The following is a 57,468-nucleotide window of genomic DNA, read 5'->3' as shown; positions in this document are numbered from 1 at the left end:
AATTTTTTAGAAAATCCGGTTTTCCAAATTTTTTGGAGCCGGATTTTTTTGTGGAAAACTTTAGTGTTAAAACTTATTATTTTAGAATAAAACCATTCTAAATTTACAGTTGAAATGCAGAACGAAAATATCATAAAAGGTCAGGGAGCTCAGCGAAATGTTATCAACCGTTTCGACCGATATACTTTTGAACCTGATGATGATGATTTTGAACCCGTAAAAACGTCCTTCACTGAAGTTTTTCCGAAAACGATTGTCAATCAGGTTAAAAGCGAAGATTTGCCGATGGAATATTCGATGAATCCTTACCAGGGTTGTGAGCATGGATGTTCCTATTGTTTTGCCAGGCCAACTCATGAATATTGGGGATACAGTGCCGGAATTGATTTTGAAAGGAAAATCATGGTCAAGAAAAATGCTCCCGAATTACTCGAAAAATTTTTCCGAAAAAGAGGCTACAAGCCCGCACCGATTTTGCTCTCAGGAAATACCGATTGTTACCAGCCTGCAGAACGCCAATTTGAGATAACAAGAAAAATGCTGCAGGTTTGTCTTGATTACAGGCATCCTGTAAATGTACTTACAAAAAATGCTTTAGTACTAAGAGATATTGATATTCTGAAGCCAATGGCTGAACAAAATCTGGTTTCTGTTTCATTAAGTATTCCAACAATTAACGAAGATCTACGAAGAAAAATGGAACCCAGAACAAGCTCTGCAAAAAACAAATTGAAAGCAATAGAAATTCTCTCCGAAAACGGAATTCCTGTGAATATTATGGTTGCACCAATTATTCCGGGATTAAACAGTGATGAACCTTTGACTATTTTAAAAGAGATTCATAACGCAGGAGCACAGAGTTTTGGCTACACCTTGGTACGATTAAATGATACGGTAGAACCCGTTTTCATAAAATGGATTGAAACCGCATTTCCCGACAGAGCACAAAAAGTTTTAAATCTCATCCGTTCAATGCGCGGCGGAAAACTTGGTGACAAAAGGATGTTTGAAAGACAGAAAGGCGAAGGAAATATCGCTGAAATGATTCACAATACTTTTAAAATTGGCAGAAAGAAATTTTTTGACGGAAAAGAATTTCCTAAGCTTTCAACGGATGGCTTTACGGGTACTAAAGAGCAGCAGTTGAGGTTGTTTTAAACAAAAAACCACTCCAAAAAGAGCGGTTTCAAAATTATTTTTTTATTAATCCCAATTCAATTAATCGTTCGTGTAAAAATTCTCCTGCAGTGGTATCTTCATACAATTTAGGGTGATTTTCGTCTACACAGTTTTCTAAAGCATTGAGCGACATTTCGCTTATTGGATGCATAAAGAATGGAATTGAATATCGGGAAGTTCCCCATAATTCTCTTGGAGGATTTACGACTCTGTGAATCGTAGACTTCAATTTATTGTTCGTGTGTCTTGATAACATATCTCCAACGTTGATCATCAACTCATCTGGTTCAGCAATCGCATCAATCCATTCACCTTTGTGGTTTTGAACCTGAAGCCCTTTTCCTTGTGAACCCATCAAAAGAGTGATTAAGTTGATATCTCCGTGAGCAGCTGCTCTTACTGCATCATCTGGTTCTTCGGTAATTGGCGGATAATGAATGGGTCTTAAGATAGAGTTCCCTTCAGCAATTTTATCATCAAAATAAAACTCATCAAGACCAAGATATAAAGCTAAAGCTCTTAAAACATATTTCCCGGTTTTTTCAAGCATCTGGTAAGCTTCTTTACCTACTTCGTTGAACTTTGGAAGTTCTTCAACGGTAACATTGTCAGGATATTCGTTTTTGTATTTTGAATCATCCGAAACATATTGTCCGAAATGCCAAAATTCTTTCAAATCTCCTTTTTTGAAACCTTTTGCAGTTTCTTTTCCGAAACCTACATAGCCTCTTTGTCCTCCGATTCCGGGGATCTCATACTTTTGTTTGGTTTCTGTTGGAAGCTGAAAGAAGTTTTTTACTTCTCCATAAAGATCGTCTACGAGTTGGTCATCCAGGAAATGTCCTTTTAAGGCTACAAAACCAATTTCTTCGTAAGCTTTTCCGATTTCATTTACAAATTTCTGTTTGCGTTCCGGGTCACCCGAAAGGAAATCACGCAGGTCTACACTAGGTATTTTATCCATTTTATAGAAATTTTACGTGGGACTAATTTACAGATTTTTTGAATTAAATCGTTGTACTTTAATAATAGGAAGATAAAGAATAGTCTTGACCTTTTTTGATCAAGGCTAAATATTTAAAGATGACAATTAAGAATTTTTATATTTTTCTTTAGCTAGTTCCTTTTGACGATAATATTCTAATTTTTCTTCGGGAGTCATTAATTCTAATTTTAATGCTCTTATTTCTTCTGATAATTTTCTATATTCTTCATAAAGATGAGCATTCTCAGAATGGTACTGCTCTAACTCTTGTTCTGTTTTAAAACCTTTTAAAATAATAGGTCTTAATTCTTCAGATCGACTAATCTTTTTATTTAATAATTCTTGCTTTTCCATTTTATTTTTCACTAATCTTTAATTTAAACATATCATTTCCATTAATTGGGTTTTTAATTTTCTCTATGTCTTCAACAATAAACTTCGTATTACTCTTAAATAAAATTTCTTTTTCAGCAGGTAGAAATGATGCCTCTTCTATATTTTTGCCATTTTTTCCTGTAATTTTTATTAACACATTAAAACCTGCATCATCAAACATCATTTCCTCTGCTGTCATGTAATCATAAGTAGAAGATGTGAAACCTTTCTTTTCAATAGTTTTTCCTGTTACATATTCTTTGTTCAACATTTCAGGAGACATTTTTTCTAATCTGTAAAAAGTAGATGAGTTAGTTTTCGGCAGTTTTTTTAAAGCATTATTGAGCAGTTCTTTAAATACTTTGTACTCTTCTGTTATTGCAGTTTCTCCTCTTAAAGCTCTGTTTAAACCAGAATAATATCCTGATGTATAAAGTCTTATCGCAGCTTCCTCTTCCAAAGATAAATATTTTGCCATATATCTTGTGCTGGAAAGTTCAACTAATATTTTCTGAAATGCAGGATTTTCCCCTAAAACTTTTAGATATCTGGAATATCTTAATTTTGAAATTAAAGAAGAAAAATTTCTAAAAGCAATTAATTCAAACTCAGGTAATAACCCTGCTGTAATATTTTCCAAAACTATCCAACGATCTGCATCTATTTGTTTTTTAGTAAAATAATTAGCAACAATTGTAGGTATAAAATAATCTCCTTTGTTGTCTGCTACTTTTAAAGGAGTAAAAGCATAATTTATACCTAATGTTTCAGAGCCACTTTCTGCCAAATTGCCATCAATATATGAGTGAATGGTAAAACCTACCTCAAACTTCTTCTCTTTTTCCAAAAATCCGCTCCAATACACAAATCTGTTTTCAATAACACCATTTTTCAATGTGTCTTTCATTTCGAGAGAATAGGTTATTGCATTTTGGTAATCAGAATCTCTCCATGCATTAATTCCCACTTTTGTCAATACAATAATGAAATCTTCAAGATAGTTGGCTTTGAGTTTATTCAAAACTTTTCTTACTGTATCGGGATTATTATTAACCTGCGTGCTCCACCAAACACTATTTTTTACACCTTTTAACAGATTAATGACCGAAAGATTTTCATTAGTACCAGATGTATCAATAGCCTTTTCAGAAAGAGAAACAAAATCCTTCCAAAGCATTTCATCAGTAATAACCTCCAAAACAAAATCTGGAATGTTTTCATATAAAGCATCAATAATATCAGGGTTGCTTTTAGCTGTTACAAAAAAATGTTTATAATATCGGATAATATCATTTTTGATTTGCTCGGCTTGTGAATTACCTTTTATAAGTTTCAAAAACTCAATAAAGGTTTCTTCATTTCCTGTATAAAGTTTTATTGCTATGTATTCGTCATTCAATTTGAAGTCATAGGGAGTTTCAGTTGCATCCGTTTGTGCATCAGAAAATTTCTTATCCTCCCCATCTTTATAGATAAAGTTAAGATTATAGGTTACTTTATAATTGTCAAAATAAATCCCAAAATTATAAGAGTTACTCAGTAAATTTTTTCTGGTATTTAATTTGGCTAAATCAAAAGTCGCCTGAATTTCTGTATCATTCTTTTTATATACAAAAGGTTTGTTATTTTTAATACTACTGAATACAGGAGCATTAAACGAAGAAGAACCTGAATAAATGGTCTTATCTTCCAATAGATACTTTTCTGGCTCAAACAAGAAGTTATTTATCAGTCCTAATTTTTCTTTCAAATCTTTTGCGAGAAGTTCGTAATTAATCCCACCTGTATAAAAATCTTCGGATAATGCATCGTAATCTTCCGTAGTAGGTTTATAAAAAGCACTTTTCTTACCAAAAGCTGTGCTTAATGCAAACTCATTTGAAATTTCATCAAATGTTTTGTTGGTTCGTATTCCTTCGAAAGAGTCTTTTCCTTTCCCTAATATTCCTTTGTTCAAATCATCAAAGGAGATAATTTTGAACTCCGAGAGGTCATCACTCCATTCATCGTCAAATAATTTTTTCATAAGTTTCTTTGTATATATTTCTAAAAACAAAGCTAATCTTGAGAAGTGACAAAACTTGACGTGTTAAAATTTACTTTAAGGACTCAATAAAAACCTTTAATTTTGCTCTATGAAAAAATATTCCTCCAAAAGAAGTATTCAGGTACTTGCAAATCTTCTTCAGCAATATAATATTTTAGATGTTGTCATCTCTCCGGGATCCAGAAACGCTCCTTTGGCAATCCATTTTTCAGAGGTGGATGACTTCAACTGTTACAGCATTGTGGATGAAAGAAGTGCTGCTTTTGTTGGAATGGGAATGGCAATGAGCGAGAAAAAGCCGGTGGCGATTACCTGTACAAGTGGTTCTGCGGCAGCGAATTATTATCCGGCCATTACCGAAGCCTTTTATTCGAATATTCCTTTGCTGATTTTAACGGCAGACCGGCCGACTGATTACGTTGATTTGTTTGACGGACAAACCATCAGACAAAATCATCTTTTCCAGCAGCATTCTTACGGAGATTTTCAGTTGGTGGAAGATTCTAATGAGAATGCGGAAGAAATGAATTCAGAAATTATAAAGAAAGCCATCGAGCTTTGTATTGAAAAACAAGGCCCGGTTCATATTAATATTCCTTTGGAAGAACCTCTGTATGAATTGGTTTCTGAGCTTCCGACTTTCCCTGTCGTTGAAAAAACAATCAAAAAGAAAGAGTATGAAATTCCGTCGAACTTAGTTGCTGACTGGAATACTTCACAAAGAATTATGATTCTTGTCGGAACGAGAGATTACAGTCCAGAGCTTGAAAATCAGTTAACCCAACTGGTTAAAAATCATTCTGTGGTGGTTTTGAGTGAAGCCAATTCGAATGTATATCATGAAAAGTTTTTCAGGCATATCGACCGGTATATTTTCAATTTTACGGAAGAGGATTTTAAAACGTATGCTCCTGATCTGTTGATAACAGTCGGACAAAATGTGGTTTCCAAAAAAGTAAAAATGTTTTTGAGAAATGCACATCCGAAACAACACTGGCATTTGGATGAGGTTTGGCAACCCGACACTTATTTTGCATTGACGCAGAAAATTGAGATAAAGCCTGAACTGTTTTTCTCTAAATTGTTAAATTTCATCAATCTCGAACCACGACCGTATTACAATCTTTGGGATATTCTCAGAGATAAAAAAGATAAAAAGCACAAAGATTTTTTAAATTTAATTGAATTCTCAGACTTTTACTTTTTCAACAAAGCTTCACAGAGTATTCCTGAAAACTATAATATTCATTTCAGTAATTCGTCAGCGATTCGTTATGCCCAATTGTTTGATTTCGGAAAGAGAAAAATCTACTGTAACCGAGGAACCAGCGGCATCGACGGTTCAACTTCTACAGCGATGGGTTTTGCCATAAAAAATTCAAATCCAACGGTTCTGATTACCGGAGATTTAAGCTTTTTCTATGATATTAACGGGCTTTGGAATCAATATATTCCACCTTTTACAAGAATTATTATCTTTAATAACGGGGAAGGGAATATCTTCAAAATCATTCCGGGACCCGGAAATGCAAACTCAAATACCGTTGATGAATTTATTTCTACAAAACATCATAAGAATGCAGAATTTTTAGCAAAACATTTTGGATTTTCTTATGTGAAAGTTGATGATGACGGAACTTTAGACCGTGTTTTTGAAAACTTCTTCAAACCGGATGCACAGCCTAAAATCATGGAAGTCAATACGCAAGGTAAAACCAATGCCGATACACAGAAGGCTTATTTTAATTTCTTAAAAGAAAGCAAATAATTAAAAATTCTCGCAGATTTTACAGATTAAGCAGGCTAAAAAATCTGCTTTATCTGCGTGAAATATAATTAAATATCCAAATAATCATCACTTCCGGGAAGATTGATGATTTTATCAATGGGATAGATAAACATGTCATCGAAGTCGTTTAAAGCGTTAATCAGTTGAAAATGTGAATACCCCTTAATGTTTTGCATCGTGATCTCTGCTTCTTTGATCTTCTTTTTCTTTAAAAGGTTTTGCCTCTGTACACCGTTCAGAAGATATGTTGTCGGTGTAAACCAGTCTTTCCCTTTCTGAAAAAGAATATTCGAAAATGAAGTATCGGTAATGTGATTGTTTTTAACGATGATGATTTCTTCAGCTTTAGATTTCATCTTCATTTTTTCCAGTTCCTTACGATCTTCAAACTTAAAAGAGTAATCATAGCTGTTGTTTTCAACCAGCTGAAAATCCTGAATTTCAGGAATCGCATAAGGAATCATCTGTGTTCTGAACCTTTTATCAAGGTCGTAGATAAGTCTCATTTTGTACAAACCATCTTCGTCATGCTCAAGATTTTTGAAAATTTTCGCCAAATCAATTGAGCCTTCTTTCCCGAAATGGGCGAAAGTTTCGTTCACGCGCTTTTGATGGAATTCCAATAAGAATAATTCCTGATCTTCTACTTTAATGCTTTCAATGAATTGGGACATAAATTTTGTTTTTCATTTCTTCGTACTCATCTTCTAATTTACTCATGTGCGTAATTCCGCCACCGCTTTTGAAATACAGTTGATTATTTTCTTTTTCGATAAAACGAATCATCACGCAACTGTCAAGATTTTCTCCGTCAAACCAACCGCAAACTCCGGTGTAAAAACCTCTGTCGAAACCTTCTGCTTCCAGAATTATTTCTAATGTTTTCGGCTTTGGCGCTCCTAAAATCGAACCTGCCGGAAGAAGTTTCTGCATAATGCTTCCTACTTTTCCTTTAAACTCCGGTTTTACATGTCCTGAAATTTCCGAACTCATTGCAAAAAGATCTTTCTGTCGGGTTTTCAGAAAATCAATGAACTGAAACTTATCGACTTTTACATCATCTGCAACCATACTCAAATCATTTCTCAAAAGATCAACTACTGTATAATGTTCTGCCTTTTCTTTCGTGTCGTTCTTTAAAACTTCGGCCGCATTTTCCAATGAGGCGTCGATTGTACCTTTCATAGGATATGTGAGGATTTTATCATCAACGATTTTTACGAAAGTTTCAGGAGAAAAAAATACGAAAAAATCTTTATATAAAACCTTGTATTTTGCATGAGAGTGATGAAAAATTTCTTCAAGACTCAGATTGGTATCAATTCTTGTTTTCCGCGTGTAGTTGGTTAAATATGAATTTCCTAAGCGAATATTATTCTGAACATGATCAAAGCCCTTTTTAAAGCTTTCAAGGGTTTCAGGATAGCTTTCCCATTCTGTTTTTTTGTGTAAAGCTTCCTGCTTGTTGGTGTTTGAAAATATTTGAAAATCAATCAGTAAGCCTTTTTCTGAAAGTTCGTTTTCTCTGAAAACTTCAACCTTATCCACAAGAAAATCAATGATAAAGAAAAACGGAACTTTCTGCTGTGAAAGCTCATCCATTTTTAAAAAAATTTGATGATTCGCTGAAAACATTCCGCAAAAGTAGTTATTGATGTTTACTTTTGCATAAAATTTTTTCAATGCAGGAGAACTATCCACAAAAACCGGGACTCGATTTTATTTTAAAGCAGGCTTTTTTCTATTGGAATAAAACTTTGTTGTATCAAATTCTGTTTACCATTATTTACGGGACGATATTTTTTGCAGTTTCATTTTATATATTGCAGCGATTCGGGATTTATGAACAATATTCTGCGGCCTTAACCGAGTATTCCGAGGTTGGAATCGATGGCTTTGAAAAACTAAATGAAGATTTTGCGGCAATAAGAAGCACGGAAAATTTTGCTTATGCTTTGTATGGTCTTATGGCTGTTTCTGCTTTTTTATATCCTCTTAATTTGGGTTTTTTTCAAATTTTCAAAAAGATAGATATGAAAGAAGAGATCGGAATAAGTGATTTGTTTGTTGGGTATAACGGCCTCAATTTTTTCAGATACGTTTCTTACTTTGTATTCTGGTATTTGATTTGTGAGATTCTTAAGATAACAGTTATCTTACCACTTTTTTGGATAATGATTACCATTCTTGTAGGGCCATTGATGTTTTTCCATAACAAAAGCACTTTTGAAGCTATTTCTTTAAATTGGAAAGCTTTTAAAATGTATTTTATTGAGATTTTAGTCTGTACAATCGTTGCTGTACTTTTTAAGTATATTGGTTTTGCATTGTTTTTTGTCGGAGCTTTACTTACTTTTCCCTTTTGGAATGCAATGATTTATTCACTTTATAAAACTATTTTTAACGAAAAAAGTTAAGTTTTGATATTATTCTGGTGTTTTTGTTCTTAAATAAATTAAATTTGAGAAACATTAAAAATAAACACCATGTCAGAGTTTAAAGAATTTGATCAGCAAGGATCTGTTCCCAATAAGGATACCGGATCGATTATTTCTCATGCTTTCGAAATGTTTAAAGGCGTTTTCCTGTATGCATTTGTTACCATGATCATCTATTTAATTGCAGATTTTGTACTGCAGTCTATCACCGGGCTAAATTTTTATTCAAATTACAGTAATTTTAGAGATTTTGATGAAGACAGTTATAGAAATATTTTGATTGACAGACCGGGGATTTCTCTTTATTACTCATTTTCAGGTTTATTAAGTATTCTTTTATCACCTCTGTATGTAGGTTTAATTTATATTGCTAATAAGTTTAATACGAAAATTCCTGTAGAGTTTTCTGATCTTTTTATCGGTTATCGCCAGAATTTAGGTAATATATTATTGTATAGTCTCATTACCAATATTATTTTATGGGTTTCTCTTGCGATGTGCTTTATTCCTTTTCTGTTTGTTTACCCTTTGTTTTTTCTTGGTTACCCAATTCTTTTATTTGAAAATACAAATGCAATGGATGCGATTTCCAAGACGTATAATATTGTAAAAGACAATTACTCTGTGTTCCTGGGAACAGCAATTTTAGCTGGATTAATTACATTTTCCGGGATACTGCTTTGTTGTATTGGTATAATTTTTACTTATCCTTTTATCTATATAGCCATGTATTCTGCATACTGCGCTTATTTAGGTAAACCAAGACAAATAATATACAATAAATGACACCAAATAACAAAGAAAACCAGATCAGCAGTGTAGTGATTAAGCAAATTTTTCTGCTTGCCATCATTTTGATTTTGGCAGGGTTGATCTGCTTCAATCTTGCCATGTTTATTCCTTCTGTTTTGGGAGCAATTACCATTTATGTAGTTTGTAGAAAATACAATCTTTATTTACAGGAAGAACGAAAATGGAAACCCTGGGCTTCTGCTTTGGTTCTCATGTTGGCCAGTTTAATTGTAATTATTTTACCCGTTTATCTTATTGTTGATTTACTGATTGAAAAATTAGGTAATGCACAGGTTTACATGACTAAATTCAACGTATTTGTTGATAAAATTCATGATTTTGTTTATTCAAAAACAAAGGTAGATCTTCTGAGCAAAGAAAATATGACGAAAGTAAAAGATTCTGCCGGACGTTTTTCAACAAAAGCTTTAAGCGGAACTTTCAATACTCTGACGGTGATTATGTCGATGTATTTCATTCTCTATTTTATGTTTGAAAGGCCGCGTCTTTTTGAAAGAATTTTAGCCTCTGCAGCACCATTGAAGAGATCTAATGTATCTTTAATCGGAGAGAAAATGAGAAAGCTGATCATGGCCAATGCAATCGGACTTCCGGTCGTGGCTTTAGGGCAAGGAATAATAGCATTGATTGGATATTTTATTTTTGGCGCACCAAGTCCTGTTCTGTTATTTGCTTTAACCGCTGCCGCATCGATGATTCCTGTTGTGGGAGCGGCGATTGTATATGTTCCTATCTGTATTTTTATGATTGCGGAAGGACAAACCGGGCCTGGGATCGGGCTTGCAATTTACTGTTTGGTTGTGGTAGGCTTAACCGATAACGTTCTGCGTTTTACTTTGCTTAAAAAACTGGAAGACATTCACCCTCTGAATACAGTTTTCGGAATTATTATGGGAATGAATATTTTTGGTTTCATGGGCTTAATTTTCGGACCTATTCTGGTTTCTCTTACTTTGCTTCTGATTCAGGTGTACAGAAATGAGTTTTCTGACGATGAAATACCGGAACTTCAGCTCTCGGAAAAAGACAGAGACGAAGACCTTGAAAATAAAATTGATTTAATAGTATAAAAAATGGAGCAGGGAATAAATCCTGAAATTTTACAGGAAATATGCGTGGTGAAAATGCCTTTCGGAAAATATAAAGACACTATCTTGGCCGATTTACCCATCAGTTATCTCGAATGGTTTTACCGTAAGGGGATGCCTCCCGGAAAGCTGGGAATGCAGCTTTCTACAATTTATGAAATAAAATTGAATGGTTTGATGGACTTGCTGACTCCAATACGTGGCGGAAAAGTGAGTTTTGAAAAGCCTAAAAATAAAATATATAAATTTTAATTGTTAAAAAAATCTTCGGCGGCGCCAAAGGCGCCGCCGAAGATTTTATCCTTTCAAAGCCGCAATTTCATCTCTTAGTTTTGCAGCTTTTATAAAGTCTAAATTCTTTGCTGCCGCTTCCATTTCTTTTTGTTTCTGGGTAATGATTTTCTCTACATCTTCAGAAGAGTAATTGGCCTTTGTTTCAGCAACCTTTTGTACAATTTCTTTCTGGGTGTATTTTTCATCAGGGAAATCTTTGCTTCTTCCGACTAAATTTTCAGAAATCTTTTTATTTAAAGCGGTCGGAACTTTACCATGCTCTTCATTATAAGCCATTTGTTTTGCCCTGCGATATTCAGTTTCGTCTAAAGTTGCCTGCATTGATTTTGTAATCTTATCGGCATACATGATGGCTTTGCCGTTGATATTCCTTGCAGCACGGCCAACCGTCTGAATCATCGATCTTCGGCTTCTCAGCATTCCTTCTTTATCGGCATCTAAAATAGCAACCAGAGAAACTTCAGGTAAATCTAAGCCTTCTCTCAATAAATTAACTCCAATTAAAACATCGAAAAGCCCCAAACGCAGATCTTGCATAATCTGAATACGTTCTAACGTTTCGACATCAGAATGGATGTATCTTGTTCTGATCCCGAATTTTGTGAAATATTTGGTAAGCTCTTCCGCCATTTTTTTAGTTAGAGTCGTTACCAAAACTCTTTCATCCAGTTCCGCTCTTTTATTGATTTCTTCCATTAAATCATCAATCTGATTAATGGTTGGTCTGATCTCAATAATAGGGTCCAAAAGTCCAGTGGGACGGATAATTTGCTCAATATATTCTCCTCCGGTTTTTTCTAATTCGTAATCGGCTGGAGTAGCAGAAACATAAATAACCTGATTTTGAATAGCTTCAAACTCCTCAAATTTTAATGGTCGGTTATCCATCGCAGCGGGAAGCCGGAAGCCATATTCTACCAAAGCTTCCTTACGGCTTCTGTCACCACCGTACATGGCATGAACCTGTGGAACGGTAACGTGGCTTTCATCAATCACCATCAAAAAATCTTTTGGAAAATAATCTAAAAGACAGAAAGGTCGGGATCCTGGGACTCTTCCATCAAGATAGCGGGAGTAATTTTCAATTCCTGAGCAATATCCTAATTCTTTAATCATTTCAAGATCCAGTTCAGTTCTTTCCTGAAGTCTTTTTGCTTCTAAAGGTTTTTCAATTGATGAAAAAAAATCAACTTGTTTTACAAGATCATCCTGAATATTTCTGATCGCTCCGTTCAAAGTTTCTTTTGATGTCACAAATAGATTTGCAGGATAAATCTGAATCTGTTCAAAATTCGAAGTTACATTTCCTGTAACTGGGTCAAAGCTCTGGATTTTTTCAATTTCATCGCCGAAAAATTGAATTCTTACTCCATTATCCGCGTACGCCGGAAATACATCAACGACATCACCTTTTACTCTGAATGTACCTCGCTGGAAATCGCCCAGTGTTCTTGAGTACAAAGCGTTAACCAAAGAATGCAAAAGCGATGTTCTTGTGGTTTTTTCTCCTATTTCAAGTGAGATTAACGATTTGTGAAATTCAGTCGGGTTTCCGATACCGTAAATACATGATACTGAGGCAACAATCAGAACATCTCTTCTTCCCGAAAGCAAACTTGCCGTTGCAGAAAGACGAAGTTTTTCAACCTCTTCATTTATACTTAAATCTTTCTCAATATAAGTTCCGGAACTTGCGATGTAAGCTTCGGGTTGATAATAGTCGTAATAACTTACAAAATACTCTACTGCATTTTCAGGAAAAAATTCTTTAAATTCCATGAAAAGCTGTGCTGCCAAAGTCTTGTTGTGCGCCAGAACCAAAGTCGGTTTCTGAACATTATGTACAACATTGGCAACCGTAAAAGTCTTTCCGGAACCGGTTACTCCAAGCAATGTCTGGTACTTTTCACCGATTTCGATACCTTTTGTCAGCTTTTCAATAGCTTGTGGCTGATCTCCCGTAGGTTTATATTCTGATTGAAGATTGAATTTCATACTTCAAATTTAGGAAATAAAAAAGAGTCCGAAACGGACTCTCAAATATATTATTGTGTTTTTTTGTAGGTTTCAAAATTCATGACAAGCGGAATCTGATACCTGTATTTTACCGGCTGTCCATCTTTTTCGGCGGGTTTCCATGTGACATCCTGATTCGCAAGTTTTATAACCCTCATTGCTTCATTGTTGAATTTTGCATTTTCACCTGTTGCATTAATATTGCTTACCTTGCCGGCTTCGTCAACATTGAAATATATTACTGTTTTTATAGTTCCTTCATCCCCTTTCATGATCGAGCCATCAAAATTGGCAGAAACGAAATTTCTTAGTTTGTTTGCCCCGCCCGGAAATTCTGCGGGTTTTAGGTCTGCCTCTTTGCCAAAGGCAACATCCTGTTGAGACTTAGCTTCAGTATTTCTCTTAACGGGAATGGTGTCTTTACCTTTTACAAAAGCTTTTACTTTAAAAGACATTAGTGTTCTGGGTTCCTCTTTACTGTATTTGTCATAATATGCATTGGTCATTAAATTCACCTGAAAAGGTTGTGGATTCTTTTTGCTAATGGCATTTTTATACCTTTTGCTGATCGATTTATGAGAAAAATCTGATGCCTTATAGTTTTTCAAAGTGGCATTTCCGATTTTATTTTCATCTATCCACACGCCATATTTTGCAGCATTAGAAAATTCTTTGAGATCATTTTCGCTTACGGCATTTCTTTCGGCTTTTTTAGTTTTTGTGAAAATGAATGGAAGTTCATCTTTTTCCTGTTCAGAAAGTTGAGGATAAAATTCCATTAATGTTTTTCTGTCTTCCTGACTTATTGTTCTGTCAAACTCTGCATATTTTCTATTTTTCAATAGATCATTATATTTACTCAGAATTTTTTGAACTTCTTCATAAGGACTGTTTAAAAAGGCTTGAGAAAGGGTGTTGCTTTTTTTCGTGTCAAAATTTTCAATATTGTCTTTCGCATATGTTTTTTCGGCAAAAACAATTGCTAATGCTGCAAACGCAGGAATTGCAAGAAACTTTTTTGCTTTCGCAAATTTTGAATTTTTACTTGTCATCATAATGAATCTTTTTTTTGTGTTATTAAAATTAAATTGATGTATTAAGGGAAGATTCTGCTGTTTCAAAATTTCCTGCAAAATCAACTCTTGATAATTTTTCACATTATTGCTTTGTACTAGGACGCTTTCATCAGCAATAAATTCATGGTTGCTAACCATCGCTTTTTTATAGAAATAAATAAAAGGATTAAACCAGAAAAGAGCTTTTACAATTTCAACAAAAAGAATGTCGGCGGAATGTTTTTGTTTAATATGAATGGCTTCGTGTAGAAAAATGGTATCATCAATCTTAGAATCCTGAAAATAATTTTCAGAAAGATATATTGTATCCCAAAAGCTGAAAGGAGCGAGATCTTTTTCAAGAAGAACAATTTTTCTGCTTTGATAATCGATTTTTCTACCTTTCAATCTTTTGATTTTCAAAATTGAATAACCGATTTTTAAAAGCAATATTCCTGTTACGATAAAATTAATAATTAAAAGGACTTTCAGATAATCAAAACTTTCCTGTTGAGCAACACTTGAAGCTGCTGTTATCGGTTGTACGGTTTCTTCAACAAAAATTGCTGAAGGAATCTCTTCGTGTACCTGCTTTGTTTCGATAGTCGCAAAAGGAATACACAATGAGAATAACAAAGCGAATATCAAATAAAAACGATTGAACGTAAATGTTCTTTCTTTTGCCAGAAATAAATGATAGAGACCCAGCAAAACCCCTGAACAAATAATTATTTTTAATAGGATGATTTCCATGATTACTCTTTTATTTCTTTATCTATTATATCACGAAGCTCTTTCAGTTGTTTCTGTGTTAGTTTTGAATTGGATGTAAAAAAAGAAGCAAACTGCGTTACAGAGCTGTTAAAAAAACGGTCAATCATAGAAGTCATTTCTTCCTTGAAATATTCACCCTTTGCTACTTTAGGAAAGTATTCACGTGAATTTCCATACAGTTCAAAACCTACCAAATCTTTATTCTGCATTCTTTTTAAGAGCGTTGCAACAGTTGTTGCTGCAGGTTTTGGTTCGGGATACGCTTCCAGAATATCTTTCATGAATGCTTTTTCTTTTTCCCAAAGAATATCCATCAAAGTTTTTTCGGAATTGGTTAATTTTATCTCATTCATATTCTACAATATTTTATTTTGTTCTACAAATGTAGAATAAAAATTTAATTGCACAATTTTTTTATGGCATTATTTTTCCACTCAATCGATAAACCTCTTTAATATTATTATGAAAAAATTACTCTTACCCATTTTATTAGCTTCTGCAACGACGATTGTATCGTGTCAGGGAAAAGGAAAACCCAGTGAACCTTCTGCAAAAGAAGAAAAACCAAATACCGATTATAAACCGGCTTTTGAAGGACAGACAAGAATTAAACCTGTGAAAACCACTACCGCATATAATGTTGAAGTTTTAACTAAAGATTTAGGTAGACCATGGGGGATTATTAATTTGCCTGATGGAAAATTTTTAATTACTGAAAAAACAGGCTTCATGAATGTTGTTTCAGCTGATGGAAAACAGATTTCAAAAATTGAAGGTTTCCCAAAAGTAGATTCGAAAGGGCAGGGCGGAATGCTTGATGTTGCTTTAGATCCGGATTTTAAAACCAATAATATTATTTATTTCTGTTATTCTGAACCTTACACTGGAGGAAATCACACAGCCGTTGCAAAAGGTAAATTGTCTTCAGACCTAAAGAATATTTCTGAGGTGAAAGTAATTTTCCGAGCTACTCCAACTTACGATGGAGATAAACATTACGGAAGCCGACTGGTTTTTGATAAAGACGGAAACCTTTTTGTAAGTACTGGTGAAAGATCAGATAAAGAAACACGAGTATATGCTCAGAAAACTGATAATTATTTAGGTAAAATTTTGAAAATTACCAAAGACGGAAAACCAGCTCCCGGAAATCCATTCATCGGAAAAGGTGGTTATAAACCTGAAATTTATGCATTCGGCATCCGTAGTCCGCAAGGTCTGGCTTTAGATGAAAAAGGTCAGCTTTGGGATATTGAAATGGGTCCGAGAGGTGGAGATGAAATTAATTTAATTCAGCCGGGAAAAAATTACGGTTGGGGCGATGTAACCTACGGAATTGAGTATAACGGTGAAAAAATTAATAACGGAACCACGCAAAAAGCAGGAACCGAACAACCTGTATATTATTGGGATCCTGTGGTTTCTCCGAGTGGCGTTACATTCTACACAGGAAATATTGCCGAATGGAAAAATAATTTATTTATTGCCTGTCTTAGTGGTCAACATATCAACAGAATTGTTTTGAAAGACAATAAAGTTGTTGGCGAAGAACGACTTCTTTTAGACCAGAAAGAAAGATTCCGTGATGTTTTAAGCGGAATGGACGGGAATTTGTATGGTGTGACCGACAGCGGAAAACTGTATAAAATTTCCAAGAAATAAATGTAGAAGTGGCACTTTCTAAAGGATAGGATGTAAATCCTATCAATACTAAATTAGAATCAAATCAATATGCAATTCGGGCGCAAAATCGAAGATTTTGCGCCCGAATTTTTATTTTAAAAACAATTAAGCTTCTTCTAAGTGAACCGTAAAGTGTCTCAAAATTTCAGGTTCCCAAGTAATGTTGTATCCTTTTGAAATTTCGTCTCTTCTTTCGTATACATTTTTCACTGCTGCTGCAATGTAATCCATATGATTGTTCGTGTACGTTCTTCTCGGAATTGCCAAACGAACCAACTCTAATTTCGGATAACGGTTTTCTCTGGTTTCGGGATCTCTGTCTGCCAATAAGGTTCCAATTTCTACTGTTCTGATTCCTGCTTCCTTGTAAATCTCAAGACCTAAAGTCTGTGCAGGATATTCTTCACGGGGAACATTCGGTAAAAAATTTAAAGAATCAATGAAAACAGCGTGACCACCAATCGGCTTCTGTACAGGAATTCCGTACTCGATTAATTTATTTCCAAGGTATTCCACCTGAGAAATTCTGCTTTCCAGATAAGCAAATTCAGTTGCCTCATCAAGTCCAACTGCCAAAGCAGCCATGTCTCTTCCTGCCATTCCGCCATACGTAATGAAACCTTCGTAAATAATCGTGAAATTAGATGCTTTTCTGAAAACTTCTTCGTTGTTCAATGCAATAAATCCACCGATGTTTACCAAACCGTCTTTTTTAGAACTCATCGTCATTCCTTCTCCATAAGAAAACATTTCTTTACAGATTTCTTTGATGCTTCTGTTTTCCTGTCCGGCTTCTCTTTTCTTGATGAAATAAGCATTTTCAGCAAATCTTGCAGAATCAAAAAATACAGGAATTCCGTATTGGTCTGAAAGTTTTTTTACTGCTTTCATGTTTTCAAGAGAAACAGGCTGTCCTCCTGAAGAATTACAGGTAATCGTTACCAAACAGAAAGGAATTTGTTCTTTCGGATGAGATTTATAAACTTCTTCTAATTTTTCAAGGTTAATGTTTCCTTTGAACGGATGAAGATCATTGATATCAAAAGCTTCATCGATTGTGCAGTCGATTGCGTGAGCTTTTCTGATTTCAATATGTCCTTTTGTGGTGTCAAAATGCGAGTTTCCTGGAATAACATCTCCATCTTTTACCAAAACCGAAAACAAAACATTTTCAGCGGCTCTTCCCTGGTGAGTCGGTAATAAATATTTGAAACCTGTAATATTTTGAACGGTATTGTGTAGTTGTTCAAATGAGCGAGAACCAGCATAACTTTCGTCTCCGGTCATCAAAGCACCCCATTGTCTGTCAGACATTGCTCCGGTTCCTGAATCTGTCAGAAGATCAATAAAAACCTGTGAAGATTTTAGATTAAATAAATTGAATTTAGCTTCTTTCAGCCAGTTTTCTCTTTCTTCTCTCGTAGACTGACGGATTTCTTCCACCATTTTGATACGAAACGGTTCTGCATATGGTAATTCCATGTGATATATTTTTTAGATTTATTAAAGAAAAATTGAATTGAAAATGAATTTCAATCATCAGATGTATTTAAAGAAGTAAAAGAATTTTACTCAGGCGCTTTAAATATATTTTCATCTGAATGAAAACCCGCAACACCCCCGCTTACCGCAAATTTCATTGCTGTAGCAGCAGACATTCCCACTACAGGTTTTATATTTTTCTCTTCCGTCACAATTACCCAGCCCGAAATAGCATACGAATGAGGAAGATAAACCGCTACGTAATTGTGTTTATCGACATCAGCCATTTCTTTTTGCGTTAAAAAACCAATTCTCCATATTTCGGGATTTTCATTGGTTTTTACCCAAACCGGGTCGCTGAACTTTTTCTTATCACCTACAAACGAAGACATAACATCTTTGGTTGGCGAATAAATATGTTTAATTCCCGGTGTTTTTTCTAAAAGTCTATCCACGGCATCGACAAAAAACCGGCCAACCACAAATTTGTTTCCTAAGTAGCCCAATAGAGCAGTTAGTAATAATGTTGATACAAAAACCAGTCCCGGAATTTCTCTTGCAACCGACGGAATAATATTATCAATGGAAGTAATGACCGACCAAATTACGAATATTGTCAATCCGATAGGACCAATAATAATCAGTCCCTGAAAAAAGTTTTTCAGGAAGAGATTGGTCATACTCTCAAAAGTCGGTTTTTTCAACTGTTTATCCGTGTATTGATTCTTTATTTCCGTAAGATTGAATAATTTTGGCTTCATACTCCAGCCATTCCTCCCATCTTTTATTTACATATTCCGTATCACCAAGCTGTCTTGCGAAGCCGATAAAAGTGGTGTAATGATTGGCTTCAGAAATCATCAGTTCTCTGTAAAAATCTCTCAGTTCATCATCTTTAATATTTTCTGTAAGCACTTTAAATCTTTCGCAGCTTCTTGCTTCAATCATGGCTGCAAAAAGCATTTTGTCAATAATTAAAGTATCTCTGTTTCCGCCTTTTTGGATGAAATTTACCAGTTCGTTTACGTAATCATCTTTACGGGTGCGTCCAAAAGTATAACCTCTTTTAATAATTATCTGATGAACCTGATTAAAATGTTCCAGCTCTTCCTGTGCAATAGCCAAAAGCTCGGTCACAATTTCAGGATATTCGGGAAGCATTGTAATGAGACCGATGGCGTTGGTGGCTGCTTTCTGCTCGCACCATGCATGATCGGTTAAAATTTCCTGTAGATTTCCTTCTGCAATATTTGCCCATCTTGGATCGGTGGGAAGCTTCAGCTTAAACATGACTTAAAAAATTTCTGTAAAAATAATTAAAATAAATCTTCTTTAAATAAAAAATTAATTTTCATTGTTAAATTAAGAATAATCATGGCATAAAGTTGGATAATGTTAAATTAATATTAAAAATCACACCAATGAACACATTATTAATTACAAAAAAAATGGAAAAATTTGCATTTTTCGTTTTAACCTTATTTTCAGGATTTATTGCTTTCGCTCAGGAGGCTGCTCCAAAAGTAGAGGTAACTAGCACGACGACAAAAACTGAAGAATGGTATGCCAATCCGCTGTACATCATTATTGGAGCAGTGCTGTTTATCGTTCTAGTAGCTGTGCTTGTACGTGGAGGAAGAGCCAGCAGAGATTAATTTCTGAGTTACTGTTTACAATATACCGTCACGATGTGGCGGTTTTTTTTCGCAGGAAATTTAAAATTTTCCACCCCATTGCATCGAATTTCTGTAAGAAGGTTGCAATAATGAAGGCCAAAATTACATTCACCATATAAATCAGAATCATCAAAAGCCACCAAGGCATATTTTCCTTTAAAGGAACAACTAAGAAATAAACCAGTGACGAACTGATTCCCTGTCCGAAATAAAAGAAAATCGCATTTTTTCCGATATGAGTGACGAAATTTTCTTTAGTGATTTTTAATCTGTTATACAATACAAACAGTGTTGTTAGCGAAAATAAAGACCAAATGATATAAGGGATTTTCGGTGGAAACTTCTGCTTGTTGATTTTAAAGAAAATATCGTTTCCGAAATACCAAAACATCCAGATCAGTGCTGCAGCAACCAATCCGTAAAGAACGGGAATCATTTTTACCGGAATTGTTTTCCCTCGCATTTTATTGGCAACCAGGAAAACAGTCATGTAAAAAGCGACATAACCGACTTGTCCGGTTGGGTAAATTTTAGGAAAAATATTAAATAATAAAGTTAAGGCGACGCAAATTCCGATAAACCAATTGATGTGTTTCGGGAAAAATCTTAGAATTAAAACTCCGAAAACTGTTAAAATAAAATAGACTTTCAAATACCAGAAACTTCCCATCACTACAGGAAAAGTATCTGCATTGGTGTATTCATGAAGATACCAATTTCCAAGATTTTGCCATTGCGGGGCTGTAGAAATACTTGTTGCTGCATATTTTGAACCAAAAGTAGTGTAAAACTTTTGCAACCATTCCAGTGAGAAAAATGTAAGTCCGAATATTTTAAAGAAATAATCTAAAAAGAACAGCAGCGTTACAAAAATCATGTAGGTAATCTGAAGTTTCAGCAATCTGTAGAATGTCTTTTCAATATTGGAGCCTGAAGTAATTCCGCTTAAAGCATAAAACAGCGCAACATCAAAAACCAATGAAAACACTCTTAGTTCAGGAATAATATAAAATTGTCCAGACCAAAAAGCAGTATGGATAAAAATAATGGAAAGCGTTGCTAATCCTTTTGCGAAATCGATGTAGAGGTCTCTGTTCATGTTATTGAGGTAGTTCTAATGTGGCTTTTTCAAATTTATCGTAAGAAAAGAAATATAAACCTCCATCCCATTCTGTTTTACTTTTAGTCTCTATCCCTTTTAAATCATTTTTAAAATATCTACTGTATTTTGATCGATACCATGAATTATAGGAGTCATTGTCAATGGAAAATAAAGGTACGGTGAAAACTTGTGAGCGTTGATCTGTTGTTTCATTCAGATTTGCATAACCATTCATTACCAGAAATAATTTGTATCCGTTTTCTTTTGCAAATTTTTCGTAATTGGACATAGGAAGACAGCGTACGGAACTGCAGCCATTGGTGAAAATATAGACTAAAGATCTTGGATGTTTGGCTAATTCTGATTTAAGCTGTTGACCGTTTATTTTATAAATGTGATTGTTATCGGTTTTTTCGAAGTTTTCTAAAGCAACAATGGTTTTCTTCTGTTCTTCAGAAAGTTTTTTGTAATCATTGGTTACACCATAAACAGTACAGGAAATAAGTGATAAAAAGAGTAATATGCTTAATATTATTTTCATTGAAAGTTTTTTTCAAAAATACAAATAAAAGAGAATTGATTTAATTTCTATATTTGGGGAATTAATCACGAAATATGAATTTTAAATTTTGCTTCCTTTTGGTATTCTTCGCTTTTCTAAATTTTTCAGCGCAGGGAAACCGTTTTACTTACGAATATCAGTTTAGAATTGATTCAACAAAAACCGACAGTCTTAAGAAAGAGTTTGTAAATCTTGATATTTTACCTACAAAATCTTATTTCTACGGTCAGGCAAGTTTTGCGAGTGATTCTATCATGAATAACTCAATCATTCAGCAAAGAAAATCTACACCTAATCACATCAGCTATTCATCAAGTTCAGAAGATTGGAATATTTCTTATTTAATAGAGAAGTCATACCCGAGTTTTAAAACGACATGGTTTACCAATATCGAACAAACCAATATGATTGTTGAAGAAACTCCTGTTTTAAAATGGAATATTCTTCCCGAAACACAAAAAATAGAAAACTACAATTGTCAGAAGGCAACAGTAAACTTTGGAGGAAGAATTTGGGAAGCATGGTTTTCAAAAGATTTGCCTTTTCCGGATGGTCTGTATAAATTTCATGGCTTACCTGGTTTAATTGTAAAACTCGAAGACAAAACAAAATCACATCAGTTTTTATTAAAAGGAAATAAAAAACTAAAACCTGAAGACCATTCCTGGGGTTATATTTTGGCATTGCAGAAAGAAGCAAAACATGAATTTGAAGGTGTAAAAGTAAGTCCTGCTCAATATAAAAAGCAATATCTGTCTTACAAAAATGATCCGGCTAAAGACATAAAACTCGATTTGGCAGACCCACGTACCACAATGACGGTCACAACCGAATCGGGCGCTAAGTTGACAAGTAATCCTGAAATTATCAAGTATTTTGAAGAGTCGATGGCTAAGAAATACAAAACCAATAACAATCAGTTGGAATTAAATTTGCACAGAAAATAGAAAAATTCTCAAAACCATATGGTTAGTCATTAAAAAATCACTACATTTGCACCTCGAATTAACTAAAAATTTATAGACAATGTTTGCAATTGTAGAAATAGCAGGGCTTCAATACAAAGTTGAGCAAGACCAGAAGTTGTTTGTAAACCGTTTGAAAGGAGATAAAGGAGGAAAAGTATCTTTTGATAAAATTCTTCTTACTGTAAACGGAGCAATCACTGTAGGCGCCCCAGCTGTAAACGGAATCACTGTAGAGGCAGAGATCTTAGACCATGTAAAAGCTGATAAAGTAATCGTTTTCAAAAAGAAAAGAAGAAAAGGTTACGAAGTGAAAAACGGTCACAGACAATCTCTTACTCAGATCAAGATCACTGGTATTACAGGATTTGATGGTAAGAAAGCTGAAAAACCAGCTAAGAAAACAACTAAAAAAGCTGATGCTGAAGCAGCAGAAAGCGCAGAATAATTTAAACCAAAAAACCTTAAAATAAAATGGCACACAAGAAAGGAGTTGGTAGTTCCAAGAACGGTAGAGAATCTCACTCTAAAAGATTAGGAGTGAAAATTTTCGGAGGACAAGACGCTATTGCCGGAAACATCATCATCAGACAGAGAGGTACACAACACCACCCAGGTGAAAACGTTGGTATCGGTAAAGATCACACTTTGTTTGCATTGGTAGACGGTAAAGTGGTTTTCAGAAAGAAAGCAAATAACAGATCTTTTGTATCTGTAGAGCCAAACGCATAATTAATAAGCGTTTATAAAAAATAAAATCCTCAGCAGTTTGTTGAGGATTTTTTATGCTATTTATAAAACTGGAAGTACTTATTCAAGTAAATCTACAGAGTTTTTGTCATTCCGTAGGAATCTAAATTATTCTATTTATTAGACTGAAAATGAGATTTCTACGGAATGACAAGCCTATAATGAAATTTTAAGGTTATATGTGGATCAAAACAGCTAATAATTTATTATTAAAACCCAAACTGAAAACCTGCTTTAATGCCAAATTTTGAAGCATCCGGTCGGTCTAAATAATTTCCTCTCCAGTTGAAATCTACTCTGAAAATTCTGATATTTCCAAAACCAATGTTTTCAATTCCGAAACCATATTCATAATAGATCTGCTGATCTGGTGCCGAATATTTCAGATTATCTACATTGATATTTTTAGATGCGTCACTTAAAGAGCCATAAGCTCCTCTGATGAAGGCAACTTCTCTCAACTTCAGTTTCTTAATTAAGGGAATAAAGGAAAGTATTTTGCCATTGAAATGATGCTCAATATGCATGGTTGAATACGTGTCTGCGACAAACTCATAATAATTCAGCTGAGCAAAAGTATTCGGAACGATTCCGTAAGATTGGTTTCCCGGAATGATATTTTGTAATGCCAAAGGAACGGTGTCGAAGTTTTTTCCTGCTTCAAAACTGAATAGAGTTTTGCCCCAACTTCCCAAAAGAATCGGTTTGTAAAACATAAACTGCAGTTTATTATAATTAAAATCAGCATTAAATAAACCTTCAATACCTCTCGTATATTTTAAAACAATCGTTGGTGCTAAAGTTCCGTGTTCGTAACGGTCAACCCCGGTCTGTGAGAATTTAGCTCCCGGTCTTGCGATTAAACTGATGGAAACACGTGAATCATTCACTGTTTTCCTCAAATCACCATTTCTGTAATACATCAGATTAAACCCTTCAGGATTGGCAGATTTAATGCTTTGCAAAGTTCCGTCGACTCTTACCTGAAAATTTTTCCAAGGCTCAATAGAGGTAAAAACACTGGTTTGGTTTACTGAGCTTAAAGACGCATTTTCTCCTCTTGCAAAAACGGTTGATGAAGCAAATGAACGGGATAAAATGCCATCTTCTGTAGTTAATTGTACTCCAAGCTGGGTAATGTCTCTTTTTGTTCCGGCTCCAATCATAAAACGATTGACTCTGTTAAACATATAACGTCCTTCAACGCCGTATTTGAATTGTTTATCTTTAAAGCCATAAGCATTATAAAATTCAACTCTCCAAGGATCATTTTGCGTAAAATAGGTTCTAGCTCCCAATCTTATTCTATCGCCTTCTACTTCATTTTTACCGTAAATTGAGGTGATGGGTCCCAAATCGATTCCTTTGGTCACATTATAGTATCTTGAAGCTAAAGTTTCAGTCAATTTTACGATTCTGTTGAATTTTGGAGTGTGCTGCAATTTATCAAGCATTTCGTATACACCCTGTTCCTGTTTTGAAAGTGAATCAGGTCTTGCAGTTGCCCAGAATGCTTCATCTTTATCTACAAACCGATCATCATATTCTTCTTTTCTTCTTGTGAAAACAGAATCTGCCAAAGGTTTATTAAAATCATACTCAGAATAATCTACAGATCTTTTGGCAATGATGCTTTTTGCACTTTTCTTTTTTGAAAATGGTGTCATCTCGATTTCTGTAACGAATTTCTTTGGAAGAAAAGTTTCATCATCCGGATTATCATATTCCAATTCGGTTGAAATTGCGTTGATGAAATTAACATTGATCTTATTTGTCGATTTTAAAGTAGCTCCTAAAACCGCATAAGAATCGGTATCAATATAAAGATAGCCCTGAAATGCCAAAACCTCAGTTCTGCGTGGTTGATATCTTATTTTGTAGGCATTTTCTCCGTTCACAGAAATAGTATCCACTAAATTATAATCATACGTGCTGAAACCATCGGTTCCGACAGGACTTGGAAATCCGATATCAAAATAATTTAAGGTGTTATCGTAAATATTGATGTCACGATAAAGGTTTTTTGCAGTAAGGGTAATGACCTGATTGTCCTGAAAACCTGAAGTTTTCTGGGCGACAAGTAACCTTTTGTTCTTTTTATTAGGTTTATTTTCTCCAAAATTCTCATAAATGGATTCGTTGAGAAAAACAGGAAGTGCCATTTTTCCACTTGCAGTAGAGTCGGCATAATCAAAAATAAAATCAAGCTTATTAAAGATTTTACGATTCATAAACGTGCTGTCAAGATTGTTGGCGTCAAACTGAATCTTTTCGTATTCTTTATAAGTGTAAGTATTGAACTTCTCCAAACCATTGTTTCGCTTGCGCTTCCATACTTCCTGCATGATTCGGTACGCAGGATTTTCTTTTTTGCTCTTGTATTTTGTTTTTTCGTTGTGAATCACAACTTCTTCAATGCTGCTTACTTTTTCCTGAGAAAGTTTTATAATCAGATTATTTGCATTATCAGGGGAGATATCTGTCGTTTCAAATGCAAAACTTTTTCTTGAAAATTTTAACTTATAAATAATAGAATCAGATTGTACGATAAAATTGCCGCTTGTTGTTGTAAGGGCTGGTTTTTGACTTTCATTAATGAAAATTTCTACACCGCTGATTTCCTTATTTGTTTTTTCATCAATGATTTTTCCGGAAACTGTAGTTTGTGCTTGTAAGATTCCTGTAATAAGGAGAAAAATATATAGGAAACAGTATTTTAAAAAGTTGGTTGACATCATTCGTTTCTTCGAGCATTTAGCTTAAACAAAAAGTGTGCAGATTCGTTGAAAACTTAAAATATTTTTACAAAAATTACGAATCATTCACAAAACTGCAAAGGTAATGAAAATAAGCTTATGAATATTGTGTAAATACAGACGTTGTTTTATAAGAATAATAATGGGTTGTGATAAGTTTAAATAAAAAAAGACCTACATTTCTGTAAGTCTTTTTGCTCCTCCTGCTGGGCTCGAACCAGCGACCCTCTGATTAATCCCGAAGTTTCGGGACTCTAACTAACTGAGCTAAAACTCCGGATAATTCTTGATTTTCATCACATAGTCTTTCCAAAAACTTTTTGGATTTTTGCTTTTAATGTATCGTTCAAGATTTAGAGCAATCGTTTTGTCATTTGAAACTTCGAAAAGAGCCATCATTTTCCAAGGGCGAAATTTCCGCGTATATGTGTTGAAATTTTCCTGTTGATTATGTTTCAAAAGTCTCTCTGTTGGAAATTGAGTATATCCAATATAATATTTGTCTGCAGACTCTGAGTATAAAATATAAATGTAATACATAAAAAAACCGCAATCAATTTGATTGCGGTTTGCTCCTCCTGCTGGGCTCGAACCAGCGACCCTCTGATTAACAGTCAGATGCTCTAACCAACTGAGCTAAGGAGGAATGTCCTTGTTTTAAGGTGTTGCAAATATATGATGAAAAATAACGTCAAACAAATATTTTTCCTACAAAAGCTCTGGAAATAGGCTATCAGATTATTTTTCAGGAAATTAAATTTTAAATAAAATTAATTGGTGGTTAAAATTTAGTAAATAAAAAAAGACTTACAGAAATGTAAGTCTTTTTTGCTCCTCCTGCTGGGCTCGAACCAGCGACCCTCTGATTAACAGTCAGATGCTCTAACCAACTGAGCTAAGGAGGAATGTCCTTGTTTTTAAGTGGTGCAAATATAGGACGGATATTTAAACCACGCAAATTTTTTAATTAAATTTTTCAAAAAAATTAAAATTTATTCGTGATGATTTTGAAAATGTCTGCTCCAAAAATCAGTAACATTAAGCCTAACAGGAAGATAACTCCAACCATTTGAGCGTTTTCCAAAACTTTTTGCGGAACAGGTTTCCCTACAATCATTTCATATAAAGTGAAAAGAACGTGTCCTCCATCCAATCCGGGGATCGGAATTAGGTTCAAAAATGCCAACCAAACAGAGAACATTGCGGTGAAGCTCCAAAATAACGTCCAGTCAATCGATACACTTCCGTCTTTCGCTTTATCAACCGGCATATTTTTGATAATTGCTAACGGACCGCCTACTTTTTTGTATCCTTGTACTTTTGAGTTGAAAATCAGCTTAAACTGTTTCACCTGATATGTCAAACTTTCAATACTTCTCGTGAAACCTCTACCAATTGATTGTCCGAAAGTAAAATGCTTCGTTTCTGCATATTTTGTAAGTTGTTTATAAGAAGCAAGGCCTAAAGTTCCTTCTTTTGAAACCTGTAAAACCAAAGGCAGAACTGCTCCGGCTCTTGAAACCTCTACATTAAGGTCCTTTCCTGCGTTATTTCTTACGACTTCTTGAAATTCATCGTAATAAGCGATTTTTTTTCCGTTTGCTGAAATGACTTGATCGCCAACTTTTAAACCTGCGGCTGCCGTTTTGGGATTGTATATAGAATCAATTACTGCAGGATATCTTGGGGTAAGAAATGCTTTCGGGTTTGCATCTTTAAATGCTAATGCTTTACCGTCGTCATTAGTATGAAAAGTGACTTCTTTACCGTTTCTTAAAACTGTAATATCATCACTCAATAATATGTCTAATGAAAGTTTATCAAGATTATTCTGAACTTTTCCGTCAACTTTTAAAATTTTATCACCATCCTGAAAACCCATTGCTTTTGCAACATGAGTATAATTCATTGGGGCATCTACCTTTGTGCTGTCGAAAACAGTTTCTCCGTTAAAAAACGAAAGACATCCGTAAATAATCCAGGCAAGGAAAAAGTTTACGGTAACTCCACCCAACATGATAATTAGTCTCTGCCAAGCTGGTTTTGCTCTGAATTCCCAAGGTTGTGCGGGTTGCTTTAGTTGTTCAGTATCCATACTTTCGTCAACCATTCCGGCAATCTTTACATAACCTCCGAAAGGAAGCCAGCCGATTCCGTATTCCGTTTCGCCGATTTTCTTTTTAACCACCGAAAACCACGGGTCAAAGAAAAGATAAAATTTTTCTACTTTGGTTTTAAACCATTTTGCGGGTAAGAAATGCCCCAGCTCGTGAAGAATTACTAAAATGGAGATGCTCAATATAAATTGAAAGATCTTGATTGCTAATTCCATTAATTATTTTTAGATTTTAATTTGCAAAGGTAACAATAATCAAAAGGATGCCAAATAAAAAAGCTCCTCGAAATGAGAAGCTTTGTCATATATGGTGGCAGATTTTAGAAATTGAAAGAAACACCCAGGCTTCCGTTGTTACCAACCTCTGCAAAAACTCCGAATTTCTCTGTGAAGAAATATCTTGCACCAATGTGCGCTCCGATTCCGAAATCTCTTCCTAAAACACCCAAATCAACACCCGGATAAATATCCAACTGCTCCGGCAACTCTAAAGCTTCTCTTAAATGGAAATTTACGCATCCGAAAATAAAAACCCTGTTGTCTTTATTGTTGTCTCTATAATTATCAAAATATGCATTTCCACCGGCTCCGATTGAAATGAGCTGATTCAATCCATAATCATAAGTTGCCGTAATTCCCGTTCCGTATCCCCATGCATTAAGTCCCAAATTCACTTTCTGATCTCCTTTTCCCGTGTAGGCTTGTGCGCTGACTGCTGCTCCCATGAAAAGCATCAACATCAAAACCAATTTCTTCATAAATTTTTAATTTTAAATGATTACCAAGAATTATTTGCAGCAAAAATAAAACCGAAGTCAATTAAAAGCCGTAATTTTATGGAACTTTGAATTGGAAATATGAAAATCACAGGATTAAATTTCGATATCATCTGGAAGGATAAAGCTAAAAACTTCGAATTGATTACACAACAACTGGAAAATGAAACCGCAGACCTTTTTCTTCTGCCTGAAATGTTTTCCACAGGCTTTTGTATGGATGCAGCAGAAGTTTCAGATAAAAATGAAGAATCTCTGGAGTTTTTAAAAAAGATTTCAAAAGAAAAAAACGCAGCGTTCTGTGGAAGTGCTTCGGTTAAGGTAGATGACAAATTTTACAACAGAATGTATTTTGTAAAACCCGATTCTGAAGATATTTATTATAATAAGAGACATTTGTTTTCTTTTTCAGGAGAAGATAAAGTCTATACTCCCGGAAAACACAGGGTAATTGTTGAATATTTAGGAATCCGTTTTATGCTACAGGTTTGCTATGATTTAAGATTTCCTGTTTTTGTAAGAAATAATGATGATTACGATGCCATCTTATACGTTGCCAACTGGCCTGAAAAAAGAGTCGGAGCTTGGGAACACCTGTTAAAAGCAAGAGCGATTGAAAATTTATCTTTTGTTTTTGGCTTAAACCGAATCGGAACAGACGGCAATAATCTCTTCTATCAGGAAAGTTCACATTGCTTTTTTGCAGATGGAAAAGAAATTGCCGAAAAAAATGGAAATTTAGTTACTGCTGAATTAGACATTAATGAACTGAAAGACTTTAGAGAACATTTTCAGTTTCTGAACGACAGAGATAATTTTGAAATAAAAATTTAAGCTGAGATTGAATTTAAAGCTAAGAAAATCCCACAGATTACACAGATTTTCACGGATGAATGAGAATAAAATCTGTGAGAATCTGTGTAATCTGTGGGAGTAAAATTATTTTTATGCAGCTAATAAATCCCTAAATCTTAGCCACAACCTTAAATATACTGTTTCAAAAGCTGAGTCAATGTATTCACATCATGTACACCGCTCTCCTTGTAAAGCAATTCTCCGTTTTTGAAAACCGCTAAAGTCGGAACACCGCGAACTCCATACTGAGAAGCGATTGCGGGATATTGGTCGACATCTATTTTTACAATTCTTGCCCCTTCACCCACATTTTCTTTTACTGTTGTTAAAACAGATGATTGCACTTTGCAAGGTTGGCACCACGTTGCAAAAAAATCAATCAATACAGGTCTTTCCGAATTGATGAGTTCCTGAAATTTTTGTGACATTTTAATTAATTTTTTAGATTCTGAATGGCTTTTACATTTTGAAGGCTGGTCCCGTCGTAAACTTCAACACCCTTTTTCTTGAGGATTTCTACAGCCTGGTCAGCCTGAATTCCTTTGTTGCAAAATACAACAACTTTCTTGCCTTTTAATTCACTGCTTCTATTTTCAATTTCAGCTAAAGGAATATTGATGGCATTTTCTGCTGTTGCTTCAGCAAACTGTTCCGGAATTCTTACATCTACCAAAGTCACGTCCTGACTTTTTACAATTTCAATAATATTCACTTTTTGATTGGCTGCAACATTCTGAGTTTTGCAGGAAAATACAATGAATGAAAAAATCAGAAGGTAAAATGTTTTAAGTTTCATTTTACAAAGTTTTTGTCTGACAAACAAAATCCGAAACCGGAAATTTTTCAGTTTTTTTAATTCCGTTAAAACCACCTTCGATTTCGGTAAAGTTTCTGATTCCGTGTGAGTTAAGAATGCTTGCTGCAATCATGCTGCGGTAACCTCCTGCGCAATGTAAAAAGAAATGTTCGGAATCATCAATCGTCGAAACCCAATCACTGATCGTATCTAAAGGTCTGCTATACGCATTGTCGATATGTTCTGCAGAATATTCTGTGATTTTTCTTACATCAATCACTTTTGAATTTTCGTTAAAAGCTTCCGCAAATTCGGCGGGAGAAATTCTTTTTACTTCATCAGTTTCTTTGTTAGAATTCTTCCATGAATCAAATCCTCCTTTTAAGTATCCTAAAACATTATCAAAACCCACTCTGCTTAATCTTGTAATCACTTCCTCTTCGGTTCCTTCATCTGAAATCAATAATAAAGGATGTTTTACGTCAACAATTAAAGTTCCTACCCAAGGTGCAAAATCTCCTTTCAATCCGATATTAATTGAGTTTGGAACAAAACCTTTATGAAATTCAACAGGGCTTCTTGTATCTAAGATCAATGCTCCGGTTTCTTCGGCAAAACTTTCAAAATCTTCTACTGAAACAGGATTTAAACCTTTATTCATCACATTTTCAAGACTTTCGTAACCACCTTTATTCATGGCTACATTCATTCCGAAATATTTTGGCGGAGCCGTTAAGCCATCCAGAACTTCTCTTATAAAAGATTCTTTATCAGGCTGATTCAGAGCGTAATTGGTTCTCTTTTGGTTCCCAAGAATATCAACCGTTTCTTTCTGCATATTTTTTCCGCAAGCTGAACCCGCTCCATGAGCCGGATAAACAGTAATGCTGTCATCCAGAGGCATAATTTTAGTCTGTAAGCTCTCGTATAAAATTCCGGCAAGGTCTTCCTGAGTAACGCTTCCTTCCTTTTGAGCAAGGTCCGGCCTTCCGACATCGCCCAAAAATAAGGTGTCTCCTGTGAAAATGGCTGTTTCAACACCGTTGTCATCAATCAGAAGGTAGGTTGTGCTTTCCATAGTGTGACCTGGAGTGTGAAGTGCTTTTATTTTTACTTTTCCGATTTCAAAAATCTGATTATCTTCGGCAATAATGGCTTCAAACTCGGGTTTTGCGGTCGGCCCGTAAACAATCGGCGCGCCTGTCTTTTTACTTAAATCCAAATGTCCTGAGACAAAATCTGCATGGAAGTGCGTTTCAAAAATATATTTTAGCGTTACATTGTCTTTTTCAAGTCGGTCAAGATAGGGCTTTACTTCTCTCAAAGGATCTATAATGGCTGCTTCATTTTCTGATACAATATAATAGGCTCCTTGAGCCAGACAGCCCGTATATATTTGTTCAACTTTCATTGGATTTGTTTTAAATTATTGATAAAGATACAAAGTAAGTCAATAATTGTTAAGAAATATATATTGTGGTTGATAGTTTCTGTCGATTGTTAGAATTTTAAAACATTTTATTAAGCTCGAACTCATTGATTTTTAGCGATAAATAATGTTAATTAATCATTAAACTTAGATTGCTGTTTTTTATCATATTGATTTAGTAGACTTTTTAAAATTAATTAAAATAAATACAACAAAGCAGCATCAAGATATTCTCCAAAAATTTTATATTTAGGAGTTAAAAAAATCAAATGGCAGATAAAACAAAATTTATTGAAGAACTGAGTTCAAGATATACTCCAAAAGGAGAGCATATTATATTAGGAAAGGGAATGCTGGATGGAGAAGTAGTGACCGAAGTCAATGTTACAATCCCTTTAAAAACCATCAACCGACATGGTTTAATTGCCGGAGCAACGGGAACGGGAAAAACAAAAACGCTTCAGGTTTTTGCTGAGCAACTTTCTCATGCCGGAATTCCGTCTTTGGTTCTTGATATCAAAGGAGATTTTTCAGGAATTGCTGCAGCCGGACAAATGAATCCGATTATTGAAGAACGTTACGCTAAAACATTGCTTCCGTATAATCCTCAAGCTTTTCCGGTGGAATTAATGAGTATTTCCGGTGGGAAAGGAATTAAATTAAGAGCAACGGTTACAGAATTCGGTCCGGTTTTATTAAGTAAAATTTTAGAACTGAATGATACACAGCAAAGTATCATGTCTATTGTTTTTAAATATTGTGATGACAAAGGTTTACCTTTGATTGATCTGAATGATTTAAAAAAAGTTCTGCAATATGTAACAGATAATCCGCAAGGAAAAGCAGAATTGGCCGCCAATTACGGTTCAATTGCACCAGCTTCTTTAAGTGCTATTTTAAGATCTATTGTTGCTTTGGAGCAGCAAGGCGCTTCAGATTTCTTTGGAGAACTGAGTTTTGATGTTCATGATTTGTTAGAAACCCGAGAGGGAAAAGGCGTTGTCAATATTCTAAGAGTTGCTGATATTCAGAATAAACCGCAGCTTTTTTCAACATTTATGCTGTCGCTTTTCGCAGAAATTTATATGACTTTTCCCGAAGAGGGTGATAGCGGAAAGCCAAAATTAGTTCTCTTTATTGATGAAGCACATTTGATTTTTGATGAATCTTCAAAAGCTCTGGTTTCACAGATCGAAACAATGGTAAAACTGATTCGTTCCAAAGGTGTTGGTATTTATTTTATCACTCAGATTCCGGGAGACGTTCCTGAAAATGTTCTTTCGCAATTAGGCTTAAAAATCCAGCATGCATTGAGAGGTTTTACAGCAAAAGACAAAAAAGAAATTTCTAAAGCCGTTGAGAATTATCCGACAACTGAGTTTTACAATGCTTCGGAACTGATACAGAACTTGGGAATCGGGGAAGCTTTTGTCACCGCTCTGGACGAAAAAGGAATTCCGACACCGTTGGTTCATACGTATTTAATTTCTCCGGAATCTAGAATGGATGTTTTGAATGATGCAGAAGTTGCAGATTTAACCTCAAAATCACCTTTAGTCTCAAAATATGAAAAAGCGATTGACAGCGAGTCGGCCTACGAAATTTTACTAAAAAGAATGGAACAGGCAGTTGAAAACTCTGCACCAACAGAGAAAACAAAGCCGGTAAAAGAAGAGCCGGGAATGTTTGAGCAGGTGGTGAAAAGCAGCGCCGGAAGAACATTTGCCAATACTTTGATGCGCGAAGGAGCAAAAGCGATCTTAGGAATGCTAGGTTTAGGAAAACGAAGAAGATAAATTTGAATTGTTAGCCTTTTGGTTTTTTAAATGTAATTTTCCTATTTTAGCAGATTAGCCTTTTAGCAAACGGTGGATTTTTGAAAGGTTTGGTTTTTGATTGTACAAGCTTAAAGTAAGACTAAAATGTATTCAATTATTGATATAGAAAGTAATGGTGCAGGTTTCAGGAAAGAATGCATTATAGATATCGCCATTTACCGTTATGATGGTCAGAAAATCACTGATCAGTTTATATCGCTTGTCAATCCCGAAAGTGATATTACTCCTTTTGTGCAAAAACTGACGGGAATTACACCGAAAATGGTGAAAACTGCCCCAAAATTTCATGAACTGGCGAAAAGAGTCGTTGAGATTACTCAGAATACAACCTTAGTCGGCCACAATATCGATTTTGATTACAGGATGCTTCGTCAGTCGTTTAGCCGGCTTGGTTATGATTTTAAAATCAATACTTTAGATACGATTCCTTTGGCTAAAAAACTGATTCCTGATGAAGTAAGCTATTCACTTCAAAAGCTGGTAAAATCATTAGGGATTCCTCTGGCAAATGCACATCGAGCCGAGGGTGATGCACGTGCGACATTGGAATTGTTTAAACTTTTGATATCTAAAGATACCGAAAACGAGATTATTCAAAAGCAGCATGAAGAAACAAATGCTAAAAATTACATCAACAAGATCAGGCAGTTAACTCAGGATTTGCCAAATGAAAAAGGGTTTGTGTATTTTCAGAATGAAGATGGTGAAATTATTTTTTCAGATTACGTTCAGGATATCAACCGGTATTCTAAAAAGCTTTTTAACTCGAAATCTAAAAAATGGGAAAGCATTCAGAATGAAACAGAGCAGATCAATTTTGAATTAACGGGAACTGACATTATTGCTAAGTTAATTTTAAATTCAAAAGGAATAAAAAAGAGGGAGATTTTTCCTTTCGGATTGTATTATAAGAACGAAAAATATTTAGTCGAGAAAAATAAACTGAATAAAACTGAAAAACCAATTCTTAAATTCAGAGCATTTACACAAGGTTCAAAAGCGGTTCAGTTTATCAATACTATTGAAGAATATCACAACATCGAAAACTTCAAAAAGAAAATTGATTTCAAAAAAAGAAATGAACTTTGGCTTGGGAGCGGGAGAAGATTAGGAGAAAAACTATTTCTCATCATCGAAAATGGAAAAGTAGTTTCTTATGGATTTTACGAATTATTCACGCAGATTCAGACCATGAGCAAGATTTCGAAGCTTAAAATAGATCTTTATTTGCCAACTTCTGATCTTATTAATGAATTGCAATTGGCGCTAATTCGTGGAGATTTTGAAACGTTGCCATTACCGAAATAATTTTAGTTTTTAGAAAAAACTTTCCGAACCTGATATTCAAAATAAGTAATCTGAGTAAAAAATAGTATTTTTGCAAAAGAATAAAAAAGCAATGCAAAATTTTAAACAAAATAAAACTGGTAAAAAGGGAGCTGTAAAGTTTTCTAAGGTTTGGAATATTTAAAGGAGTTGTCTTGCATAAAAAATAATTGTGATGACAGACTCTTTTTACGAAGAATCTGTCTTTTTTTATGTTAAATTTAAAAAATATGAATTCAAAAGAATTATTAAAGATCGCCAATGAATTTGGCACACCGGTGTACGTTTACGATGCAGAATCGATTAAAATACAATACGAAAAACTTACATCTTCTTTTTTAAAACACACCAAGTTCTTTTATGCTGCAAAGGCATTAACCAATATCAATATTCTCAAATATGTCAAGAACCTTGGTGCTTCTTTGGATTGCGTATCAATAAATGAAGTTAAATTAGGTTTAAAAGCTGGTTTCCCGAAAGAAAAAATACTTTTTACCCCGAATTGTGTTGATCTTGCTGAAATTGAAGAGGCAATGACTTTCGGAGTTCATATCAATATCGATAATATCTCGATTTTAGAACAGTTTGGAAACAAGTACGGAAATTCATATCCGATCTTAGTGAGAATCAATCCACATATTTTTGCGGGGGGAAACTATAAAATTTCTACAGGTCATATCGATTCAAAATTTGGTATTTCTATTCATCAGGTTCGTCACATTGAAAGGGTGATGAAATCTACCAATCTAAATGTAGAAGGTCTTCACATGCATACCGGAAGTGAGATTAAAGATCCGGATGTTTTCCTTCAGGCATTAGATATTATGTTGGAATTATCTGAACATTTCCCAAATCTTAAATATCTTGATATGGGTAGTGGTTTCAAGATTCCTTATCAGGACAGCGAAGAGGAAACCGATGTGAAAACGTTAGGTAAAAAAGTAGAAAAAGTAATCGCAGAGTTTTCAAAATCAACAGGAAAGAAGTTTGAGCTTTGGTTTGAGCCAGGAAAATTTTTAGTGGGGAAAAGCGGTTATTTATTAGTAAAAGCTAACGTTATCAAGCAAACAACGGCAACAGTTTTTGTTGGAGTGAATTCTGGCTTTAATCATCTGATTCGACCAATGTTCTACGATTCTTACCATCAGATCGAAAATTTATCGAATCCAAAGGGGGCGGAAAGAATCTATACGGTTGTGGGAAATATTTGTGAAACCGACACTTTCGCATGGGATAGAAAGCTTAATGAAGTAAGAGAAGGCGACATTCTGGCTTTTCACAACGCAGGAGCGTATGGTTTTGAGATGAGCTCAAATTTCAATTCAAGATTAAAACCTGCTGAAGTTCTTTTCTTAGACGGAAAAGCACACTTAATCAGAAAAAGAGACGAGTTTGAAGATCTTTTGAGAAATCAGATTGAGGTATTGTAAAAAATAATATGCTCCACAAGAAATTGTGGAGTTTTTTTGTTCCGATTTTTAGTTAAATCTCCAAAGAAATTACATCTTTAAGGCATACATTTTGAACCATGAGATTGAATGTTCTTACTGATCCGTATTCATCTATCTTTATTTAAATCAGTTTTTTAACACCAAAAAATATTTATCATGGCTAAAAACATAGCGGAGCAGATTGTTGAAATGCTCGAAAATGCAAATGTGAAAAGAATTTATGCAGTAACCGGAGATAGTTTAAATCACTTAAACATAGCCGTAAAAAACAGTAGTATCGAATGGATTCATGTGAGGCACGAAGAAGTAGGCGCTTACGCAGCGGCTGCAGAAGCGGAGCTTGATGGTTTTGCGGTTTGTGCAGGAAGTTGCGGTCCGGGTCATGTTCATCTTATTAACGGAGTATATGAGGCGCACCGTTCTCATGTTCCGATGTTGGTGATTGCTTCTACGATTCCGAGTGAAGAGATGGGCATGGACTATTTTCAGGAAACAAATACGATAAAATTATTTGATGACTGCAGCCATTACAATCAAATGATTACAAGACCAGAGCAGGTTCAGAGAACAGTTCAGACTGCCATTCAACATGCTATTTCTAAAAAAGGAGTTGCGGTAATCGGCCTTCCCGGAGATGTTTCTGAACTTGAGGCTGAAGAAGCAGCTACTTCAAATAAAATATTTAAAACCAATCCGATCATTCGTCCATCTGATGAGGAGTTGAATCAATTGGCTGATTTAATCAACGAAAGTAAAAAAGTAACCATTTATTGCGGAATTGGAGCTGAACATTCCAATGCTGAAGTAGTTGAACTCTCAAAATATTTGAAAGCACCTGTAGGATATTCTTTCCGTGGAAAAATGGCAATTCAGCCAAATAATCCTAATGAAGTTGGTTTGACGGGACTTTTGGGACTTCCCTCCGCTTATCATGCGATGCACGAAGCTGATTTACTGTTGCTTTTAGGAACAGATTTCCCGTATGAGAAATTCATGCCGGTTAAAAATAAAATTGTTCAGATCGATGAAAGTCCTGAACGCCTGGGTAGAAGAGCTAAGTTAGAATTAGGTTTAGCAGGGGATGTTAAAGAAACGATAAAAGCTTTATTGCCTTTATTAAAAGAAAAAACGGATGTTAATTTTCTGAATCAACAATTAGAATTTTATGAAAAAGTAAAAGAAAATCAATTGATCTATGTGAAAGATCGGGGAACAGAAAATGCAATTCAGCCGGAATTTGTGACCTATACTTTAGATAAATTGGCTAAAAGAGATGCTGTATTTACAGTTGATACAGGAATGTGCTGCGTTTGGGGTGCGAGATATATTACCGGAACCGGTGAACGAAAAATGTTAGGTTCATTTAACCATGGCTCGATGGCAAATGCAATGCCTATGGCTATTGGTGCTTCGTTGGCGCATCCAGATCGACAGGTGATTGCGATGTGCGGTGATGGAGGATTATCCATGCTATTAGGTGATATGGCGACTATTTTTCAGTATAAATTACCTGTAAAGCTGATTGTTTTCAACAACAGAGCATTAGGAATGGTAAAATTGGAAATGGAAGTAGGCGGAATGCCGGATAATGAAACCGATATGATTAACCCTGATTTTGCCCTTATAGCTCATGCAATGGGATACACCGGGAAAAATGTTCACAAACCTGAAGAAGTAGAGAGTTCAATAAAAGAGTGTTTGGAGCACGACGGTCCTTATTTGCTGAACATCTTCACAAATCCAAACGCGCTGGCTTTACCTCCAAAAATTGAATTAAATCAGGTGCTTGGAATGACAAAATCAATGGCTCAATTAATGCTGGGCGGAAAAATGGAAGAAGCATTGGATACTGTAAAAACAAACTATAAACACATTAAAGATTTGCTGTAATGAATGCATCTTTGAAGAAATTCTACATTATAGCCTGGATTTTCGGACTGATTTTCTACTTTTTAGATTATGTAATCCGATCGGCGCCGGCAGTAATGCTTCCTGAGCTGGTCAGTAATTTTAATACAACCGAATTGAAACTGATCAGCATAGTGGGAACTTATTATTACACTTATTCTACCTGTAGTCTGATTGCGGGCATTGCGCTGGATAAGTTTGGAGGTAAAAACTCATTATTTGTTGGAGCGCTTATTTTAGGAATTGGATGCTTATTATTTTTAATATCGAGCCAGGTAGCCGGAGTTTCCGGAAGATTGTTGCAGGGTGCAGGATGTGCTTTTGCATTTCCGGGTTGTGTATATCTGGCAAGTAAAGGTTTTTCTTCAAAATCATTAGCTACCGCAATTGGTTTTACGCAGTGTATCGGGATGTTGGGAGGAACGGCAGGACAATTTGTGGTAGGACCGTGGGTTGAGGAAGGGTTGAATATTGATACTTTTTGGCTTTGGTCGGGAATTGCAACTATTATAACCGCTTTCGGATTATTTTTTGTAATTCCCACAGAGAAAAAAGCAGAAGAATCAACAGAAGCAGGAGCAAAATCCGTTGGTTATCTGGAACCTTATAAAATTGTTTTTAGAAATCCACAATCGTGGCTTTGTGGAATGATTTCGGGATTGCTGTTTGCACCAACAACCATATTTGCAATGACGTGGGCAGTTGCTTTTTTTGAAAAAGATAAAAATTTTGTATTTCACGATGCTGCAATCACAAGTGCGATGGTAGCATTTGGTTGGGTATTCGGATGTCCATTACTAGGTTTTATCACAGATAAAATCGGCCGGAGAAAACCAGTTTTAATAGGTGGAGCAATCGTGATGATTTTAAGTTTATTGCAATTAATTTACCTTCCGGAATTATATCCTGCAAAAATCAGTATGTTTATTCTGGGATTGGGTTCCGGTGCGGCGATGATTCCTTACTCTGTTATTAAAGAAGCCAATCCTGATTTTGTAAAAGGAAGTGCGACGGGAGCAATTAATTTTATAACCTTTGGGGTTACTACTTTATTAAATCCGCTTTTCAGTAAATGGTTTGGAAAAAGCTTAGGCTTGTCTACAGGGGATTTGCATTTTCAGCACGCTATCTTATTTTGGATCTCAGGAATTGTATTGGCAATTTTAATTTCACTACTGTTGAAAGAGACTGGAAATAAAGCAGAAAAAGCTTAATTATTTAAACAATATAACTTCTTTTTTGCTGAAATTTCTATATTTTTTTGGCGTAATTTTGGCTCACTATAAAAAAATTGAAAAAGAATAAACTATGAAAGCTGTAGCATTATTTATAGGGCTTTTTGCAGCAAATTTTGCATTTGCGCAGGATCTTGAAGACAGAGACGATTCATTTATTGTTGAGAATAATAAAAATCTTTTGAAAATAGATATAAAAGAGCCGTTCATGCAGGTTGCATTAAAGGGCTGCAATGATTTTCAGGCTGCAAGTTTTGAAGGTGGGGCCGCTGCTTATAAAGATATTTTGAGAAAATATATGTACACTTATCTCAATTCTGATTTTTATACATTGACGGGTGATTTTACATTTACTTTAACCATTGATGCGATGGGGAAAGTCACTGATGTTGCAGGAGATCCCAAAGTTCTGAACAGTGAAGTTTTCTTTGACGATATGCAGTATGTTGTAAGAAGAATCAAGAAAAACTGGAAACCTGCAATGTGCAACGGCCAACCGGTAAAATCTGAAATGAAATTAAAAATGAATTTCTCATCTTTGTCGGCAGATATGTAAATATGAATAAATATTTTGTTATACTGCTTTTATTGGTCGGGTTTAAAAGTTTCTCACAAGATTTAAAACCTGATGCTGAAAATGCTGTAGTATCTAAGAATGCGGAATTTCCCGGAGGAGATTCGGCTTTTAGTAAAGAATTTCTCAGAATGATTCATGGCTATATTGATATGAGCAAATATGCTGTGAACGGACAATTTACTTTTCTTTTTGATATCAATACTGAAGGAAGAATTGAAAACCTGAATGTTTTGCCTAAAGTAAAAAATAGTGAATTGTTTATTGAAGATATGGAGTTTGCCATTAAAAAAGTTAAAAAGAAATGGAAACCCGCTATGCAAAACGGTTCGCCGGTAGTTTCTAAAAAAGTGATTAAAATAAATTTCACTTCAGATCATTTTGATCACGAATAAAATAATTTTAAATACTCTTAAAATATACTAACGAATAAATTATTTATTTTAGCTGTCGTATTTTGCAATGGCTATTTTTAATTTATTTACCATGAAACTTAAAATTTTTATTCTTATTCTCTCAATATTTTTTATCAGTATTGATGCTCAGGTTTTGTATAACTATCCAAAAGGCCAGGATTTTTATGAAGGAGGAAGGGAAGGTTTTAACAAAGATATTCAGGCTGCTGCTGTAAAAAGCGGAATAAAGCCATGTGAAAAAACAGAAGCTTTGTTTATGAGGTTTATTATTTATCCTGACAAACAAGTAAAATATGTTGCAGATCCTGATACGCTTGCTGTTGCAAATAATAAATGTATAAAAGATAAGGTTTTGGGATTGATGAAATCTGTGAAAAACTGGAAGCCAGCCGAACTGGATGGAAATAAAACAGCTGCAATGTTCTGTACTCTTTTTACAGACGATCTTTTACTTAAAAATGGATTTAGTGAGGAAGAATTTTCAAAACCTGTTTACATGTATAAGGATAAAGAAAGTGATATCATGAAATTCCGTGAGAACTTTGTTAAATGTTTTGATTCGAATGGGTATAGAGCAAATTTAGACTATTCTTTCGTTATTAATTTTGATGTTGATACAAAAGGCGAGGCAGGCTTTTTTTACATTGAAAATCAGTCTGATTTGGAAAAATTCAACAAGATGGTTGTCGATTGCGCTTCTAATACAAAAAAATCTTACTGGAAACCAAGTTACTACAAAGGAGTTCCTGTAAAGCAGGTGTTCAGAATGCCTATACGATTTAACGCCTACTAATTCTTGTGCAATAGGCTTTTTTAATAGTCTACCCATTTCTATGACATTCTGTCACAAGATTTTGTATCTTTGCAAATTCAATTGATTTGAAATTTAATGTTTGAATTGAAATTGCAATGCAGTTTTAATCTCAAACCTCAAATATCAGATCTCAAATTTTAAAAATCGTGCAGGAAAAATATATAGACGAAACAAAACAGGGAGAAGCTTTTGCAATTGCTGAAAGAGATGGTAATTCCAAGAAATTATTCTTGGAAAGTTATGGATGTCAGATGAATTTCTCTGATTCTGAGATCGTTGCATCAATTCTTAACGAACAAGGATACAACACCACTCTTAAAGTAGAAGAAGCAGACCTTATTCTTTTAAATACATGTTCAATACGCGAAAAGGCTGAACAAACCGTAAGAATGCGTCTTTCTCAGTTCAAAAACCTGAAAAAAGAACGTCCAAACATGACGGTTGGGGTTTTGGGTTGTATGGCTGAGCGTTTGAAAACCAAGTTCTTAGAAGAAGAACAGTTGGTTGATCTTGTGGTTGGTCCGGATGCGTACAGAGATTTACCGAATCTTTTAAAAGAAACCGAAGACGGAAGAGATGCCATTAACGTAATTCTTTCCAAGGAAGAAACGTATGCGGATATCAATCCTGTTCGTTTAGGTGGAAATGGTGTGACTGCTTTCGTTACGATTACAAGAGGTTGCGATAATATGTGCACTTTCTGTGTGGTTCCGTTTACAAGAGGTAGAGAAAGAAGCCGTGATCCGCATTCAATTTTAGATGAATGTAAAAGCCTTTGGGAAAGTGGCTACAAAGAAATTACTTTGTTAGGTCAGAATGTAGATTCTTATCTTTGGTATGGAGGCGGACCAAAAAAGGACTTTGCAAAGGCATCTGAAATTCAGAAAGCAACCGCTGTAAATTTTGCTCATTTGCTTGATTTGGTTGCTAAAGCTGTTCCTGAAATGAGAATCAGATTCTCGACTTCCAATCCTCAGGATATGAGTCTTGATGTATTCAGAATGATGGCAAAGCACGACAATATCTGCAAATATGTTCATTTACCGGTTCAGAGTGGAAGCAACAATATGCTGGAAGCGATGAACAGACAGCATACCCGTGAAGAATATTTAGATTTAATTAAAAAAGCGAAAGAAATCGTTCCGGAAGTGGCGTTTTCTCAGGATATGATCGTTGGTTTCTGCAACGAATCTGAAGAAGATCACCAAGATACATTAAGCTTAATGAGAGAAGTGGAATATGACTACGGTTATATGTTCGCTTACTCAGAAAGACCGGGAACTCCGGCTCACAAAAAAATGGAAGACAATATTCCGGCTGATGTGAAGCAAAGACGTTTGGCAGAAGTAATTGCCTTACAAGGCGAATTATCAAGAAACCGTATGAAATCTTACGTTGGAAAAACGCACAAAATTTTGATTGAAGGTATTTCTAAAAAGAACAAAAATCAGTGGAAGGGAAGAAATTCTCAGAATGCGGTTTGTGTTTTTGATATGCTGGAAGGTCAGAAAATTGGTGACATTGTGGACGTTTTTGTTTTTGATAACACACAAGGCACACTTTTAGGGGAAACGGTGAAATAAAAACTCCGGATGAAAAACGTTTTGTTTCTTTTATTTCTAATACCTCTTTTGAGTAATTGTCAGACAGAAAAAGCGACAATTTCAAAATATCCTGCTCATGTAGGAAATATCGAATTCGATCAAAATGTTGATGATCCGAATTTCAAAAGATGTATTATTGATGATCGATATGCTTATCAATATTATAATGACTCAAAAGGATTTCAGTATAAAGGTGAAAAACTGGCAATTATTGAAAAGCTTAATAAATCAAACATTTTATCAGATAAAAATAGTAACGGATATATTACTGTAAAATTTTTGGTAAATTGTCAAGGAAAGACAGGCTTATTCAGAGTTCAGCAAATCAATAATGATTATCAGGAAGTAGATCTTGACAATCAGTTAAAAGATAAACTTCTTACTTTCACGAAGTCTTTGGATGGCTGGATGTCTAAAGAAATAGACGGTAAGAAAATAGATTATTATCAATATGTAACCTATAAAATAGTAGATGGAAAAATTTCAGAAATACTACCTTAGTGTTTTATTGGTAATATTGTATACCAGCAATATTTCTGCACAGGTAAACTGTAATGCTGTTGAAGGAGATGACTGCAAAAAAGCCTGTGAAATATTCAACTACTGGTCAGAATATCAGGGTTTGCGTGAATCTCAAGAGAAGCTGGATGAGGCAATTGGTCTTTGTCCCAACTTTTCAAACCTCTATATGGAAAAAGCTGTTCCATATTTAAAAAGAGGAGATTTTGTAACGTGGAAAATACTCATCGATAAAGCTGTTGAGCTAGAGCCTAAAAAACATTTAGGATACAGAGGTTGGTGTAAATACCAGTTTCTGAGAGATTACAAAGGAGCCATTAAGGATATTGAAGCCTTAGAAAAGATTTTTCCAGCAGGTTATTTGGGATATTCTTCAAATGGCGATTATGAGTTACATATTGCAAAGGCAATTTGCTATTCGGCTTTAGGACAAAAAGAAAAAGCTATCTCAATTATCGAAAACCAATTGGCTAAAAAAGACCACAATGTGGGTTTATTCGATTATTATCAACTGGGAGTTACTTACTATGAGCTCGGAAAATACGATAAAGCATTAGAAAATTTTGAGAAGCAAAGCAAGCAGTACGATTTTGCTGAAAATATATATTATAAAAGTAAAGTTTCGAAAATCAGGAATAAAGATTATTTAGATTTAAAAAAGTTAGCTTTAAAAAGCTATGACGAGGGTAAAACCATGAAAGATGGCTATACTCATCATTTTAACAATGTTTACAGGACTCAGATTGAAGAGTTGTAGAAATTTAAATTTAAAAATCTAAAAAAATGAACGAACTTCAAAATATAAAAAACCGATTCGGAATTATTGGAAATTTTCCGGCTTTAAACCGTGCTTTAGAAAAATCAATTCAGGTGGCACCCACGGATATTTCAGTCCTTGTCATAGGAGAAAGTGGTGTTGGTAAAGAATTTATTCCTAAAATTATTCATTCAGAATCTAAAAGAAAACATCAGCCTTACATCGTTGTCAACTGTGGAGCAATTCCTGAAGGAACAATCGATTCCGAGCTTTTCGGGCACGAAAAAGGAGCTTTCACCGGAGCTACAGCAACCCGAAAAGGGTATTTCGAGGTGGCAGACGGAGGAACAATTTTCCTTGATGAGGTTGGGGAACTGCCTCTACAGACTCAGGTTCGTCTTTTAAGAGTTCTCGAAAGCGGCGAATTCATGAAAGTAGGTTCTTCGCAGGTTCAGAAAACCAATGTGAGAATTGTTGCGGCAACGAATGTGAACATGATGAAAGCCATTCACGACGGAAGATTCCGTGAGGATTTGTTTTATCGTCTGAATACCGTACAAATTGATATGCCGGCTTTAAGGGAAAGAAAAGGAGATATTCATTTGCTTTTTAGAAAGTTTGCTATAGATTTTGCTGAGAAATACAGAATGCCTGAACTGGAGTTGGAGCCGAGCGCAGTTCATTACATCGAAAATTATACTTTTCCCGGGAATGTCCGTCAGCTGAGAAATTTGGTTGAACAAATGACGGTAGTAGAACGTGAGCGAAATATTACGGTCGGAAAACTGGCAGAATATATTCCGATGGACGCACATTTGCCAATGGTTGTGAATCAGCCTAATACACAAAAACAAAGTGATTTTGGCAGCGAAAGAGAAATTATGTACAAAATTCTCTTCGATATGCGAAACGATATAAATGATTTAAAATCCTTAACTTCGGAACTGATTAAGAACAGAGGAACTGCTGATCTGAGCAATCAGGAAAAGAATTTAATCAACAGGATTTACACTCCCGAAACCCAGCAAACATCAAGCTCCAGCTCTTTGCTTTATTTTGAAAACAACAATAACAGCAATCAGAATGTTCAGAACCCGACAATTATTTCAAATACAGAAGATTCGTATGAAGATATTGAAGACATTGAAGTTGAGGAAAACAGACCTGAATCTCTATCGCTTCAGAACAATGAAAAAGATTTAATTGTAAAAGCTTTGGAAAAACATAACGGAAGAAGAAACAGAGCGGCTGACGAACTGGGAATTTCACAAAGAACTTTATACAGAAAAATAAAACAATACAACTTAGAAGAATAAACAAACAGAAACACGAAACCATGAATGTAAATTTAATACCAAAACCGATCAATTTTAAATTTGGAGAGTATATCAACAAAGGATTTGAGCTCATGAAAAAAGACTTTGGAAGCGTTTTCGTAGGCTTTTTGGTAACTTTTCTAATGTCTATCATTCCGTTTTGCGGACTTTTAGCAATGGGAAATTACTACAAATATCTTCGTAAGCTGAATAAAAATCAAAATCCAAGTGCAGGAGAAATTTTTGATTTTAAAGATTTTATGCCTTATTTTATTTTACAGTTGATTATTATCGGGGGCATATTCGTTTTATATATACCTTTCTTTATTTTTGCTGGGATTGCCGGAGCTACAGCTGATGCAAACGGTGAAGCAAGCCCAATTTTCGGAATTTTGATGTTCCCTTATATGTTTGTAATGATTTTTGTGATTTATTATTTTCTACTAAAAGGATTTTACATTTCACCTTTAATCAGTTATAAAGGAATTACGGATATTAAGACAGCGTGGAATATTTCCAAAGTAATGACCAAAGGAAATTTATTGAACATTTTCCTGTTTTCGCTGGTAGCAAGCTTGCTATCACAAATTGGTATACTTGCGTGTGGAATCGGAATTTTTGTGACGATGCCATTTATGTATGCTGCAAACTATTTTGCTTACGAAGATGCCATTCAGCAAATAGAATATGATGAAATTACCGAAATCGGTATCCAAGAAAAATATTAAATAATTTTATAATGAATCAGCTTAAAAATCTTTTACTTTTAATTGTATCTGTAGGGCTTCTCAATTCTTGCTACTCATTCAATGGTTCGTCAATTACTGATGAGAAAACGGTGCAGATCAATGAGTTTCCTAATAATGCAGCATATGTAAACCCTACTTTGTCGCAGCAGTTTTCTACAGATATTCAGAACAGATTTTTACAGCGTACTAAGTTAAAGGGAACAAAAGAAAATCCTGATATTCTTATTGAAGGTGAAATTACCGATTACTCAATTTCTCCGACAACGATTTCTTCTACCACACAGCAAACCAATGCGGGCGGAACGATTCAGGAATCTCAGAATAAATTGACAATCACGGTGAAAGTTCGTTACGAAAACAAACTACACCCGGAATTGAATTTCGACAGAAATTATTCAGACGAAGCAGTTTTCAACAGCAGTCTTTCGCAGAGTGACATTGAAGCTTCGCAGGTGAAAATTGCAACAGACAGAATCATCAATAAAATTTTTAATGACATCGTCGCGAACTGGTAATTATGGTGAATACTAGAGTTTTAGAATTATTAAAAAATCCGAAAAATATACAGTCAGAAGATCTTAGTCTTTTGAAACAGGAAATTAATTCTTTCCCTTATATTCAGAACATCCGTGCTTTGCATTTGTACGGAGTTCATCTTTTTGATAAAGAAAATTATCAAAAAGAACTATCTACAACAGCTGCTTATACTACAGATAAAAAGATTCTGTATCAGTTAATCAATGGGAAAATCCAACAGGTAAAAGTTGATAAGACTGTAGAAGACACTCCAATAACTGAAACAATTGAAGAACTTCCAACTTCAGAAATTAAAGAAGTGACTCCAAAACATGATTATGAAGCCGTTTCTGAATCTCTGATTACGCCAAAGCCTGAAATTAAGCCTGTTTTCGTGAATGGAGAACGCAACCGTATTTTATTTGAAGGTGAGGAAAATTTTCTTAATGAAATTAATAATGAAACGATCGATCTTGAAGCTACTTTAGAATCGGGGATAATTGTTACTCAAAAGACGGCTACGGAAGAAGAGACTATTGCTGAATCCGGTATTGAAGAAAAATCTTTACCTGAATTTGCTGCCTCACCATCAGAAACAATGATTAACGAAGATAAAATTGATTCTGAAAAAGTTGAGGATAAGATTACCGATGAATCTGAGGTGAGCTTTATTAAAATTGAATCTTTTAAAACTGATCCAGAACAATTTGGAGAAAATTTGGCTCAGGAAAAAAACGTTCCGGAAATTGTTTCGGCAAAAGATACTTCGGAGACTTTAAATAGTGAAACGGTTATCAACGAAAACCAAATTAATTCTGAAAAAGTTGAGGAAAAGATTGATAATGATTCTGAGTTAAGCTTTATTGAAATAAAGTCTTTTAAACCTGAAACTGTTGTTTTAGAGGAAGGAAAAGTAATAGAATCGTTAGAACCAGAAAAAGCGATTGAGGTTTTAAATCCAGAAACGATCATTGACGAAGGCAAGATAAATTCTGAAAACGTTGCTGAAAAAGTGAATAATGAGTCAGAGTTAAGCTTTCATGGAACCGATTCTTTCCTGCCTGAAGTTAAAATTGAAGCTAATAAGTCTGAAAAAGAAACCGTTTCTGAGGTCCCAAAATCTAATATCAATAAACATGAAGACGAAATGCGGCGCCTGATTGAAGAGGTTGAGAAAAAGATGAATGCCCAGAAGAAAGAAGATGAGGAAAAAGCTCAGATTCAGGACGAAGAGATCATTGGTGGAGATATAAGTTTTGCAGAAACTCAGGCATTTCATATCGGTGAAGAGCAAAAAGCGGCTGAAGATGTGGTTGTGAAAATTGCAGAATCAATTGTGGAAGAAAAATTAGAGCAGGAGAAAGCCGAAATAACGGAAAGTAAAGCCGAAGAAACGCTCATCTCAGAAACAGAAATTGTTTCAACCTGGAAGCCGATGAATTTTGAATCTTATATACCGGATTCTTTCAGCCGAAAAGCAGAAATTCAATCTGAGCCTGCTGAGAAGTCGGAAAGTGTTGAAGACATCAGAGAAGAAGTTGCTTTGGGAGAAAAAAGCCCGGAGATTATTGTTGAGGAAACTTCTGAAGAGCTTATAGATATAGTTGAAGATATAGAATCTGAAAACCCAGATTCTACAAAAGATGATGAAGTTCCTGTAATGAACGTTTCTTTCTTCGGAAATGATATTTCAAGCTTATCTATCAACAAAGAGGAAAAGAATGAAGAAAAACAGGCTACTGAAAAAGTTCCGGAAATAAATGTTAAGACAGTTAATAATACTTTAGACAGTAATGTTCCCGGTTTTATCAATACATGGCAAAACTGGCTGAAGATCGACAGAACGGAAGAAGTTGAAAAAGTGAAAGCTGAAATTAAGAACAAAGCTATCGAATCTTTTATCGAAAACAATCCTAAAATCAGCCAGCTGAAAGATGAGGTCAATTTCGTTGTAAAAGAAAAGACAGACGATATCTCGCATTTGATGACCGAAACACTGGCAAATCTTTATATTGAGCAGAAATTATATACTAAAGCAATGAATGCATTTCAGATTCTGGCACATAAGCATCCTGATCGAAAAGATTATTTCGAAGGTAAAATTCAGGAAATTAAGGACAATCGCGGGAAAAATTAAAATAAAATATAACGGCTGACTTTTGTTGGCCGTTTTTTATGTTATATTATTAAACGCTTTTTGTTTTTTTAAGCTTCCGGTAAGCTTTCTTCCCTAAAATTATTATAACAATTAAAGTAATGATTGTGAGAACGACAGCGATAACGGGAGCAATCATCGCTAAAACAGCCATAATTCCTGAGCCTGCTGTTTCCGTGGTGCCTACAACAGAGTTTCCTAATCCGCCCGTTGTTGCTGTAGATGCAGCCCGGATTCCTGCAAAGCCTGTACTGATGGTCGCAGCAGTGCCTCCTCCTGCAATTAAAGCCAATCCCCATTGCGGAAATGTTCCCAAATCTGCAAACTGACTTGCGAAAAGAATCGAGCCGGCAATGGTTGCCAGCGGAACCGAAATGGTATCTAAAAAATTATCAATTACCGGAACATAATAGGCTAAAATTTCTGCTAAAGTGGCAATTCCTGTGGTAATTAATGCAGGAAGACCAGAAAGCCATTCGAAACTTTCATGCGTGGGAATCCAGTGAAAATAAGAAGCTAAACTTACGGCAAACATCGGCAGAAAAACTCTGAAACCTGTTGCAGCAGCAAGTCCGATCCCGATAAATGCGCTCAGAATATACGGAAGATAAGGAATTTGATCTGACATAATCATCAATTGTTGTTTAAAGCTACAAAAAATATAAATACATCAGAATCAATTTTTTTAAATATAATTTTGATGAGGTTCGGCTCCTTCGGAGCCGAATCTTTGTAGAAAGATGATAACCAAAGAAAATTGCGCTCCGGAGGAGCGCAACAATTATTGATAACAAAAATCGATTGACAATCGATATATTATGTTTTTTTTTGAGTTTGCAATTGACATAATTTAATAAACTGCTCCTCAACATCCTGAAATTTCTCAGGAAGTTCATTCGAAACCCAAAACAACATAGCCATTGTTTTTTCACCAAAACTTTCTCTGAAAAGTTCTTTATTCAAACGATAACATTCTCTCAGAAGCCTTTTCACACGGTTTCTGTAAACAGCTTTTTTAAAATATCTCTTAGAAACAGACACGCCGATTTTTGCATTTTCATTCTGCAGATCGGGATGATTTTTAAGGATAATGATTCGCAGGTTTCCATACGTTTTCCACTTACCTTTAGCAAAAAGTAAGTCGATCTCTGCTTTTTTCTTTAGTTTTTCCTTTTTTGGATATTTAAAATCAGACATTAATCCTTTTTCACTAAGTAATTGATAACTTCTGCAGCAGCATATAAACCAAAAATCGCCGGAATAAAACTGATTGTTCCGTAAAAAGACCTTTTGTAATTGGTTCCGTCGGTCATTTTGAGGCTGTCGTCTTTTTGCAGTTCATCAGAGAACACGCATTTAAATCCTTTGTTTATTTTTTCTTTTCTCAGTCTTTTTCTCACCTGCTTGGCAAGATAGCAGTTTTGTGTTTTGCTGATGTCTTTTACCATCACTTTACTTGGGTCGGTTTTTCCTCCTGCTCCCATTGAACTGATGATTTTTATTTTTCTTTTCTTAGCTGCTTTTATCAGGCAAAGTTTTGGCGTTACACTGTCAATACAATCAAGAACATAATCAAACTGTCCTGAGTCTAAAACTTCATCCATTCTTTCGGGATTCAGAAACTCATTGATTTTGATAAGATTCAATTTGGGATTAATATCTAAAAGCCTTTCAGCAACCACTTCTACTTTATGTTTTCCCACAGTGGAATGCAATGCCGGAAGCTGTCTGTTAACATTGGTAATATCTACCGTGTCACCGTCAACAATCGTCATATTTCCGATCCCGGCTCTTGCCAGAAATTCTGCTGCAAAAGAACCGACTCCACCCAATCCTACGATGAGAATAGTTGCTCTGTTCAATTTTTCCAAACCTTCTTCTTTGATGAGAAGTTCCGTTCTTTCCAACCAGTATTTATCCATTTTTTATTGTCTGTAAATTTTCTAAAATTTGTTCGTTCAGTTGATTTAAAGAAATTTGCTTTAATTCTGAAACTTTTTGGTATAATTCTCCGATATTAAAATCTTCATTATCAGTTTCAAGAAACATTCTGTTTAAAGGAATGGTCTTTAAAACATTCTGCAAAGATAGATTATACAAAACGGCTTTTCCAAAACTCAAATAAAAATTATTTTTCAGCAAATCATCGGCAATACTTTGCTTTTTATTGAATCCATGAATGATCATCGGTTGTTCCGAGTGTTTTTTTAACGAAATCACCTCATAAAACTTTCTTACACAATGGATTACCATTGGTTTCTTCACTTCATTTGCTATTTTTATTTGCTTTAAAAAAACTTCTTCCTGAGTTTTTTGATCTATTTCCACAAAAGAATCCAGTCCACATTCACCGATAGCAAAACAAGTTTCTTTAATGTTTGATTTTAACCAATTTAATTGGTCATCAATGTTCTTTGGTTGAATGTCTTTCGGGTGGATCCCAATAGAATATAAATAATTTGGCGGAATTTTTTCATAATCTAAATTATAAATTCCGTTCGCTTTATTTTCTTTATGATGATGAAAATCAAAAAATGTCATGTTCAAAAATACTATAATTAAGACAGATTAAAAATTATTAAACGTTCGTTTATGGATCAGTTAAAATTTCTTAACTTTACTAAAAACGTAACTATGGGGAAAAAGTTTTCTGAGAAACAAATTCACATTCTTGATATTGCAGAAGAACTTATCGCTAAAAAAGGATATGAAGGGACTTCGGTAAGAGATATCTGTACAAAAGCCAATATCAATGTGGCGATGATTTCTTATTATTTTGGTTCAAAGGAGAAAATGATGTCGTACCTTTATCAGTATCGTGTGCTGAAAACGAGAGAAAACTTTTCTCAGTTTGCAGACACCATCAAAGACGGAAGACCGGAAATGCAGATGAAAGAAATGATCAAATATATTGTCGGTCAGCTTTTCAGATATAACTATTTCCATGGTTTTGTAACGCAGGAACTTCGTCATACCGAAAATCTTAAAGATGAACTGCTTGATTTTTACCAGTTGTTTGTAAGAAAACTCGATGAAGTCATTAAAAAGGGAGTGACTTCGGGAGTTTTTACATTTACACCTAAGCCTGAAGATATTCTGACAACAATTATCGGTTCAACATTATTTGTCATTAGAAATAGAAATTTTTACGAATTATATGTTCCTCATAAGGACGAAGAATCTTATGCGAAAGAAGCCGAAAAAAAGGTGAAAATGAATCTTTTAATGAATGTTTTTGCTGTTTTGGGATATGCAGCAGACTAATTTTACGTTAAATAATCATAAAAAAAAATCTTTTAGCAAAAAAGTTATATTTTTGCAAATTAATAGGTCGGTAAACCCGATAACTGTTATTTTTTATATGAAAAAATATATTTTAGGTATTTTCGCTATTGCTGTGCTTGCTTCTTGCAAAAGTCAGCAGGAAAAAGCATTGAGAAGTGCAGACAAGAATTTTATCCTTAAAACGGCAAACGAAAATTTTGCTAAAAAGAAATGGAAGAATGCTTTGGCACTTTATGACAGGCTTCCGAATCTTGTTGCTGGAACAGATGATGCACCGAATGTGGTTTTCAATTCAGCGTATGCCAATTTTTATGATAAAAACTATAGACTTGCAGGAAATCAGTTTAAAAATTTCTCTGTGAGTTTTCCTCAGGATAGCAGAAAAGAAGAAGCGGCTTATATGTCTGCATTATGCTACTATAATGGGTCTATGGATTATAATTTAGATCAGTCGAGCACAGAGTTGGCCATCAACGAGCTTCAGGAATTTTTAAATAACTATCCGAATTCTGAAAGATCAAAAAACATCAATACGATGATTGATGAGCTTTCCTACAAGCTTGAATTCAAAGCTTATGAGAATGCCAAGCAATATTTCAAAATGGCAGATTATAAAGCTACAACGGTTGCTTTCGAAAATGTTTTAGACGATTTTCCAAGTACGAAGCTTCGTCCGAAAATCTACGATTATATGATGAAAGCACGTTATCTTTTAGCTCAGAACTCTGTTTATGATTTAAAAGAAGAGCGTATTGAAAGTGCTTTGGCATTTACAAGACAGGTTGAAAAAGAACTTCCTGATACGGAATATTCTGAAACAGCTCTGGATCTGAGACAAAAACTTGAAAAAGAAAAGAAAGATTTTGCTGTTGTGAAAAAACAAACAGAAGAGAGAATTGCTGTTCTTACAGCAAAGCAGAAGAAAATTGCTGATAAAATGGCACAGCAAAATAAAACAGAACAGCAGATGAAGGATCAGATTGATCTTGAAAAGCAGGCGAACCAAATGAGAAGAGACAGTGCAGTGCTACAAACTCCTCCTCCTGCAGCGACTTTCAAAATTCAAAGATAATTCGTAAATTTGCCACCTTATAAATAAATTAATTTTCTCAAAATGAGCGTAAAAGATACAAAAGCAGAAGTAAATACGATTACTTACGATAAAGATAAGATTGAAGACAAAGTAGGCTCAATCTATGAAGCTATTGTCATCATGGGGAAAAGAGCAGAACAGATCAACGCAGAAATTCGTACTGAATTACACAATAAGTTAGACGAATTTGCGGTTCACAACTCTACTTTGGAAGAGGTTTTTGAAAACAGAGAGCAGATCGAAATTTCAAAGCACTACGAAAAACTTCCGAAACCAACATCTATCGCTATCCAGGAATGGTTGGAAGATGAGGTTTACTTCAGAAAGACTGAAGACAGAAAATAAATAAAATTTATTTTTATAAAACTTAAAAATCATAGGAGATTGGTTTCTTCTATGATTTTGTCGTTTATATATGAAGATTATTTTAGGAAAAAATAAGTAAATTAGTGCTTTAAAAAAATCTACATGAGTATTTCGGGGAAAAAGATTCTCATTGCCGTATCAGGTGGAATAGCTGCCTATAAAATTCATTTTCTTATTCGGGATTTTGTGAAAAAAGGAGCCGAAGTTCAGGTCATAATGTCACCCGATGCGGAGCATTTTGTGACGAAGCTGAGTTTATCCACACTTTCAAAAAATCCGGTTTACACAGAATTTTACAGCGATAACGGAACATGGAACAGTCATGTGGAATTGGCTCTTTGGGCAGATGTAATGATCGTTGCGCCTTGTACGGCCAATACTTTAGCCAAGATGATTCACGGGATTTGTGATAATCTTTTGATTGCAACGTATATGTCGGCAAAATGTCCCGTTTTTATTGCTCCTGCAATGGATTTAGACATGTACCAGCATCCTTCCACAAAAAATAATTTAAAACTTGCAGAAGAATTTGGTCATACTGTAATTCCTGCTGAAAGCGGCGAATTGGCGAGTGGTTTGATTGGGCAGGGAAGGATGGCAGAACCTGAAACAATTGTTAAAACTATCGAAGAGTTTTTTAATTCGAATCAGAAAAAATCGTTGGAAGGAAAAACCATTTTAATTACAGCTGGACCTACTTATGAAGCCATTGATCCTGTTCGTTTTATCGGGAATCATTCTTCAGGAAAAATGGGTTTTTCATTGGCTGAAGAAGCTGCGAGAAGAGGAGCGAAAGTAATTCTCATTTCCGGACCGACTTCTTTGAAATCTTCCAATCCTAATATCGATTTGCATAGAGTAACCTCAGCAAAAGAAATGCTCAATAAGGTTTTTGAATATTACGAAACAATTGACATCGGAATTGCGAGTGCGGCCGTTGCAGATTATGCTCCGAAAGTTGTAGCTTCAGAAAAAATTAAAAAAAATGAAGATACTTTTTCGATTGAGTTAATCAAAAATCCGGATATTCTTAAAACAATGGGTGAGAAAAAAACGCATCAGTTTTTGGTGGGTTTTGCCCTTGAAACTCAGAACGAAGAAGAAAATGCGAAAGGAAAGCTTGTCAAGAAAAATTTAGATATGATCGTTTTAAATTCGCTTCGAGACGAAGGTGCAGGCTTTAAAAACGACACCAATAAAATAAAAATATTTACCAAAACAGAAAAACTGGAATTTGACCTGAAATCAAAGGAAAATGTTGCAAAAGATATTCTTGATTGTATTGAAACTCAGATTTTAAAATAAATGTTATAAATTTCCGTTTTCAATTTTTAATTAGCTAATGAAAAAAATTATCATACTCTTTTTTCTGATTGTATTCAATTTTGGATTTTCTCAGGAGCTTCTTGCTACGGTTCAGGTCAATTCACAGCAACTTGGCGGAAGTAATACCCAGGCTTTTAAAGCGTTGGAAAAAAGTCTGCGGGATTTCATCAACAATACAAGCTGGACAGGTAAAAAACTCCAGAATTTTGAAAAAATAAAATCAAATTTTGCCATCGTTCTTACAGAAAGAGATGGAAACCGATATAAAGGAACCATTGTTGTTCAGGCGGTTCGCCCGGTTTTCAGCAGTTCGTACGAGTCACCTCTTTTAAATATTCAGGATACCAGATTCGGGTTTGAATATGCTGAAAATGAAAATCTTGTTTTCAATGAGAGACAGTTTTCTGGTAAGAATTTAATAGATGTCATCAGCTTTTATGTGTATCTGATTTTGGGATATGATGCAGATAGTTTTCAGTCGATGGGCGGAACTCAGTGGTTTTCAAAAGCGCAACAGATTGCACAGAATGCTCAAAACAGAGGCTACGACGGATGGAATCAGATTAACGAACCAAGGAGTCGTTCGATTTTAATTGGGGAAATTCTTAATCCAAACATGAGTCAGTTGCGTTCTACGATTTATACATATCACAGAGCCGGTTTGGATGGATTGTTTAATCAGGACCAAACACAATCGAAGAAAATCATTTTTGATGCTTTGATGCAGCTTAAAACATATGAAAACTCTTTCCAGCAGAATTATTTCTTCAATCTTTTTATGGATAGTAAAGCTGATGAGATATTCAATATTTTCAATTCAGGAAATAATGGTTCGGTAAACATCGGAACTTTGAAACAGCAAATGATCGTTTTCTCACCAAAGAACACAGAATCTAAGTGGAATAAATGGAAGTAAAAGGTATAATAATTGAATTCTGATTTCTAAATTTTATATTTGCAGCAACAAAACGTAATCTGCTTACAAATCTATGCTTTCAAGAATTTATATTAAAAATTTTGCCTTAATTGATGCACTCGAAGTGTCTCTGAAAAACGGTTTACAGGTCATCACTGGTGAAACAGGTGCCGGTAAATCGATTATTTTAGGTGCGCTTCGATTAATTTTAGGCGAAAGAGCAGATATTAAATCAATTTCCAAAGCCGAAGAAAAAAGTATTGTCGAAACAGAATTTGAGCTTAATAATCAGTTTAAAAAATTCTTTATAGAAAACGATCTCGACTACGAACATCAGACGATCATCAGACGGGAAATTTTGCCTTCAGGAAAATCTAGAGCATTTATCAATGATGTTCCGGTAACTTTGGACGTGCTTAAGGAATTGACTTCTCAGTTGATTGATATTCATTCTCAGTTCGAAACGTCTAATCTTTTTACTGCTGAATATCAGTTTAAAATAATCGATGGACTTTCAGAGAATAAGAAACTGATCGAAGATTATCAACAGGATTTTTTTGAATATCAGACGTTAAAAACTCAACTTAAAAAATTTCAGACTCAGCTTTCAGAAAATACGAAAGAAAGTGATTACAAGCAATTTCTTCTGAGCGAACTTGAAGAATTGAAAATGGATGATGTAAATTATGAAGATTTGCAAAACCAGCTTTCTGTACAGGAAAACGCAGGAATGATTTCTGAAAATCTGTCTCAGATTTTGTCAAGATTTCATCAGGAAGAAATAGGGATTCTTTCTTTTTTTAATGAAGCAAAATCTAAACTTTCTAAGATTGCTGAAGTTTCTACAAGCTTTTCTGAGCTTAACGATAGATTGGAAACTTCTTTTGTAGAAATTAAAGATATCATTTCTGAATTAGAAGATGAGTCTGAGAAAATTGAAATTAACCCTGAAAATTTAGTGCAGCTTTTAGAATTTAATAATAAAGTCAACAGTCTTTTTTTGAAGCATAATGTTGCGAATATTGAAGCTTTAAAAGAAATCAGGGACCAACTTTCAGGCGAACAAAAAGGAACTGCCGAAATTGAGGCTTACATTAAAGAAATTCTTGAAAATATTTCATCTAAAGAAAGATCTCTTGAGTCTCTAAGTCAGAAACTTTCAAAAAACAGAAAGAAAAGCATTCCTGTTTTCATTAAAAAAGCAGAAGATTTGCTTAAAAAATTAGGTCTGGAAAAAGCAAAAGTTGATATTGAAATCAAAGATTCTTCGGAATACAATCAGTTTGGAAAAGAAAATATTCAGCTTTTATTTCAGGCAAATTCAGGATTTCCTCTGAAGCCAATTCAAACTGCCATTTCTGGTGGAGAAAGATCCCGTGTAATGCTTGCTGTGAAAAAAATTATTGCAGAAAGTGATGAACTTCCAACTTTGATTTTAGATGAAATTGATACTGGAGTTTCAGGAAAAGTTGCCGAAGAAATAGGTAATCTTATGCGTGAAAT

The 57,468-nt window shown here is 34.7% G+C and carries 56 protein-coding genes, 2 tRNA genes and 1 pseudogene (1 of these 59 only partly in view); 33 read left to right on the top strand and 26 right to left on the bottom strand.

Going from position 1 to position 57,468, the window contains the following annotated elements; translation table 11 throughout:
- Positions 1-114 precede the first annotated feature (114 nt).
- A complete protein-coding gene (locus ACR1PN_RS04860) occupies positions 115-1,158 on the top strand; it encodes a PA0069 family radical SAM protein (protein WP_433979099.1) in 1,044 nt (347 codons plus the stop codon).
- A 34-nt stretch (positions 1,159-1,192) separates the two neighbouring features.
- On the opposite strand, the gene ACR1PN_RS04855 is transcribed toward ACR1PN_RS04860, so the two are convergent.
- From ACR1PN_RS04855 to ACR1PN_RS04845, 3 genes are all read right to left on the bottom strand, one after another.
- The gene (locus tag ACR1PN_RS04855) at positions 1,193-2,143 is read right to left on the bottom strand and encodes an isopenicillin N synthase family dioxygenase (protein WP_378179568.1); all 951 of its coding nucleotides are present in this window, start codon (positions 2,141-2,143) and stop codon (positions 1,193-1,195) included.
- A 126-nt stretch (positions 2,144-2,269) separates the two neighbouring features.
- The gene (locus ACR1PN_RS04850) at positions 2,270-2,518 is read right to left on the bottom strand and encodes a hypothetical protein (RefSeq protein WP_433979098.1); all 249 of its coding nucleotides are present in this window, start codon (positions 2,516-2,518) and stop codon (positions 2,270-2,272) included.
- A gap of 1 nt (position 2,519) precedes the next feature.
- Positions 2,520-4,565 (bottom strand): ADP-ribosyltransferase domain-containing protein, encoded by a 2,046-nt coding sequence (locus ACR1PN_RS04845; RefSeq protein ID WP_433979097.1) that lies wholly within the window; start codon positions 4,563-4,565, stop codon positions 2,520-2,522.
- A 109-nt stretch (positions 4,566-4,674) separates the two neighbouring features.
- Here ACR1PN_RS04845 and menD point away from each other — a divergent pair, with 109 nt between their 5' ends.
- Positions 4,675-6,354 carry a 2-succinyl-5-enolpyruvyl-6-hydroxy-3-cyclohexene-1-carboxylic-acid synthase gene (gene menD, locus ACR1PN_RS04840; protein ID WP_433979096.1) on the top strand — a complete coding sequence of 560 codons (1,680 nt, stop codon included), beginning with the start codon at positions 4,675-4,677 and terminating at the stop codon, positions 6,352-6,354.
- 68 nt (positions 6,355-6,422) lie between these two features.
- Here the strand turns inward: menD and ACR1PN_RS04835 are convergent, their stop codons facing one another.
- Together ACR1PN_RS04835 and ACR1PN_RS04830 are read right to left on the bottom strand one after the other, a co-directional pair.
- The gene (locus ACR1PN_RS04835) at positions 6,423-7,049 is read right to left on the bottom strand and encodes an aminotransferase class IV (protein WP_433979095.1); all 627 of its coding nucleotides are present in this window, start codon (positions 7,047-7,049) and stop codon (positions 6,423-6,425) included.
- Entirely contained in the window at positions 7,033-8,010 is a 978-nt protein-coding gene (locus tag ACR1PN_RS04830) for an aminodeoxychorismate synthase component I (protein WP_433979163.1), read from the bottom strand. Before ACR1PN_RS04830 ends, ACR1PN_RS04835 begins: the two co-directional genes overlap by 17 nt.
- A gap of 47 nt (positions 8,011-8,057) precedes the next feature.
- On the opposite strand from ACR1PN_RS04830, the gene ACR1PN_RS04825 reads away from it, so the two are divergent.
- The 4 genes from ACR1PN_RS04825 (at position 8,058) to ACR1PN_RS04810 (ending at position 10,966) form a co-directional block, all read left to right on the top strand.
- Positions 8,058-8,792: a hypothetical protein gene (locus ACR1PN_RS04825; RefSeq protein ID WP_433979094.1), complete on the top strand. Its 735-nt coding sequence runs from the start codon at positions 8,058-8,060 to the stop codon at positions 8,790-8,792.
- Between the two features lie 69 nt (positions 8,793-8,861).
- Positions 8,862-9,599: a beta-carotene 15,15'-monooxygenase gene (locus ACR1PN_RS04820; protein ID WP_378179556.1), complete on the top strand. Its 738-nt coding sequence runs from the start codon at positions 8,862-8,864 to the stop codon at positions 9,597-9,599.
- Entirely contained in the window at positions 9,596-10,696 is a 1,101-nt protein-coding gene (locus ACR1PN_RS04815) for an AI-2E family transporter (RefSeq protein WP_433979093.1), read from the top strand. The genes ACR1PN_RS04820 and ACR1PN_RS04815 overlap by 4 nt, the downstream gene beginning before the upstream one ends.
- Before the next feature lie 15 nt (positions 10,697-10,711).
- The gene (locus tag ACR1PN_RS04810) at positions 10,712-10,966 is read left to right on the top strand and encodes a DUF3820 family protein (RefSeq protein WP_433979162.1); all 255 of its coding nucleotides are present in this window, start codon (positions 10,712-10,714) and stop codon (positions 10,964-10,966) included.
- Positions 10,967-11,011: 45 nt separating this feature from the next.
- Here ACR1PN_RS04810 and uvrB read toward each other — a convergent pair whose 3' ends face one another.
- Genes uvrB through ACR1PN_RS04795 form a run of 3 tightly spaced genes read right to left on the bottom strand, consistent with a single transcriptional unit; the run spans position 11,012 to position 15,206 of the window.
- A complete protein-coding gene (gene uvrB / locus ACR1PN_RS04805; protein ID WP_378179472.1) occupies positions 11,012-13,003 on the bottom strand; it encodes an excinuclease ABC subunit UvrB in 1,992 nt (663 codons plus the stop codon).
- A 50-nt stretch (positions 13,004-13,053) separates the two neighbouring features.
- Positions 13,054-14,832, bottom strand: a complete 1,779-nt coding sequence (locus tag ACR1PN_RS04800; protein WP_433979092.1) for a M56 family metallopeptidase — start codon at positions 14,830-14,832, stop codon at positions 13,054-13,056.
- A 2-nt stretch (positions 14,833-14,834) separates the two neighbouring features.
- Positions 14,835-15,206 (bottom strand): BlaI/MecI/CopY family transcriptional regulator, encoded by a 372-nt coding sequence (locus ACR1PN_RS04795; RefSeq protein ID WP_378179467.1) that lies wholly within the window; start codon positions 15,204-15,206, stop codon positions 14,835-14,837.
- A 109-nt stretch (positions 15,207-15,315) separates the two neighbouring features.
- On the opposite strand from ACR1PN_RS04795, the gene ACR1PN_RS04790 reads away from it, so the two are divergent.
- Positions 15,316-16,515, top strand: a complete 1,200-nt coding sequence (locus tag ACR1PN_RS04790) for a PQQ-dependent sugar dehydrogenase (protein WP_433979091.1) — start codon at positions 15,316-15,318, stop codon at positions 16,513-16,515.
- A 126-nt stretch (positions 16,516-16,641) separates the two neighbouring features.
- Here ACR1PN_RS04790 and ACR1PN_RS04785 read toward each other — a convergent pair whose 3' ends face one another.
- The 3 genes from ACR1PN_RS04785 to ACR1PN_RS04775 all read right to left on the bottom strand — a co-directional run bounded on the left by ACR1PN_RS04785 (position 16,642) and on the right by ACR1PN_RS04775 (position 19,308).
- On the bottom strand, positions 16,642-18,018 hold the full coding sequence (locus ACR1PN_RS04785; RefSeq protein WP_433979090.1) for a tryptophanase: 1,377 nt from the start codon (positions 18,016-18,018) through the stop codon (positions 16,642-16,644).
- Positions 18,019-18,104: 86 nt separating this feature from the next.
- The gene (locus ACR1PN_RS04780) at positions 18,105-18,722 is read right to left on the bottom strand and encodes a DUF502 domain-containing protein (protein WP_433979161.1); all 618 of its coding nucleotides are present in this window, start codon (positions 18,720-18,722) and stop codon (positions 18,105-18,107) included.
- A 4-nt stretch (positions 18,723-18,726) separates the two neighbouring features.
- A complete protein-coding gene (locus tag ACR1PN_RS04775; RefSeq protein WP_433979089.1) occupies positions 18,727-19,308 on the bottom strand; it encodes a tRNA-(ms[2]io[6]A)-hydroxylase in 582 nt (193 codons plus the stop codon).
- Between the two features lie 131 nt (positions 19,309-19,439).
- Between ACR1PN_RS04775 and ACR1PN_RS04770 the strand changes: the two genes are divergently transcribed.
- Complete coding sequence (locus ACR1PN_RS04770) at positions 19,440-19,673, top strand: hypothetical protein (protein ID WP_378179451.1); 234 nt, start codon at positions 19,440-19,442, stop codon at positions 19,671-19,673.
- Between the two features lie 28 nt (positions 19,674-19,701).
- Here ACR1PN_RS04770 and ACR1PN_RS04765 read toward each other — a convergent pair whose 3' ends face one another.
- Positions 19,702-20,793, bottom strand: coding sequence for an acyltransferase family protein (locus ACR1PN_RS04765; protein ID WP_433979088.1), 1,092 nt, complete (start codon positions 20,791-20,793; stop codon positions 19,702-19,704).
- Position 20,794: 1 nt separating this feature from the next.
- Positions 20,795-21,337 carry a hypothetical protein gene (locus ACR1PN_RS04760; protein WP_433979087.1) on the bottom strand — a complete coding sequence of 181 codons (543 nt, stop codon included), beginning with the start codon at positions 21,335-21,337 and terminating at the stop codon, positions 20,795-20,797.
- Between the two features lie 74 nt (positions 21,338-21,411).
- On the opposite strand from ACR1PN_RS04760, the gene ACR1PN_RS04755 reads away from it, so the two are divergent.
- The 3 genes and pseudogenes from ACR1PN_RS04755 to rpmA all read left to right on the top strand — a co-directional run bounded on the left by ACR1PN_RS04755 (position 21,412) and on the right by rpmA (position 23,055).
- Complete coding sequence (locus ACR1PN_RS04755; protein WP_433979086.1) at positions 21,412-22,305, top strand: GLPGLI family protein; 894 nt, start codon at positions 21,412-21,414, stop codon at positions 22,303-22,305.
- A 79-nt stretch (positions 22,306-22,384) separates the two neighbouring features.
- Positions 22,385-22,744: pseudogene (gene rplU / locus ACR1PN_RS04750) on the top strand (50S ribosomal protein L21); the annotation flags it as partial.
- A 53-nt stretch (positions 22,745-22,797) separates the two neighbouring features.
- On the top strand, positions 22,798-23,055 hold the full coding sequence (gene rpmA / locus ACR1PN_RS04745; RefSeq protein WP_027383144.1) for a 50S ribosomal protein L27: 258 nt from the start codon (positions 22,798-22,800) through the stop codon (positions 23,053-23,055).
- A gap of 227 nt (positions 23,056-23,282) precedes the next feature.
- Here the strand turns inward: rpmA and ACR1PN_RS04740 are convergent, their stop codons facing one another.
- From ACR1PN_RS04740 to ACR1PN_RS04715, 6 genes are all read right to left on the bottom strand, one after another.
- A complete protein-coding gene (locus tag ACR1PN_RS04740) occupies positions 23,283-25,811 on the bottom strand; it encodes a DUF5686 family protein (RefSeq protein WP_433979085.1) in 2,529 nt (842 codons plus the stop codon).
- Positions 25,812-26,096: 285 nt separating this feature from the next.
- The gene (locus tag ACR1PN_RS04735; RefSeq protein ID WP_433979084.1) at positions 26,097-26,369 is read right to left on the bottom strand and encodes a GIY-YIG nuclease family protein; all 273 of its coding nucleotides are present in this window, start codon (positions 26,367-26,369) and stop codon (positions 26,097-26,099) included.
- Positions 26,370-26,401: 32 nt separating this feature from the next.
- Positions 26,402-26,475, bottom strand: a tRNA-Asn gene (locus ACR1PN_RS04730).
- A gap of 185 nt (positions 26,476-26,660) precedes the next feature.
- Positions 26,661-26,734 (bottom strand) — tRNA-Asn (locus ACR1PN_RS04725).
- 80 nt (positions 26,735-26,814) lie between these two features.
- The gene (rseP, locus tag ACR1PN_RS04720; RefSeq protein WP_378179426.1) at positions 26,815-28,161 is read right to left on the bottom strand and encodes an RIP metalloprotease RseP; all 1,347 of its coding nucleotides are present in this window, start codon (positions 28,159-28,161) and stop codon (positions 26,815-26,817) included.
- A 104-nt stretch (positions 28,162-28,265) separates the two neighbouring features.
- Positions 28,266-28,703, bottom strand: a complete 438-nt coding sequence (locus tag ACR1PN_RS04715) for a DUF6646 family protein (RefSeq protein ID WP_433979083.1) — start codon at positions 28,701-28,703, stop codon at positions 28,266-28,268.
- A 99-nt stretch (positions 28,704-28,802) separates the two neighbouring features.
- Here ACR1PN_RS04715 and ACR1PN_RS04710 point away from each other — a divergent pair, with 99 nt between their 5' ends.
- Positions 28,803-29,555: a nitrilase-related carbon-nitrogen hydrolase gene (locus tag ACR1PN_RS04710; protein WP_433979082.1), complete on the top strand. Its 753-nt coding sequence runs from the start codon at positions 28,803-28,805 to the stop codon at positions 29,553-29,555.
- 149 nt (positions 29,556-29,704) lie between these two features.
- On the opposite strand, the gene ACR1PN_RS04705 is transcribed toward ACR1PN_RS04710, so the two are convergent.
- The 3 genes from ACR1PN_RS04705 to ACR1PN_RS04695 are packed head-to-tail and all read right to left on the bottom strand — an operon-like array spanning position 29,705 to position 31,783.
- A complete protein-coding gene (locus tag ACR1PN_RS04705) occupies positions 29,705-30,004 on the bottom strand; it encodes a thioredoxin family protein (RefSeq protein ID WP_378179415.1) in 300 nt (99 codons plus the stop codon).
- A 5-nt stretch (positions 30,005-30,009) separates the two neighbouring features.
- A complete protein-coding gene (locus ACR1PN_RS04700; protein WP_378179412.1) occupies positions 30,010-30,372 on the bottom strand; it encodes a rhodanese-like domain-containing protein in 363 nt (120 codons plus the stop codon).
- Between the two features lies 1 nt (position 30,373).
- Entirely contained in the window at positions 30,374-31,783 is a 1,410-nt protein-coding gene (locus tag ACR1PN_RS04695) for an MBL fold metallo-hydrolase (protein ID WP_433979081.1), read from the bottom strand.
- A gap of 287 nt (positions 31,784-32,070) precedes the next feature.
- Between ACR1PN_RS04695 and ACR1PN_RS04690 the strand changes: the two genes are divergently transcribed.
- The 15 genes from ACR1PN_RS04690 (at position 32,071) to ACR1PN_RS04620 (ending at position 48,961) form a co-directional block, all read left to right on the top strand.
- On the top strand, positions 32,071-33,597 hold the full coding sequence (locus ACR1PN_RS04690) for a helicase HerA-like domain-containing protein (RefSeq protein WP_433979080.1): 1,527 nt from the start codon (positions 32,071-32,073) through the stop codon (positions 33,595-33,597).
- Positions 33,598-33,723: 126 nt separating this feature from the next.
- Positions 33,724-34,947, top strand: a complete 1,224-nt coding sequence (locus ACR1PN_RS04685) for a 3'-5' exonuclease (RefSeq protein WP_433979079.1) — start codon at positions 33,724-33,726, stop codon at positions 34,945-34,947.
- A 248-nt stretch (positions 34,948-35,195) separates the two neighbouring features.
- Complete coding sequence (gene lysA, locus ACR1PN_RS04680; protein WP_378179399.1) at positions 35,196-36,395, top strand: diaminopimelate decarboxylase; 1,200 nt, start codon at positions 35,196-35,198, stop codon at positions 36,393-36,395.
- A gap of 177 nt (positions 36,396-36,572) precedes the next feature.
- Positions 36,573-38,306 (top strand): thiamine pyrophosphate-dependent enzyme, encoded by a 1,734-nt coding sequence (locus ACR1PN_RS04675; protein ID WP_433979078.1) that lies wholly within the window; start codon positions 36,573-36,575, stop codon positions 38,304-38,306.
- Positions 38,306-39,538, top strand: coding sequence for an MFS transporter (locus ACR1PN_RS04670; protein WP_433979077.1), 1,233 nt, complete (start codon positions 38,306-38,308; stop codon positions 39,536-39,538). Before ACR1PN_RS04675 ends, ACR1PN_RS04670 begins: the two co-directional genes overlap by 1 nt.
- A 94-nt stretch (positions 39,539-39,632) precedes the next feature.
- Entirely contained in the window at positions 39,633-40,115 is a 483-nt protein-coding gene (locus ACR1PN_RS04665) for a hypothetical protein (protein ID WP_378179390.1), read from the top strand.
- Positions 40,116-40,117: 2 nt separating this feature from the next.
- Positions 40,118-40,528, top strand: coding sequence for an energy transducer TonB (locus ACR1PN_RS04660; protein ID WP_433979076.1), 411 nt, complete (start codon positions 40,118-40,120; stop codon positions 40,526-40,528).
- Positions 40,529-40,619: 91 nt separating this feature from the next.
- Positions 40,620-41,342, top strand: coding sequence for a hypothetical protein (locus ACR1PN_RS04655; protein ID WP_433979075.1), 723 nt, complete (start codon positions 40,620-40,622; stop codon positions 41,340-41,342).
- 167 nt (positions 41,343-41,509) lie between these two features.
- On the top strand, positions 41,510-42,946 hold the full coding sequence (gene miaB, locus ACR1PN_RS04650; protein ID WP_433979074.1) for a tRNA (N6-isopentenyl adenosine(37)-C2)-methylthiotransferase MiaB: 1,437 nt from the start codon (positions 41,510-41,512) through the stop codon (positions 42,944-42,946).
- A 9-nt stretch (positions 42,947-42,955) separates the two neighbouring features.
- A complete protein-coding gene (locus ACR1PN_RS04645; protein ID WP_433979073.1) occupies positions 42,956-43,468 on the top strand; it encodes a hypothetical protein in 513 nt (170 codons plus the stop codon).
- Positions 43,440-44,243: a tetratricopeptide repeat protein gene (locus tag ACR1PN_RS04640; protein ID WP_433979072.1), complete on the top strand. Its 804-nt coding sequence runs from the start codon at positions 43,440-43,442 to the stop codon at positions 44,241-44,243. The genes ACR1PN_RS04645 and ACR1PN_RS04640 overlap by 29 nt, the downstream gene beginning before the upstream one ends.
- Before the next feature lie 26 nt (positions 44,244-44,269).
- Complete coding sequence (locus tag ACR1PN_RS04635) at positions 44,270-45,559, top strand: sigma-54 interaction domain-containing protein (RefSeq protein WP_433979071.1); 1,290 nt, start codon at positions 44,270-44,272, stop codon at positions 45,557-45,559.
- A 20-nt stretch (positions 45,560-45,579) separates the two neighbouring features.
- Positions 45,580-46,287 (top strand): hypothetical protein, encoded by a 708-nt coding sequence (locus ACR1PN_RS04630; RefSeq protein ID WP_433979070.1) that lies wholly within the window; start codon positions 45,580-45,582, stop codon positions 46,285-46,287.
- Between the two features lie 11 nt (positions 46,288-46,298).
- Positions 46,299-46,823: an LPS assembly lipoprotein LptE gene (lptE, locus tag ACR1PN_RS04625; RefSeq protein ID WP_433979069.1), complete on the top strand. Its 525-nt coding sequence runs from the start codon at positions 46,299-46,301 to the stop codon at positions 46,821-46,823.
- A 2-nt stretch (positions 46,824-46,825) separates the two neighbouring features.
- The gene (locus ACR1PN_RS04620; RefSeq protein ID WP_433979068.1) at positions 46,826-48,961 is read left to right on the top strand and encodes a hypothetical protein; all 2,136 of its coding nucleotides are present in this window, start codon (positions 46,826-46,828) and stop codon (positions 48,959-48,961) included.
- 49 nt (positions 48,962-49,010) lie between these two features.
- On the opposite strand, the gene ACR1PN_RS04615 is transcribed toward ACR1PN_RS04620, so the two are convergent.
- The 4 genes from ACR1PN_RS04615 to ACR1PN_RS04600 all read right to left on the bottom strand — a co-directional run bounded on the left by ACR1PN_RS04615 (position 49,011) and on the right by ACR1PN_RS04600 (position 51,520).
- Positions 49,011-49,607: a DUF4126 domain-containing protein gene (locus ACR1PN_RS04615; protein WP_433979067.1), complete on the bottom strand. Its 597-nt coding sequence runs from the start codon at positions 49,605-49,607 to the stop codon at positions 49,011-49,013.
- Positions 49,608-49,795: 188 nt separating this feature from the next.
- Positions 49,796-50,176 (bottom strand): ribonuclease P protein component, encoded by a 381-nt coding sequence (gene rnpA / locus ACR1PN_RS04610; RefSeq protein WP_378179353.1) that lies wholly within the window; start codon positions 50,174-50,176, stop codon positions 49,796-49,798.
- The gene (locus ACR1PN_RS04605) at positions 50,176-50,901 is read right to left on the bottom strand and encodes a tRNA threonylcarbamoyladenosine dehydratase (RefSeq protein WP_433979066.1); all 726 of its coding nucleotides are present in this window, start codon (positions 50,899-50,901) and stop codon (positions 50,176-50,178) included. The genes rnpA and ACR1PN_RS04605 overlap by 1 nt, the downstream gene beginning before the upstream one ends.
- The gene (locus ACR1PN_RS04600) at positions 50,894-51,520 is read right to left on the bottom strand and encodes a TatD family hydrolase (RefSeq protein WP_433979160.1); all 627 of its coding nucleotides are present in this window, start codon (positions 51,518-51,520) and stop codon (positions 50,894-50,896) included. Before ACR1PN_RS04600 ends, ACR1PN_RS04605 begins: the two co-directional genes overlap by 8 nt.
- A 93-nt stretch (positions 51,521-51,613) precedes the next feature.
- Here ACR1PN_RS04600 and ACR1PN_RS04595 point away from each other — a divergent pair, with 93 nt between their 5' ends.
- The 6 genes from ACR1PN_RS04595 to ACR1PN_RS04570 all read left to right on the top strand — a co-directional run.
- The gene (locus ACR1PN_RS04595) at positions 51,614-52,243 is read left to right on the top strand and encodes a TetR/AcrR family transcriptional regulator (protein ID WP_378179795.1); all 630 of its coding nucleotides are present in this window, start codon (positions 51,614-51,616) and stop codon (positions 52,241-52,243) included.
- A 97-nt stretch (positions 52,244-52,340) separates the two neighbouring features.
- Entirely contained in the window at positions 52,341-53,336 is a 996-nt protein-coding gene (locus tag ACR1PN_RS04590) for an outer membrane protein assembly factor BamD (protein ID WP_433979065.1), read from the top strand.
- 42 nt (positions 53,337-53,378) lie between these two features.
- Positions 53,379-53,702 carry a DNA-directed RNA polymerase subunit omega gene (locus tag ACR1PN_RS04585; protein WP_034677637.1) on the top strand — a complete coding sequence of 108 codons (324 nt, stop codon included), beginning with the start codon at positions 53,379-53,381 and terminating at the stop codon, positions 53,700-53,702.
- A 123-nt stretch (positions 53,703-53,825) separates the two neighbouring features.
- Positions 53,826-55,028, top strand: coding sequence for a bifunctional phosphopantothenoylcysteine decarboxylase/phosphopantothenate--cysteine ligase CoaBC (coaBC, locus tag ACR1PN_RS04580; RefSeq protein WP_433979064.1), 1,203 nt, complete (start codon positions 53,826-53,828; stop codon positions 55,026-55,028).
- 37 nt (positions 55,029-55,065) lie between these two features.
- Positions 55,066-55,965: a DUF4835 family protein gene (locus tag ACR1PN_RS04575; RefSeq protein ID WP_433979063.1), complete on the top strand. Its 900-nt coding sequence runs from the start codon at positions 55,066-55,068 to the stop codon at positions 55,963-55,965.
- 73 nt (positions 55,966-56,038) lie between these two features.
- Positions 56,039-57,468, top strand: the 5' portion of a protein-coding gene (locus ACR1PN_RS04570; RefSeq protein WP_433979062.1) for a DNA repair protein RecN. The gene runs 220 nt beyond the window's last position; 1,430 of the gene's 1,650 nt are visible here — the first part of the coding sequence; its start codon is at positions 56,039-56,041; its stop codon lies beyond the right edge, outside the window.

The sequence above is a fragment of the Chryseobacterium sp. RLHN22 genome, from assembly GCF_051011795.1.
In the GTDB taxonomy this organism is placed as follows: domain Bacteria; phylum Bacteroidota; class Bacteroidia; order Flavobacteriales; family Weeksellaceae; genus Chryseobacterium; species Chryseobacterium zhengzhouense.
The sequence above is the reverse complement of the archived record's forward strand: the minus strand, read 5'-3'. Positions and strand labels throughout refer to the sequence as shown.

Bases quoted from the DNA above. Each gene is read 5' to 3' on its own strand.
- ACR1PN_RS04695 (WP_433979081.1), bottom strand. From the start codon at position 31,783: ATGAAAGTTGAACAAATATATACGGGCTGTCTGGCTCAAGGAGCCTAT.
- ACR1PN_RS04800 (WP_433979092.1), bottom strand. From the start codon at position 14,832: ATGGAAATCATCCTATTAAAAATAATTATTTGTTCAGGGGTTTTGCTG.
- ACR1PN_RS04700 (WP_378179412.1), bottom strand. From the start codon at position 30,372: ATGAAACTTAAAACATTTTACCTTCTGATTTTTTCATTCATTGTATTT.
- rnpA (WP_378179353.1), bottom strand. From the start codon at position 50,176: ATGTCTGATTTTAAATATCCAAAAAAGGAAAAACTAAAGAAAAAAGCA.
- ACR1PN_RS04640 (WP_433979072.1), top strand. From the start codon at position 43,440: ATGGAAAAATTTCAGAAATACTACCTTAGTGTTTTATTGGTAATATTG.
- ACR1PN_RS04825 (WP_433979094.1), top strand. From the start codon at position 8,058: ATGCAGGAGAACTATCCACAAAAACCGGGACTCGATTTTATTTTAAAG.
- rseP (WP_378179426.1), bottom strand. From the start codon at position 28,161: ATGGAATTAGCAATCAAGATCTTTCAATTTATATTGAGCATCTCCATT.
- ACR1PN_RS04670 (WP_433979077.1), top strand. From the start codon at position 38,306: ATGAATGCATCTTTGAAGAAATTCTACATTATAGCCTGGATTTTCGGA.
- ACR1PN_RS04665 (WP_378179390.1), top strand. From the start codon at position 39,633: ATGAAAGCTGTAGCATTATTTATAGGGCTTTTTGCAGCAAATTTTGCA.
- ACR1PN_RS04600 (WP_433979160.1), bottom strand. From the start codon at position 51,520: ATGACATTTTTTGATTTTCATCATCATAAAGAAAATAAAGCGAACGGA.
- ACR1PN_RS04740 (WP_433979085.1), bottom strand. From the start codon at position 25,811: ATGATGTCAACCAACTTTTTAAAATACTGTTTCCTATATATTTTTCTC.
- rpmA (WP_027383144.1), top strand. From the start codon at position 22,798: ATGGCACACAAGAAAGGAGTTGGTAGTTCCAAGAACGGTAGAGAATCT.
- ACR1PN_RS04850 (WP_433979098.1), bottom strand. From the start codon at position 2,518: ATGGAAAAGCAAGAATTATTAAATAAAAAGATTAGTCGATCTGAAGAA.
- ACR1PN_RS04760 (WP_433979087.1), bottom strand. From the start codon at position 21,337: ATGAAAATAATATTAAGCATATTACTCTTTTTATCACTTATTTCCTGT.
- ACR1PN_RS04735 (WP_433979084.1), bottom strand. From the start codon at position 26,369: ATGTATTACATTTATATTTTATACTCAGAGTCTGCAGACAAATATTAT.
- ACR1PN_RS04690 (WP_433979080.1), top strand. From the start codon at position 32,071: ATGGCAGATAAAACAAAATTTATTGAAGAACTGAGTTCAAGATATACT.
- ACR1PN_RS04795 (WP_378179467.1), bottom strand. From the start codon at position 15,206: ATGAATGAGATAAAATTAACCAATTCCGAAAAAACTTTGATGGATATT.
- ACR1PN_RS04575 (WP_433979063.1), top strand. From the start codon at position 55,066: ATGAAAAAAATTATCATACTCTTTTTTCTGATTGTATTCAATTTTGGA.
- lysA (WP_378179399.1), top strand. From the start codon at position 35,196: ATGAATTCAAAAGAATTATTAAAGATCGCCAATGAATTTGGCACACCG.
- ACR1PN_RS04715 (WP_433979083.1), bottom strand. From the start codon at position 28,703: ATGAAGAAATTGGTTTTGATGTTGATGCTTTTCATGGGAGCAGCAGTC.
- ACR1PN_RS04855 (WP_378179568.1), bottom strand. From the start codon at position 2,143: ATGGATAAAATACCTAGTGTAGACCTGCGTGATTTCCTTTCGGGTGAC.
- ACR1PN_RS04635 (WP_433979071.1), top strand. From the start codon at position 44,270: ATGAACGAACTTCAAAATATAAAAAACCGATTCGGAATTATTGGAAAT.
- ACR1PN_RS04765 (WP_433979088.1), bottom strand. From the start codon at position 20,793: ATGAACAGAGACCTCTACATCGATTTCGCAAAAGGATTAGCAACGCTT.
- ACR1PN_RS04655 (WP_433979075.1), top strand. From the start codon at position 40,620: ATGAAACTTAAAATTTTTATTCTTATTCTCTCAATATTTTTTATCAGT.
- ACR1PN_RS04830 (WP_433979163.1), bottom strand. From the start codon at position 8,010: ATGTTTTCAGCGAATCATCAAATTTTTTTAAAAATGGATGAGCTTTCA.
- ACR1PN_RS04630 (WP_433979070.1), top strand. From the start codon at position 45,580: ATGAATGTAAATTTAATACCAAAACCGATCAATTTTAAATTTGGAGAG.
- ACR1PN_RS04590 (WP_433979065.1), top strand. From the start codon at position 52,341: ATGAAAAAATATATTTTAGGTATTTTCGCTATTGCTGTGCTTGCTTCT.
- ACR1PN_RS04710 (WP_433979082.1), top strand. From the start codon at position 28,803: ATGAAAATCACAGGATTAAATTTCGATATCATCTGGAAGGATAAAGCT.
- ACR1PN_RS04660 (WP_433979076.1), top strand. From the start codon at position 40,118: ATGAATAAATATTTTGTTATACTGCTTTTATTGGTCGGGTTTAAAAGT.
- ACR1PN_RS04860 (WP_433979099.1), top strand. From the start codon at position 115: ATGCAGAACGAAAATATCATAAAAGGTCAGGGAGCTCAGCGAAATGTT.
- coaBC (WP_433979064.1), top strand. From the start codon at position 53,826: ATGAGTATTTCGGGGAAAAAGATTCTCATTGCCGTATCAGGTGGAATA.
- menD (WP_433979096.1), top strand. From the start codon at position 4,675: ATGAAAAAATATTCCTCCAAAAGAAGTATTCAGGTACTTGCAAATCTT.
- lptE (WP_433979069.1), top strand. From the start codon at position 46,299: ATGAATCAGCTTAAAAATCTTTTACTTTTAATTGTATCTGTAGGGCTT.
- ACR1PN_RS04685 (WP_433979079.1), top strand. From the start codon at position 33,724: ATGTATTCAATTATTGATATAGAAAGTAATGGTGCAGGTTTCAGGAAA.
- ACR1PN_RS04835 (WP_433979095.1), bottom strand. From the start codon at position 7,049: ATGTCCCAATTCATTGAAAGCATTAAAGTAGAAGATCAGGAATTATTC.
- ACR1PN_RS04645 (WP_433979073.1), top strand. From the start codon at position 42,956: ATGAAAAACGTTTTGTTTCTTTTATTTCTAATACCTCTTTTGAGTAAT.
- ACR1PN_RS04785 (WP_433979090.1), bottom strand. From the start codon at position 18,018: ATGGAATTACCATATGCAGAACCGTTTCGTATCAAAATGGTGGAAGAA.
- ACR1PN_RS04770 (WP_378179451.1), top strand. From the start codon at position 19,440: ATGAACACATTATTAATTACAAAAAAAATGGAAAAATTTGCATTTTTC.
- ACR1PN_RS04595 (WP_378179795.1), top strand. From the start codon at position 51,614: ATGGGGAAAAAGTTTTCTGAGAAACAAATTCACATTCTTGATATTGCA.
- ACR1PN_RS04845 (WP_433979097.1), bottom strand. From the start codon at position 4,565: ATGAAAAAATTATTTGACGATGAATGGAGTGATGACCTCTCGGAGTTC.
- ACR1PN_RS04605 (WP_433979066.1), bottom strand. From the start codon at position 50,901: ATGGATAAATACTGGTTGGAAAGAACGGAACTTCTCATCAAAGAAGAA.
- ACR1PN_RS04615 (WP_433979067.1), bottom strand. From the start codon at position 49,607: ATGTCAGATCAAATTCCTTATCTTCCGTATATTCTGAGCGCATTTATC.
- ACR1PN_RS04790 (WP_433979091.1), top strand. From the start codon at position 15,316: ATGAAAAAATTACTCTTACCCATTTTATTAGCTTCTGCAACGACGATT.
- ACR1PN_RS04620 (WP_433979068.1), top strand. From the start codon at position 46,826: ATGGTGAATACTAGAGTTTTAGAATTATTAAAAAATCCGAAAAATATA.
- ACR1PN_RS04705 (WP_378179415.1), bottom strand. From the start codon at position 30,004: ATGTCACAAAAATTTCAGGAACTCATCAATTCGGAAAGACCTGTATTG.
- ACR1PN_RS04815 (WP_433979093.1), top strand. From the start codon at position 9,596: ATGACACCAAATAACAAAGAAAACCAGATCAGCAGTGTAGTGATTAAG.
- ACR1PN_RS04755 (WP_433979086.1), top strand. From the start codon at position 21,412: ATGAATTTTAAATTTTGCTTCCTTTTGGTATTCTTCGCTTTTCTAAAT.
- ACR1PN_RS04585 (WP_034677637.1), top strand. From the start codon at position 53,379: ATGAGCGTAAAAGATACAAAAGCAGAAGTAAATACGATTACTTACGAT.
- ACR1PN_RS04675 (WP_433979078.1), top strand. From the start codon at position 36,573: ATGGCTAAAAACATAGCGGAGCAGATTGTTGAAATGCTCGAAAATGCA.
- ACR1PN_RS04820 (WP_378179556.1), top strand. From the start codon at position 8,862: ATGTCAGAGTTTAAAGAATTTGATCAGCAAGGATCTGTTCCCAATAAG.
- uvrB (WP_378179472.1), bottom strand. From the start codon at position 13,003: ATGAAATTCAATCTTCAATCAGAATATAAACCTACGGGAGATCAGCCA.
- ACR1PN_RS04775 (WP_433979089.1), bottom strand. From the start codon at position 19,308: ATGTTTAAGCTGAAGCTTCCCACCGATCCAAGATGGGCAAATATTGCA.